We start from the raw sequence: 54,451 nt of genomic DNA on the forward strand, positions 1-54,451 counted from the left end.
TCGATGACCGTGGCGACCATCGCGAGCCTGATCGCGGCTTCGCGGGAGAAGCGGGCGCAGAAGGTGGCACCGCCCGCGGAGTGATCCCGGAGGGACGCGACTCGGGCGCGGATCACTCCGTCGACCAGAGGATCTCCGCGTCGAGGGTGGCGTCGATCGTCTGACGGAGCAGTGCCCCGACCGATTCCGACTGCAGAAGCGAATAGCGGTCGTACTCGCCGAGCGGGGCGATCGCGGCGAGCTGCCAGGACGCGGCGAGGGGATCGTCGGAGAGTTCGGTGTTCGGATCCCAGCGCGCCTCGGGTGCGCGGGCGAGCACGCGCCGCACGATCGACTCGCCCTCGGCGAGCAGGGGAGTCAATCCGTCGTGCCACTCCAGAGTGGGGAGCGGGGTCAGAGCGGCCCGAGGATGCGGGTCGTCGTCGAGCCACTGCTCGACCAGGAACCGTTCCGTGCCGACGGCGAGCGCATGCAGCACCTCGGTGTCGGCGGACACGCTGACGAGCCGCGCCAGGGTTCCGACGCGACTGCGCTGGTCGCCACCGCCCGCCTCGGCGCCGCGCTCGATCAGCACGACGCCGAACTCCGGATCCTCTTCGTCGAGGAGCCGCCCGATCATGGTGAGGTATCGGGTCTCGAACACGCGGAGCGGGAGCGGGGTGTACGGGAACAGCACCGAACCGAGGGGGAACATCGGCATCGGGTTCATGGGATCAGTCAACACCCCGCGCCGCACGCAGGCCAGCGTCGTACAGTGAAGAGATGCGCAGACCGCTCCCCGTCACTCCCGCGCCCGGTCAGGAATCGGTGTGGGACTACCCGCGACCGCCTCGAGTGGAAGCGGTGGCGGAACGCGTGACGATCCGGCTCGGTGGCGAACTGATCGCGGACACCCACCGGGCGATGAGAGTGCTCGAGACGAGCCACCCGCCGGTCTACTACCTCCCGATCGCCGACTTCGCACCGGGGGCGCTCACCGAGGCGGCCGGTTCGTCGTTCTGCGAATTCAAGGGTGCAGCGCGCTATCTCGATGTCCACGGCGGAGGTGTCGTGCGCGCGGGCGCCGCATGGAACTACCCTGATCCGACGCGGGGTTTCGAAGCGCTCGAGGACCGCGTCGCCGTGTACGCCGGGCCCATGGACGAGTGCACGGTCGGCGGAGAGATCGTCGTCCCGCAGCCCGGTGGTTTCTACGGCGGCTGGGTCACGTCGGCCGTGGTGGGTCCGTTCAAGGGGATCCCGGGCTCGATGGGCTGGTAGTTCCCACCCGCCGACGATCAGAACGCCCGTAGGTTCGCCTGCAGCCCGCCGTCCGCGTACTCACGACGCAGGATGCCGCGACGACGGAGGACTGGCACCAGCTCGTCGAGCGTGCGGTGCAGGGTCACCGGGTGGAAATCGCCCCAGAGCAGTACGCCGTCGTTGCCCCACTCGCCGAGCTCCTCGATCAGGTCGGCGAACTCCTCCGCCGTACCCACGAAGCCGCTCCGATCGCTGATGCGTCCGGCGCGGACGAGGGCGGTGAGGTGCGCGCGCAGGGGGGCTCCCTCGCCGCGGTCGCCGATCAGCCGCTGGATGCTTCCGCGTGACACGTGTGCGCCGAAGATCGACAGATCGAGCGGGCGATCGAGGTCGAGTCCGGTGAGATCGGTCTCGAGATCGCTCGACTGCTTGCGTGCGATCTGCTCGAGGGCGGCGTCGTCGGGATGGGCCGAGGCGGCGACGATCCGGTCTGCCTCCTCGGGCGACGAGACGATGACGGGCTGGATGGCGAACAGGATCTTGATGTCCTCCGGGCGGCGTCCGCGTTCGATCGCCGCATCGTGGATCTTCTTCCGATATGCGCGCACCGACGTCTCGTTCAGCGGCGCGAGCGCGAGCTGCACGTCGGAGTTCGCGCCCGCGAAGCCGAGGCCGCGGCCCGACCCGCCCGGCGACACGATCGCCGGTTCGCCGTCGGTGAAGGGGATCGCGTTGAGCGGCCCGTCGAAGGCGTAGTACTCGCCGCGGTGCTGTACCGGGCGCAGCTTCGAGCCGTCGGCGTAGACGTCGCTGTCACGATCGAGCACGAGGGCTCCGTCGTCCCAGCTGCGCCAGAGCGCGCGGATGCCGTCGAGCCATTCCTCCGCGCGGTCGTAGGCCTCGTCATGCCCGAGCTGGGCCGCGCCGGAGAAGTGACGGGCGCTCCCGGTGTCGGTGACGACGTTGAGACCGAGGCGATGTCCGCTCAGATGCTGGAGCGTGGCGAACTGGCGGGCCGACGTGAAGGGCAGGGACGCCGCGGGATTCACCGTGGGCACCACGCCGAGATGCTTCGTCGCCTGGAACAGGTAGGGGGCGAGCAGCAGAGGGTCGTGCTTGGGCCCGCCGAAGGCGTGGCGCACCCGCAGATCGATCGTCGAGGGCGATCCGAGCGAGGGGCCGTCCTCGATGATCACCAGATCGAATCCGGCCTGCTCGAGCGTGCGCGCCGCTTCCTGGTAGATCTCGGGTCGTGTCCAGTCGTAGTCCCAATCGAGCGACGGGTAGCCCCAGCCCTGCGGTCCGAAGCCGCGCGCGAGGAACCAGCCGAAGTGCTGCGGGCGGCTCATGCGACGACCTCCCGAACGGTCTCGAGCACGCGCGACAGATCGGCGATGAGGTCGTCGATGTCCTCGATGCCGATCGAGAGGCGCAGCGTACCCGGGTGCACGCCGAGGGCGAGACGCTCGTCCTCGGTGCGGTGGGAGTGGCTGGTCGTGCCCGGATGCAGCACCAGGGAGCGGACGTCGCCGATGTGCGTCATATGGATGAAGACGCCGACGCTCTCGACGAAGTCGCGTGCGGCGGGGAGGCCTCCGCGGAGGGTGACGGTGAAGATGGAGCCGAACCCGCCCTGGAGGTAGCGCGCCGCGGTCGCGTGATCGGGGTGGGTGGGGAGACCGGCGTAGTCCACCCGCTCGACGTCGGGATGCTGCGACAGCCACTCGGCGACCGCTTGGGCGTTGCGCGACTGCCGTTCGACCCGCAGTCCGAGCGTCTCGACGCCCTGACCGATGAGGAAGGCGTTGAGCGGGGAGGGTGAGGCGCCGAATCGAGGAGCCACGCTCTCCCGGGCGTACGCGATCCGCGCGTTCCCACCGTGCCGTGCGGCGACACTCGGCTCGCCGTTGCGGCCCGGGAGAACGAGATGCGGAGCATTGTGTCCGGCGACCGCCGGGTCGAAGCGGCCGTCGTCGACGATCACACCGCCGAGCACCGAGCCGTGCCCGGCCAGGAACTTCGAGGCGGAGTGCACCACGATCGCCGCTCCGTGCTCGAGCGGACGCACGAGGAATGGCGTCGCGAGCGTGTTGTCCACGATCAAGGGGATCGCCGACTCGTCGGCGACCGCGCTCACCACGGCGATGTCGAGGATGTCGTTGCGGGCGTTGGCGATCGACTCGGCGAACAGAGCCCGGGTGTTCGGACGGATGGCGGCGCGCCAGGCATCCGGATCGGCAATGTCGTCGACGAACGTCGTCTCGATCCCCAAGCGGGAGAGATTGTCGAGAAAGAGGCCGCGACTTCCCTCGTAGATGTGCGTCGACGAGACGATGTGGTCGCCGGCGCCCGCGACCGTCAGAAGGGCGGTCACGACCGCCGCCTGACCGCTCGCGACGAGCAGGGCGTCCGCCCCGGACTCGAGCGCCGCGATCTGCCGCTCCACGGCCCGAACGGTCGGATTGCCCGTGCGGGTGTAGCCGAAGCCGGCGCCGGTGCCGAAGTGATCGGCGGCGTGATCGAAGTCGTCGAACTCGAAGCCGGCGGTCAGGTAGATCGGCGTCGCGCGCGCAGCGGCGGAGTCTCGCGTCCTCGCGGCGTGCACGGCGCGAGTCGCGAAGCGGGCGTGGTCGGCGGTCATGCGATGCCTCTCGATGATTCGGGTGAACAGTAGAGTGTCACGGCGCGTCATCGGGCGCCGAAGCGGTGGTAACCTGACGTCATGCGGATCGTGCTCCTTCTTAGCGGCCGCGACGAGACCTCGTTCTGAGCCCCTCCTCGTCGCGGAGTCCATCGTGGGCCGAACCGCCAGCTTCAGGAGAAGAGCCATGAACACCCCCGCAGTCGACGTCGATTCCTCACGCCCGAGAACCCTGGCCGAGAAGGTCTGGGACGACCACCTCGTCGTCAAGGGCGAGAACGGTGAGCCGGATCTCATCTACATCGACCTGCACCTCGTGCACGAGGTCACCAGTCCGCAGGCCTTCGACGGCCTGCGCTCGGAAGGGCGACCGCTGCGCCGCCTCGACCTCACGATCGCCACGGAGGACCACAACACTCCGACGTGGGAGATCGACAAGCCGATCGCCGATCTCACCAGCCGCACGCAGATCGAGACGCTGCGCCGCAACGCCGCCGAGTTCGGAGTCCGTCTGCACTCCCTGGGAGACGCCGAGCAGGGGATCGTCCACGTGGTCGGCCCGCAACTCGGACTCACCATGCCGGGCATCACTGTCGTCTGCGGCGACTCGCACACCTCGACCCACGGTGCCTTCGGTGCCATGGCCTTCGGTATCGGTACGAGCGAGGTCGAGCACGTCATGGCGACCCAGACGCTGCCCCTGAAGCCGTTCAAGACGATGGCGATCAACGTCGAGGGAACGCTGCGACCCGGCGTCACCGCCAAGGACATCATCCTCGCCGTGATCGCGAAGATCGGCACCGGCGGTGGCCAGGGCTACGTGCTCGAATACCGCGGCAGCGCGATCCGCGCCCTCTCGATGGAGGGGCGCATGACGATCTGCAACATGTCGATCGAGGCAGGTGCCCGCGCCGGAATGGTCGCGCCCGACCAGACGACCTTCGACTACCTCGAGGGGCGTCCGCACGCGCCGAAGGGCCAGGACTGGGAGGATGCCGTCGCCTACTGGCGCACGTTGCCCTCCGACGACGGGGCCGCCTTCGACGCCGAGGTGTTCATCGACGCCGACGACCTCGAGCCGTTCGTGACCTGGGGCACCAACCCCGGGCAGGGAAGTTCGCTCTCGGCGGCGGTGCCGGATCCCGCCGCGATCACCGATCCGAACGAGCGCGCCGCGGCGGAACGTGCACTCGAGTACATGGACCTCACGCCGGGGACGCCTCTCAAGGAGGTGCCGGTGGATGCCGTCTTCATGGGGTCGTGCACGAACAGCCGCATCGAGGACCTGCGCGCCTTCGCATCGATCATCGAGGGCAAGAAGAAGGCAGACGGGGTGCGCGTGATGGTGGTGCCGGGCTCGGCGCGGGTGCGTCTCGAGGCCGAGGCCGAGGGCCTCGATCGGATCATCAAGGACTTCGGCGCCGAGTGGCGTTTCGCCGGGTGCTCGATGTGCCTGGGCATGAACCCCGACCAGCTGGCACCGGGGGAGCGCTGCGCATCGACCTCGAACCGCAACTTCGAAGGCAGGCAGGGCAAGGGTGGGCGCACGCACCTCGTGTCACCCCTCGTCGCGGCGGCCACGGCCATCCGCGGAACCTTGTCGAGCCCGAGCGATCTGGAGATCTGATCATGGAGAAGTTCACCACCCACACCGGCATCGCCGCTCCTCTGAAGCGGTCGAACGTCGACACCGACCAGATCATCCCCGCCGTCTTCCTCAAGCGGGTCACCAAGACCGGCTTCGAGGACGCGCTGTTCCACGGCTGGCGTCAGGACCCCGAGTTCGTCCTCAACCAGCCGTCGTATCAGGGCGCCTCCGTGCTGCTGGCCGGTCCCGATTTCGGCACAGGCTCGAGCCGTGAGCACGCCGTCTGGGCGCTGCGCGACTTCGGCTTCAAAGTCGTGCTCAGCCCGCGCTTCGCCGACATCTTCCGCGGTAACTCGGGCAAGCAGGGCTTGCTCGCCGCAACGATCTCCGAAGAGGATCTCGAGCGTTTCTGGGCCGAGATCGAGCGGAATCCCGGGGTTCGGATGACCGTCGACCTCGAGGCGCGCACCGCGTCGATCGGCGACATCCAGGCCGAGATCGGTATCGACGATTACACTAGATGGCGGCTCCTCGAAGGGCTCGATGACATCGGGCTCACGCTGCGCAACGAAGACAAGATCGCGCAGTTCGAGGCCCGTCGCGAGTCGTGGCGGCCCCGGACCCTTCCCGTTCAGTAACGCGGTGGAGGCGGGTGGCTGAGGGGCACCCGCCCCGAACACAGTGAACTGAAGTGAGGCTCCGAATGACGACACCCGTGCGCGACGCTCTTCCGGACGGAGTCCCCGCACTCACCGGAGACGTCCTCGCGATTCGAGGCGGACGCCCGCTGCGCGGCCGCGTCGACGTCAAGGGGGCGAAGAACCTCGCCACCAAGGCGATGGTCGCCTCCCTCCTCGGTGAGACCGTCAGCACCCTCCGCGACGTGCCCGCGATCAGCGACGTCGCGGTCGTCCGCTCCCTCCTCGAGGTGCACGGCGTGCGCGTGTCCGAGGGCGACGAGCCCGGTGCGCTCGTCTTCGACCCGAGCGACGTCGAGTCGGCCCACTTCGAGGAGATCGACGCACACGCCGGTGCATCGCGCATCCCGATCCTCTTCTGCGGCCCGCTCCTGCACCGTCTCGGTCAGGCCTTCATCCCCGACCTCGGCGGGTGCCGCATCGGCGACCGCCCCATCGACTTCCACCTCGACGCGCTCCGCAAGTTCGGCGCCGTCGTCGAGAAGCTCCCCAGCGGCATCCGTCTGTCGACCCCCAACGGTCGCCTGCACGGCGCGAACATCCACCTCCCGTACCCGAGCGTCGGCGCGACCGAGCAGGTCCTGCTGACGGCCGTGCGGGCGGAGGGCGTGACGGAGCTGCGCAACGCGGCGATCGAGCCCGAGATCATGGATCTCATCGCCGTGCTCCAGAAGATGGGCGCGATCATCTCGTACGAGCCCAACCGGGTCATCGTCATCGAGGGCGTCGAGAAGCTCCGCGGCTACGACCACCGGTCGATCTTCGACCGCAACGAGGCGGCTTCCTGGGCCTCCGCCGCTCTGGCGACCGACGGCGAGATCTTCGTCGGCGGCGCGAAGCAGCAGGAGATGCTGACCTTCCTCAACGTCTTCCGCAAGGCGGGCGGATGGTTCGACATCCAGGAGGACGGCATCCTCTTCCGTCGTGAAGGGGAGCTGCGCCCCGTGGTCGTCGAGACCGACGTCCACCCCGGCTTCATGACCGACTGGCAGCAGCCCCTCGTGGTCGCCCTCACCCAGGCCAACGGCCGGTCGGTCGTGCACGAGACGGTGTACGAGAACCGCATGGGCTTCACCGAGGCGCTCGTGAAGATGGGCGCCGACATCGTCGTCCACCCGCGCGGGCTGCAGGCCGGACCGCGCCGCGTGCCGCGCCGCGACCTCGAGCAGGCCGCCGTCATCACGGGGCCGACCCCGCTGCACGGCGCTGACATCGTCGTGCCCGACCTCCGGGGCGGGTACAGCCACGTGATCGCGGCGCTCACCGCTTCCGGCGAGTCCAAGGTCTCGGGTGTCGACATCCTCAGCCGCGGCTACGAGAAGTTCCTCGCGAAGCTCGACGCGCTCGGCGCCGACTTCGACGTCCTCCGGTGACGCCGATGCGCAACAGGTCGCCGGAGACGACGCGGCCCAGCATCTTCTGGCCGGTCGCAGTGATCGTCCTCCCGCTCGTCTCGTTGATCGCGAAGATCCGGGTGAGGAACCCGGAGAAGCTCCCGCGCGACGGGGCGTACGTGCTCGCGCCGAACCACTATTCGGAGTTCGATCCGCTGATCGTGGCGGTCGCCGTGTGGCGGATCGGCCGCGCGCCGAGGTTCATGGCGAAGGAGAGCCTCTTCCGTGTGCCGGTTCTCGGATGGATCCTGCGCAGGACGGGGATGATCCCCGTGGCACGTGCGTCGTCGGCCACGGCGGCCAAGCAGACGATGCTGCAGTCGAAGGAGATCGTCGAGAACGGTCGCGGGGTCATCGTCTACCCCGAGGGCACCCTCACCCGCGATCCCGACCTGTGGCCCATGCGCGGTAAGTCCGGCGCGGTCCGCCTGGCCCTGACCGACGGCATCCCGCTGATCCCGATGGCCCAGTGGGGCACCCAGGAGATCATGGGCCGGTACCAGAAGGGGCTGAGCCTCTGGCCGCTCCGGAAGCCCGTGGACGTGATCGTCGGCGACCCCGTCGACGTCTCCGACCTCCAGGGACGTGGCGGCGACCAGGCCGCCCTGAACGAGGCCACCACGCGGTTGATGAACGCGATCACCGTTCTGCTCGAAGAACTGCGCGACGAGAAGGCCCCCGCCGAGCGGTGGAACCCGTCGACGCACGGTCAGAAGGAGACGGGGCGCCTTGACTCCTAAGCGAACGACGCACCAGGGGCCGCGCGTCGCCGTGATCGGCGCCGGCAGCTGGGGCACGACCTTCGGCAAGATCCTCGCCGACGGCGGCGCCCAGGTCACCATGTGGGCACGCAGAGCCGAGCTGGCGCAGGAGATCAACGAGGCCAAGCGCAACTCGCGATACCTCCCCGGCATCAACCTTCCGCGGTCGATGGCCGCGACGCATGAGCTCGCGACCGCGCTCGAGGGCGTCGATCAGGTCTACCTGTCCGTGCCCAGCCAATCTCTGCGCGAGAACCTGAAGGCGTTGCGGCCGCTGCTCGCCGGATCGGAAGCCAAGATCGTCAGCCTCATGAAGGGCGTCGAGCGCGGCACCGGACTGCGCATGAGCCAGGTCATCCAGCAGGAGCTCCGCTGCGATCCCGACCGGGTGGCCGTCGCTTCGGGACCCAACCTCGCGCTCGAGATCGCTCGGGAGCAGCCGACGGCCGCCGTCATCTCGTCGCGCAGCCAGGAGACGGCCGAGACGGTCGCCCGCGCCGCGCGCAACGATTACTTCCGCACCTTCGTGAACACCGATGTGATCGGCACCGAGTTCGGCGGAGTGCTCAAGAACCTCATCGCCGTCGCGATCGGGATCGTCGACGGCGTCGGCTACGGCGAGAACACGAAAGCGTCGATCATCACCCGCGGACTGGTCGAGATGACCGACTTCGCGGTCGCCAACGGTGCGCACCCGGAGACGCTCCAGGGGCTGGCGGGACTGGGCGATCTGATCGCGACCTGCCAGTCGCCGTTGAGCCGCAACAACACGGCCGGGCGTCTGCTCGGCCAGGGGTACAGCTTCCAGGACGTCGTCAAGCAGATGCAGCAGACCGCCGAGGGACTCGCGTCCGTCGCGCCGATCCTGCAGTTGGCACGCGAGTCCGAGGTGCACATGCCCATCGTCGAACAGGTGAAGATGGTGCTCGACGGCAAGATGAGCCCGCGCGACATCGCACCCCACCTGACGACGGACGACGACACCCCGCAGGGGGAGAGGACCAACCATGGACAAGCAGACGGTGGTGGTGCTGTTCGGAGGGCGCTCCAGCGAGCATTCGATCAGTTCCGCAACGGCGGGCGGAGTGCTGGGCGCGATTGATCGCGGTCGCTACGACGTGATCCCTGTCGGGATCACTCGCGAGGGCGCCTTCGTTCTCGAGGACGACGACCCGGCCAAGTTCCCGCTCGATGCCGCGCACCTCCCTGAGGTGGTCGACAACGGCACCCGCGTGCTGTGGCCCGAACCCGGGGGCGACCGCACGCTGCGCGTCGTCCGTGTCGACGGAACGATCGACGGTCTCGGCGAGATCGACGTGGTGCTCCCGATCCTCCACGGCCCGCACGGAGAGGACGGCACGATCCAGGGGTACTTCGACACCCTCGAGGTGCCGTACGCCGGTGGCGGTGTGCTCGACTCGGCGCTGTGCATGGACAAGCACTTCATGAAGATCGCGCTGCAGGCAGCCGGCATCGTCGTGGCGCCCTGGGTCACGGTTCGGCGCCGTGCGTGGGACCAGGACGCCGCGCAGGTGCGCGCACAGGCTGCCGAACTGGGCCTCCCGCTGTTCGTCAAGCCCGCGCGTGCGGGCTCGAGCGTCGGCGTGTCGAAGGTGGAGGCGCTGGACGAACTCGACGCGGCGCTCGCGATCGCGTTCGCCGAAGACGACAAGGTGCTGATCGAGACCGGCGTCAGCGGACGTGAGATCGAGGTGGCGGTGCTCGAGGGCGCCGACGGCGTGCGCGCATCGCTGCCCGGCGAGATCGTGCTGACCTCGCGCGGTTTCTACGACTTCGAGGGCAAGTACCTCGGGGGAGACGGCGTCGACGTCGTGTGCCCGGCCGTGCTCACGGATGCCGAGATCGCGGCGATCCAGAGCGCGGGCGTGAGCGCGTTCGAGGCCGTCGACGGTCGCGGGCTGGCGCGCGTCGACATGTTCCTCACTCCGGAGGGTGACCTCGTCGTCAACGAGCTCAACACGATGCCGGGGTTCACCCCGATCTCGATGTTCCCGAAGTGCTGGGTGGCCTCCGGTCTCAGCTACGGCGACCTGATCTCGGAGCTCATCGAGGCGGGCCTGCGTCGCTGATCGGCGACGCGAGGTGCCTCAGCCCGCTGTCGGAGGCTGAGGCTGGCCGGGGTGCGGGCCCGCGTACTGCTGCTGCGGATACGCCTGCTGCGGCGGGTACTGCTGCTGCGGATACGCCTGCTGGGGCGGGTACGCAGGTGCGGGATGCCCGGCGCCGTATGCACCGCTCGGCGCCGCCGGGCCGGCTGCAACGCGGTGGACGATCGCGGCCACGAGAGCGGTGACCCACCCCCAGACGAGTGCCCAGGTGACTCCCGCGGTGCTGATCGTGAAGAACTGCACCTGGTAGATCTCGATCTGCGTGGGGTCGATCTGGAGGTACGCGAGCGTCAGTGGCGCACGGACGAGACCGGCGGCTGCGGACGCGATCATCACGGCGCCCCAGGTGCCGAAGAAGACGGCGGCCCCGCGCCCGGGAAGAGCTCCGCGGACGATCATTCTCACGAAGAGCCAGGTCAGGCCGCTCAGCACGACGAGCGCCAGGAGCATGCCCAGGATCGGCAGCGGGGAGCCTCCGCGGCCGAAGCCCCACCCGATCGGGTCGGGCAGGATCCAGACCCGCGGGACGTTCGGCACTCCGCCGAGCACGAAGAGGTAGCCGGCGAGGGAGCTGAGGAGAGCGCCGACGCCCACCAGGACGGCGGCGATGACGGGAGTTCGATTCGCGGGCTGAGGGTTCATGCCGCGAGTCTAGGAGACCGCGCTCAGCCGGCGGGGGACTCCACGCGGTCGGTGCATTTCGCGGTCGCCCGCTCGAGCCCGGGCTGGATGCTGGCGGAGAGCTTCTCGACGACCGTGCGGAAGTCGATCTCGGCGCCGCGTCGGATGATGACCTCGACGGCGGGGTCGCGCCCGTAGGTGACCAGGCGTTGACGCTCCTCCTCCTGGTCGAGCACGAGCCAGTCCACGCTGCCGATAGTGGTGCAGACGAGATCCGACGGCGCGGGCGGGGCGACGCCGCAGCGGAGCACGATCGTCGGATCACCCCATGCTCCGGTGGCCTGGGCATCCGTCCACACCCGGTCGAAGCCGGCGACGTTCTCGGGCAGCAGCACCGATACGTTCGCGCAGGCCGGGTTGTTCGCGTCATCCGCGGGCTCGAGGTGGATCGTCGTGGAGCATCCGGCGAGGGCGATCGCAACGGCTCCGGCGACCGCGACGGCAGCAGCGAGGCGACGGAAGAGGGGCATGCTTCCAGGCTACCTTTGAGTTCATGCCCTCCCGACCCGAGAACCACGACCCCCTGCTCGGCGAGCTCTCGGAGGGAAGCATCCTGCGCGCGATCCTGTCGCGCACGCCACCCGGATCGCACACGATCCTCGGTCCCGGAGACGACGCGGCGGTGATCTCCGCCCCATCGGGTTCGGTGGTCGCGACGACCGACACCCTCGTGCACGGTCCCGACTTCCGTCTCGCCTGGACCTCCGGCTACGACCTCGGGTGGAAGGCCGCCGCGGTCAACCTCGCCGATGTCGCCGCGATGGGAGCCCGTCCGACGGCCCTGCTGGTCGCCCTCGCCGTCCCTCGCGATCTGCGGCTGTCGTTCGTCGAGCGGCTGGCCGACGGCTTCCGCGACGCGTGCGAGGCGCTCGCGCCGGGGTGCGCGGTGGTCGGCGGCGATCTGACGGTCTCGGATGTGCTGACCGTCGCGGTCACCGCCCTCGGCGACCTCGAGGGGCGCTCGGCCATCACCCGCTCGGGCGCGCGGCCCGGGGAATCCGTCGCCATCGCCGGTGAGCTGGGCCTCGCGGCCCGCGGGCTGGCGGTGCTGTTCGGTCGTTTCCGCGACGGTGAGACGCCTGTCCCCGTCGATCCGTCGAGGCTCGGCGACGGTGAGGCGGCCGCGGTCGCCGCCCAGCTGCGACCGTCACCGCCGATCGGCCTCGGACCGATGGCCGCCGTGACGGGTGCGACCGCGATGATGGATGTGTCCGACGGGCTCGCGCTCGACGCCGGTCGCTTGGCGGATGCCTCCGGTGTCACCCTCGCACTCGACGGGCACGCGCTCGGGTCGGATGCGCGTCGCGCCCTGGCCGGAGGTGAGGACCACGCCCTTCTGGCCACCTTCCCCGAGGGGATGCTCGCTCCGGGCTTCCGCGTGATCGGACGCGTGGTCGAGCGATCCGGTGACGGTGTGCTGTGCGATGGCGAACCCGTCGATATCCGGGGGTGGGACCCCTATCGCGACTGGGACTCCGCCGCGGGCTGATCGCGATCCGCGCCGTCGAGCGGCTGCCCCCACCACACGGTGGTGTCGCCGTAGGTCTTCTCGCGCACGAGCTCGAGCCCCGCGGCGTCGAGATCCGGGGGTGTCGATCGGCGCGCACGCTCGACCACGACCAGTGCGTCGGGGGAGAGCAATGGCGCGAGGGCGACGAGATCCGCGGTCATCGCCTCGTCATCGAGGTCGTACGGCGGGTCGGTGAACACCAGGTCGAACGGGCCCTGCGCACGCACGAGGAACGGATGCACGGCGCTCTCGTGCACGCGGGCCGCCGCGACTCCGCCGGCGCGCGCGACGGCCGCGGAGTTCTTGCGCACGATCGCTGCGGCGGCGCGCCCCCGTTCGACCAGATCGGCGCTGCGAGCGCCGCGGCTGAGCGACTCCAGCCCGAGGGCGCCGGAGCCGGCGTACAGATCGAGCACCCGGGCGTCATCGATGGCGCCGAACGACTCGAGCGCTCCGAAGAGCGACTCCCGCACCCGATCGCTCGTGGGGCGGGTGCCGGCGTCCGGCACCTCCAGGCGCGTTCCTCCGGCCGTACCGGCGATGATCCTCGTCACCCGTTCACGATACGACAGGCGGAGTGACGCGGGTGTCGGTGGCGTTCCCTAGACTCGATGCATGTCGCTCACCCTGGATTCGTCGCTCGAGGACGCGTTGGGTACGACGACCGCGAAGACGCTGGATCGGGCGTTCTCGATGCGCACGGTGGGCGATCTTCTCTCGCACTATCCGCGCCGCTACGCCGATCCGGGCGAGCTGACTCCGATCCGCGAGCTCCCGCTCGGTGAAACGGTGACGATCGTGGCCGAGGTGCTCTCGTCGAGCTTCCGTCGCATGCGCAATCGCAACGGGGCGATGGTGGACGTCGTGATCGGCGACGGGATCGGTCGGATGTCGCTGACGTTCTTCGCGAAGAACATCGGTCAGGCGGAGTGGCGCTCGAACGATCTCGCGGTGGGCCGGCGAGGCGTGTTCTCCGGCAAGGTCGGGGAGTTCAACGGCGTGACGCAGTTCGCGCATCCCGAGTACGAGTTGTTCGATGACGAGGATTCCGCTCGACGCAGTGCGGATGCCCGCGCTTCGGTGCCGATCCCGATCTACCCGGCGACGTCGACGGTACAGACCTGGCAGATCGCGAGATTCGTCGGTCGGGTGATCGATGCGCTCGTCGACGTGCCCGATCCGCTCCCGGAATCCGTGCGATCCCGAGAGGAGCTCCTCACCGCGCGCGAGGCCATCGAGCTCATCCATCGGCCCCGCACCAAGAACGACATCGATCCTGCGGTGCGCACTCTGCGCATGCACGAGGCATTGACTCTGCAGACCGCTCTGCTCCAGCAGCGTGATGCGGTGCGCGCGCTCTCCGCGACCCCCCGCGCCGCGTCGCCGGGAGGGCTGCTCGAGCGCTTCGATGCCGCGTTGCCCTACACGCTCACGCCCGACCAGCAGACGGTCGGTGCGCAGATCGCCGAAGACCTGATCGGCGCGTGGCCGATGAACCGGCTGGTGCAGGGCGAGGTCGGTTCGGGAAAGACGCTCGTCGCGCTGAGGGCGATGCTCCAGGTGGCCGAGAGCGGGGGACAGGCGGCGCTCATCGCGCCGACCGAGGTGCTCGCGGGGCAGCATCTGCGCTCGATCACCAAAATGCTCGGTCGCGAGCTGGCTCCGCTCGTGATGCCGACTCTCCTCACCGGCCAGATGCCGGCTGCCGAGCGACGCAAGGCCGCCCTGCGCGTCGCCTCCGGCCAGGCATTGATCGTGGTCGGCACCCACGCACTCCTCGGCGAGAAGACCACGTTCGCCGACCTCGGTCTCGTGGTCGTCGATGAACAGCACCGCTTCGGCGTCGAGCAGCGCGAGGCGCTGCGCGCGAAGGGCTCGAGTCCGCATGCACTCGTGCTCACCGCGACCCCAATCCCGCGCACGGTGGCCATGACGGTCTTCGGCGACCTCGACACCTCCGTCATCCGGACGATGCCGGCGGGGCGCGCGGGCATCGAGTCCTTCGTCGCTCCGCTCGCCGAGCATCCCGGGTGGTTCAACCGTGTCTGGGAACGCGCGGCCGAGGAGATCGCCCAGGGGCGTCAGGTCTTCGCGGTGTGCGCGGCCATCGACACGACCAAGAAGACCGGCGAGGCGGGGGAGCAGCCGACGATCGCTTCGGAAGGCGGGAACGGCCCGCGCTGGGGCGTCGTGCAGCTCGATGAGGCGCTCGCGACCCATCCCACACTCGGCGGGTTGCGACGTGCGGTCCTGCACGGACGGATGCCGTCCGACGAGAAGGATGCGGTCATGCAGGCGTTCGCGCGCGGCGAGATCGATCTCCTGCTCGCGACGACCGTGATCGAGGTCGGCGTCGACGTTCCGAACGCGTCGACCATGATCGTGCTCGACGCCGATCGCTTCGGCGTGTCCCAACTCCACCAACTGCGTGGACGCGTCGGTCGCGGTGGCGTCCCGGGGCTCTGCCTGCTGGTCACGGAGGCCGAGTCCGGCTCCGTCGCCCGAGAGCGCGTCGATGCCGTCGCGGCTACGCTCGATGGCTTCGCGCTGGCCGAGGTCGATCTCGAGCTGCGCGGCGAAGGCGACGTGCTCGGTGCCGCCCAGGCGGGCGTGCGCTCCTCGCTCAAACTCCTCCGGGTCGTGAAGGACGCGGGCCTCATCGTGCGTGCTCGCGAGCTGGGTGAGGAGATCCTCGCGGCTGACCCCGATCTCGCGCGACACGCCGGTCTGCGCGACGCGATCCTCCGGCGAGTGACTGACGAAGACAGAGCCGCGCTCGCGAAGAACTGAGCTCGATGTCGCCGCACGGGGAGTGCATCGAAGAGGTGCCCTAGGCTGGTGGGCATGAGCAGCAGGATCGCCGTCGTCCCCGGTTCCTTCGATCCGCCCACGCTCGGACACCTCGACGTGATCCGGCGGGCCGCGACCCTGTTCGACGAGCTCCACGTGCTCGTCGTGCACAACCCCGGCAAGGAGGCGATGCTCCCGATCGCTCAGCGCATGTCCTTGCTGGAGCGATCGATCGCCGACGACGGGATGCCCGGCAACATCATCATCGGCTCGTGGAGCATGGGGCTGCTCGTCGACTATGCGCGCGACGTGAATGCGGGAGTCCTCGTCAAGGGCATCCGATCGCAGATCGACGTGGCCTACGAGTCGCCGATGGCGATCGTGAACCGCCACCTCGCCGACATCGAGACCGTGTTCCTCCTGCCCGATCCCGCGCACGCGCTGGTGTCGAGCTCACTCGTGCGTCAGGTGGCCTCGCTCGGGGGCGACATCTCCCCGTTCGTCCCGCCGGTGGTGGCCGAGTTCCTCGACACGGGCGCCCGGGGGATCTGAGCCCGAGCGTTCATCCAGCCCCGCGCCGGTGAGGGCCGGTAGCATTGTCGGGTGCGATCCCGACTGAACGGCCCCTTCATCCTGCCCGTCCGCGACATCGTCCGGCGGCCGGGGGAGATGCGCGAGCATACCTTCACGGTGACGCTTCCCGAGCAGTGGGGCGAGGGGATCGTCTCGTTCGAGAAGGGCTCGAACCTCGACCTCGACGTGCGACTGGAGTCCGTGCACGAGGGGATTCTCGTCTCCGGAGCGGCCGACGCGGAGTACGTCGGCGTGTGCGGTCGATGCCTCATCGACATCGCTCGGCCCGTCGAAGTCGAGTTCCAGGAGCTTTTCGCGTATCCTGGTGAGGAAGAAACTGACTTCGAGGTTCAAGACGACCACGTGGATCTTGAAACTCTCGTCAGGGATGCGACCGTTTTGGCGCTTCCATTTCAGCCGGTGTGTCAGCCGGATTGCCTGGGTCTCGACCCGGAAACGGGCGAAAGGCTGACCGCGAGCACCGGGACGGAGCAGGCCGCTCCCATCGATCCTCGATGGAGTGCGCTCCAGCAGATCACAGACCAAGACGGAACGGCACAGAGCCGCGCCGCCGAGAAAGAAGAGAGCTAGTCATGGCTGGTAACCCCCCGAAGCGCAAGGTTTCCCGTTCGAACACCCGCTCGCGCCGCGCGCAGTGGAAGGCGGCGCCCGTCGCCCTCGTGAAGACGATCGAGAACGGCAAGGTCGTCTACAGCCGTCCGCACCAGGCGAAGGTCGTCACCGACTCGCAGGGCACCGAGCTGTTCCTCGAGTACAAGGGCCGCAAGGTCGCTGACGTCTGAGTCGCGAGTCATCGTGACGGAGGTCCCTGAGGGGAAGCGACCTCTCCCAGCCAAGCTCCGCGTCGATATCGACGCGGAGCTTCTGGAGTTGGCGCTCACTCATCGTTCCTACGCCTACGAGCACGGCGGCATCCCGCACAACGAGCGTCTCGAGTTCCTCGGGGACTCGGTGCTCGGGCAGGCGGTGACCGTGATGCTGTTCACGACGCACCCCGAACTCGATGAGGGGCAGCTGGCGAAGCGCCGAGCGAGCGTCGTGTCGACCGTGGCGCTGGCCGAGGTGGCACGAGGAATCGATCTCGGCAGCCACCTTCTCCTGGGACGCGGCGAAGAGCAGACCGGTGGACGCGACAAGGACTCGATCCTCGCCGACACCATGGAAGCCGTCATCGGCGCGACCTACCTTTCGGCGGGTCCAGATGCAGCGACCGAGCTCGTTCTGCGACTCACCCGGCCGCTGCTCGACGACCCCGAGCGCTACGGCGCGGCGATGGACCCGAAGACCAGCCTGCAAGAGCTGGCCGCACGTATCGGCGCGACCCCGCCGGTCTACGGCGTGGTCGCCAGCGGTCCGGATCACGATCGGCGTTTCACGGCGACGGTCGTCGTCGGCGATGTCCGGATGAACGGCCTGGGCAGCAGCAAGAAGACGGCCGAGATGGCTGCGGCGCTCAGCGCCTGGCGCTTCCTCAGCGAACGTGCCTGAGCTTCCCGAGGTCGAGGTCGTCCGAGCGGGGCTCGCTCCCGCCATGACCGGCGCGATCATCACGGGTGTCAGCGTGTTCGATGAGCGTGCCCTCACCCGGCATCCGGCCGGCGCCGCGGATTTCGTGCGTCGCCTCGAAGGGCGCCGTGTCGTCACGGCCTCGCGGCGTGGCAAGTTCCTCTGGCTCCCGCTCGAGTCCGACGATTCCGCCCTGATCGCGCATCTCGGGATGAGCGGGCAGATGCTGTTGCGCGCGCCGGATGCTTCGGCCGAGCGTCACGAGCGCATCCGACTGCACATCGAGCATCCGACGCACGGCGAGCTCGCCGTCGTGTTCGCCGACCAGCGCACGTTCGGATCACTCGCCGTCGACGCTCTCGTCGCCGACGGCTCGAGCGCCGTGCCGTCGCAGGTGCTGCACATCGCCCGCGACCCGATCGATCCGTTCTTCGACGACGTGATCTTCCGCGCGGCCCTGGCTAAACGCGGCAGCGCGATCAAACGGGTTCTCCTCGACCAGACGGTCGTCAGCGGCATCGGCAACATCTACGCCGACGAGGCGCTGTGGGCCGCTCGTATCCACCCCGAGACCCCGGCCGACCGACTGTCGACGCAGGCCGTGCGTCGGCTTCTCGGCGAGGTCCGCTCCGTGCTCGCCAAGGCCCTCGCCGAGGGCGGTACGAGTTTCGATGCGCAGTACGTCAACGTCAACGGCCAGGCGGGGTACTTCGCCCACTCGTTGAACGCCTACGGGCGCGGCGGCAAACCCTGCCCGCGCTGCGGAAAGCCCATCGTGCGGGAGAGCTTCATGAATCGCTCCTCGCACTACTGCCCGCGCTGCCAGCGGCGCCGCTGACCCGCCGACGCTGCCAGCGGCGCCGCTGACCCGCCGACCGCACTCAGAGCTTCTTCTGCCACGCCCCGGCATACGAGACCGGTACGAAACCGATCGCCTCGTTGATGTCGAGCATCGGCCGGTTCTCCTCGGCATTGAAGGTCGAGACCCGCGTCGAGTCGGGCGCGAGTTCGCGCCACCGCAGCAGGTTGGCGCACTTGACGATGGTGCCGAGCCGATGCCCCCGGTGCTCCCGAGCGACGAGCGTGCCGAACTGATGCGTCACGCCCGCGCGGTCCTCGCCGATGAGCAGCTCGTTGTACGCGACGATCGCGCCGGTCGGCACATGTCGCACCGCGGCGACGGAGACCGTCTGGCCGGCGCTCGTGAGGCGGGCGTCACGACGCACGACGCGTGCGGCATCCCACTCCTCGGCGTCGAACTCCATGTCGCCGCTCGGTGCATCGGTCACCAACCGGGCCAGCACATCGGCGTAGCCGTCGCGCAGCTCCGGCGGAGTCGGCAGATTCCACTCGAGGCGGCGGTAGTCGGAACCGGCTCGGCTCATCGCCTGCTCCAGAGCGTCGCGCAGCGGCGCCGGGTCGGCGGTGAGATCGAGTTCGCTGTTGCGTTCGACCTGCTCGAGTCGGTAGCCGCGCGCCTCCAGCAGGTCGGTCAGCGCGATCGCGGGCACTCGTCCCCATCCGGTCTTCGGGACCAGCATCCGATCAGCCTCGATCGGGCGGTGCAGGCTCCAGATCTGGAGGATGTCGCGTCCTCGTGCGCGCGCCTCGTCCTCAGCGCGATCGAGCAGAGCCTCCTCGACGCCTTCGCTCCAGTGCTCCTCCGGCACGAGCAGGTCGAGCTCGGCCGCCCGCGCCCCGGCCTCCTGGGCGTAGTCGACGGTGACGGCGCCGACGATGCGGTCGCCCCGTCGGGCGAGGAAGCCCGTGTGCAGTGTGTCGGTCGTGTCGTGCCACGCGGGCAGCATCTGCGCGGCGGTCGGTGCGAGATCGGGCAGGCCGACCATCTCGTCGCATACCCGGTGGCCGAGCTCGCCATAGGCGAGGAACCCCGCGGCGTCGGGGTCGTCGAGCGTCAGGGGAACGGCGAGGGGGACGATCGTCGTCGGGGTGGTCATGTCAGTTCTTTCTTCCAAGCGCCCTCGTAGGCGCGCGCGGTGAAGCCGATCGCTTCGTTGATGGCGAGCATCGGCCGATTCTCTTCGGCGTTGTAGGTGATGACCCGCGGGGAGGTCGGCGCGATCGCAGTCCAGCTCTGCAGGGCTGCGCATTTCACGCGCAGCCCGAGTCGGTGTCCGCGGTGCTCGCGCAGCACCAGGGTGTCGTGCTGGATCGTCGTCGTCGATCCGCTCGTGCCGGTGCCGAGTTCGGTGAACGCGGCGAGTTCTCCCGTGACGATGTGCTGGGCGGCCGTGACCTGGAGAGTGTGACCCGCCTCGGCCTGCCGTTGCTCCATGCGGCGCACGCGTGCCGCATCCCAGGCCTCCTCGTCGGCGTCGAGGTCGGCGGACGGTGCGTCCGTCGACATGCGCGACTTCAACCAGGCGTACCCGTCGATGTGTTCGGCCGGTGTCGGCAGCGTCCAGCGCACGACCCGGTAGCGGCTCGATGCGGCCTCCGCCTCGGCGAGGAGTTCGGCGCTCCGCGCGCGGGCGACGTCGTCGACATCCAACAGGCTGATCCGGTACACCTGCTCGAGCGAGAAGCCGCTGCGGGTGAGGAAGCGGGCGACATGATCGTTCGGGACGCTGCCGTGCCCGGTGGGCGATTCGATGCGCGCCCCATCAGCGGTGGGCTGCTCCGTCCAGTTCTGGATGACACTGCGGCCGTGCGCTCGCGCAGCCTCCTCGACGTGAGGGAGGATCGCCCGCCCGATGCCACGCCCCCAGGCGAGGGGGCGCAACTCGATGGTCGCGATCGCCACACGCGACCCCGCCTCGTGGGGGAGATCGACGACGACGCGACCGATCATCTCGTCGGCGAGTCGGACCGTCCATACGAGCGTCGTCTGCTCCTCGCGCGATCGCAGTCGGGGGAGGAGTTCGGCCGGCGAGAGATCCTGCTCGTCGCGTCCGGTGAGTTCGCGGTAGACGAGGTTGCGGACGCGGGCGAGCTCACGGAACTCGCCCGCGTCCGCTGCATCCGCCCGGGCCGGAACCACGAGCGGATGCAGGGTCGCGCCTGCGCTGAGGGGGATACTCATCCGATTCTCCCTCTCAGTGCATCTGACGCTGGAGGTGGTAGGCGAGGATCGCCGCGCTCTCCTGGGGGCTGCGGTGCTGTTCGTGGAGGAACAGCGGTGCAGCCGGAGCGAACTCGCGCTTCGGTCGGCGGGGGCGTTGCGTCCGACGGAGCAGCCAGAGGCCGATCCGCAGTGACAGGCGATCGCCGAGCGACAGGGCGCGCAGTTCTTCGGGTTCGGGGATGTGCAGGACCGTGCGGTCCTGAGTATCCGGTGGGTGGGTGATGTTGCGGGACAGCGTGATGTTCACGGTGGTTTCCTTCGAAAGGGGTGTGCAGAAACGCGGAAGACGCGGCGTCGACGGCCGGACGGCCGGACGGACGGATGCGCAGAGGGCGCGGAGAGCGGATGCCGAGAGGCGTGAGCCGCGGATCGATGACGATCAGCGGCGGTGGCGCACAGGGCGATCGACGCGGACGGATCCCCGAGGGGATCAGTCGAGGGCGGGCGCTGTTCTAGGAGACAGCGTTGCCGTCGACGCCGAGGTCGGTTACCGAGTACGCAAGGCGCGGCGCAGTGGAAGCGTGCGCGACCAGACCGTTGGTCTGTGCGGAGAGCTGAATGTTCATCATCGGTAACCTCCCTTCTTGAGGTGTCGGTGGCCCAAGCTAGCGAACGTTCGGGCGCCGAGTCAAGCATTCTCCCAGTTTCACGGCGTGTCGCGCGTGTCGGTCTCCGGTGCTTCCCGCGCGGTCTCCCGGCCGAATCCCGCGTTTCCGGTAACGTATGGGCGTGATTCTCCCCGAACGATCGGTGCCCCGATGCATCTGAAGAGCCTGACCCTCAAGGGCTTCAAGTCGTTCGCGCAACCGACGAGCTTCGTCTTCGAACCCGGTGTGACGTGCATCGTGGGACCGAACGGCTCCGGTAAGTCCAACGTCGTCGACGCTCTCGCCTGGGTGATGGGGGAGCAGGGCGCGAAGACCCTCCGCGGCGGCAAGATGGAGGACGTCATCTTCGCGGGCACGTCGACGCGCGGGCCGCTGGGTCGTGCCGAGGTTCAGCTGACGATCGACAACAGCGACGGTGCGCTTCCGATCGAGTACGCCGAGGTGACGATCAGCCGAACGCTCTTCCGCAACGGATCGAGCGAGTACGCCATCAACGGCGACAGCTGCCGGCTCCTCGATCTGCAGGAGCTGCTCAGCGATTCCGGCCTCGGTCGTGAGATGCACGTGATCGTCGGGCAAGGGCGTCTCGATACCGTTCTGCAGGCGTCGCCCGAAGATCGGCGCGGCTTCATCGAAGAAGCAGCCGGCATCCTCAAGCACCGTCGACGCAAGGAGAAGACGGTCCGCAAGCTCGACGCGATGGAGACGAACCTGACGCGTCTGAGCGATCTCGCGGGGGAGATCCGTCGCCAGCTCAAGCCGCTCGGTCGTCAGGCCGAGATCGCCCGAGAGGCGCAGTCGATCGCTGCCGTCGTGCGCGATGCGAAGGCACGAATCTTCGCCGACGACGTCGTGGCCCTGCGCACGGCGCTGGCCGACCACACGCGCACGGAGAACGAACGGCACACCGAGCGCCTCGTGCTCTCGGACCAGGCCGAGACCGTGCGGGCGAGCATCCACCGGCTCGAACAGGATCAGAACTCCGTCGCCGTCGATCAGGCGCGCAGCGTCGCGTTCGGGCTGGAGCAGGTGCAGGAGCGCATGCGCGGTCTCTACACGCTCGCCAATCAGCGCCTCGCCCTCCTCGGCACCGAGGATGACGATGCCGCGGTCACCGCGGTCACCGTGACGCAGGCGACGATCGACGAGGCCAGGGATGAGATCACCGAGATCTCGGCCGGTCTCGGTGACGCCCAGGACGCGGCCGTCGCGGCCAGCCGGGAGGTCCTGAACGCCCGCGCCGAGCTCGACACGCTCGACGTCGACATCGCGGAGCAGAGCGCTCTGGTGTCGGAGTACGACATGCGTCTCTCGGAGCTGCGCGGCACCGCCGACGCGGCCGCCTCCGCACTTGCCGCCGTGCGCGGCGCGGTGCTCCGCCAGGAGAACGCGCTCGAGGCCGCGAACGAGCGGCGGCGAGAGGCGTCGGAGGCGCTCGAGGCGATCGACGATGCCGAGGCGCCCGAAGGTTCTGCGGCCGATTACTCTGCGGCGTACGAGAATGCGCAGCGCGCGGCGACCGCGGCGGAGGCTGAGCGCGAGACTCTGCGCGAACGGCTGCACGCCGCCGAGCGCGAGGTGGACTCGTTGACGGCCAAGGCGGCGGCGCTCGGGAGCGCGCTGGCGTTGTCGGGTGGTTCCGCCGAGATCGTGAAGGCGGGTGGCCCGGGGATCCGGGGTCTCGTCGGCGACGCGGTGCAGGTCCGATCGGGCTTCGAAGCCGCGGTGGCCGCCGTGCTCGGTCCACTCGCCGAGGGTGTGCTCGTCGATACAGCCGCCGATGCGTTCATGCTGGCTGCCGAAGCGGCCGACCAGCGGAGGGGAGTGGTCGACTTCGTCGCGGCCGAGACCGCGCGTCGTTCGGTTGAACTCCCGCAGTTGCCCGGAGTGACCCCGGCGGTTTCGGCCGTCGATGCGCCCGCGGGAGTGCTCGGTATCCTCGCCCACGTTCTCATCGCCGACGATCTCGATGCTGCTCGCGCTGCGCGCACCGCTCTGGATGCACTCGACGACGAGTCGACCACGATCGTCACCGTCGGCGGAGACGTCGTCACCGCCCACAGTCTGCGCACCGGGTCGGGAGGCGAACGCTCGCGCCTCGAGCTCGCGGCCGAGCGCGACGCCGCCACAGAGCGGCTCGCCGAGGTGCAGGTGATCGTGGATTCGCTCCGCGAGGCACGGGAAGACGCGAACGAGGCCGTCGAGACGACGCGGCGCCAGTCGAAGGACGCCCTGCGCGCACTGCGCGAGCTGGACGCGGCCCTGGCCACGCACGCCGAACAGGTGAACCGCATCACGGTGCGTCACGAAGCCGCGGTCGCCGAGTGCGAGCGTCTCGAGACCGGTCTCGCACAGGCGCAGTCGGCTGTGGCGGATGCCGAGGCGAAGGCGGAGTCCGCGAAGACCGCGCTCGACGATGCCGTCTCCGCTCCCCGTCCCGTGCTCGATGCCTCGGCGCGTGACGGTCTGCTGGAGGCGTTGGAATCCGCGCGCGAGGGCGAGGTGCGGGCGCGGCTCGAGATCGAGACGCTCCGCGAACGCGTGCGTGCGGCGCAGTCGCGGGTGACCGCCCTGGAGCGCCAGCGCGAGCAGGAGCGGGATGCCGCCGCCGAAGCTGCCCGCCGTGCCGTGATCCGCCGTGCGCAGCGCGAGGCGGCCGCCGGTGTCGCCGAGGAGCTCCCCCGCGTCCTCGACTCGCTCGACCGTTCGGTCACCGAGGCGCGCGTGGCGCTGGCCGAGGCCGAGACGGCTCGGGCGGCCCAGAACCAGGAGCTCACCGCACTGCGGGCGCAGGAGTCCTCATTGCGGGAACGCCTGGCCGGGCTCACCGAGAGCGTGCACGGCCTCGAACTGCAGATCCACGAGAAGAAGCTCCACCTGACCGGGCTGCTCGAACGCGTCGCCTCCGAGCTCGCGCTCGACGAAGACATCCTCGTCGCCGAGTACGGCCCCGATCAGCCCGTTCCGCGCGACGTCGCCGAGGTCTCGGATGACCACGAGATCGACGTCGACCTGACCATCCCGTTCGACCGCCGCATCCAGCAGCGACGCCTGGCCGACGCCGAACGCAAGCTCGCACAACTCGGCCGGGTGAATCCGCTCGCGCTCGAGGAGTTCGCCGCGCTGGAACAGCGTCACGCGTTCCTCACCGAACAGCTCGCGGATCTCACGCAGACCCGTCAAGACCTGATGACGATCATCGCCGACCTCGACGAGCGGATGCAGACCATCTTCGCGAGCGCGTTCGCGGATACCCAGGAGGCGTTCGGCGAGGTCTTCCCGCTGCTGTTCCCCGGCGGTACGGGCAGCATCTCGCTCACCGACCCCGACAACATGCTCACGACCGGGATCGAGGTCGCCGTGCGCCCGGTCGGGAAGAAGATCGAACGGCTCTCCCTGCTCTCGGGCGGAGAGCGCTCACTCGCAGCCGTCGCTCTGCTCGTGGCGATATTCAAGGCGCGTCCGAGCCCGTTCTACATCCTCGACGAGGTCGAGGCCGCGCTCGACGATGCGAACCTCGGCCGACTTCTCACCGTCTTCGAGCAGCTGCGCGAGACCTCGCAGCTGCTCGTGATCACGCACCAGAAGCGCACGATGGAGATCGCCGACGCGCTGTACGGCGTGTCGATGCGTCAGGACGGCGTCTCCGCGGTGGTCGGGCAGCGCGTGGGCGATCGCGCGGCCGCGGCGAGCTGAGGCCTCCGAGCGAATCGCCGGGGAACAGCGGCGGACTCCGCGAGGCCTCCCGCCCCGTAGGCTGGGGGGATGGCGGAGAAGTCCTGGTCCCTCGGTCGCGCACTGCGCGGCATGTTCGTCAAGCCCACGATCGATGAGACGACCTGGGACGACCTCGAGACGGCGCTGATCACGGCGGACTTCGGTCCCGACATCAGCGAGCGCATCGTCGAGGAGCTCCGGGCGAAGGTCGAACGGTTCCGTACGACCGACCCGAAGGACCTCCAGCGGATGCTGCGCGAGACGCTCGAGGAGCACTTCGCGAAGTTCGACACCACGCTCAAGCTCACCGAGCGCCCCGCCGTGGTGCTCGTCGTGGGCGTGAACGGCGTCGGGAAGACGACCACGATCGGGAAGTTCACGAAGTTCCTGCGCGGATTCCAGCGAAGTGTCGTCGTGGGCGCCGCCGACACCTTTCGCGCGGCGGCCGTCGACCAGCTCGCCACCTGGGCCCAGCGCGGCGGCGCCGCGATCGTGCGGCCTCAGCAGGAGGGCCAGGACCCCGCATCGGTGGCATTCCAGACCGTCGAGTACGCGCAGCGCGAGGGGATCGAGATCGCGATCATCGACACCGCGGGCCGGCTGCACACCAAGGGCGGCCTGATGGACGAGCTCGGCAAGATCCGGCGTGTGGTCGAGAAGCAGGCGCCGATCAGCGAGGTGCTGCTGGTACTCGACGCCACGACCGGGCAGAACGGGGTGATGCAGGCGGAGTCCTTCCTGCAGCACGCGGGGGTCACGGGACTCGTCCTCACGAAGCTCGACGGGTCCGCCAAGGGCGGTTTCGTTCTGGCGGTTCAGGAGCGCACCGGCATCCCCGTCAAGCTCCTCGGTCAGGGTGAGGGCATCGATGACCTGACCGGATTCACCCCGCACGTGTTCGTGCAATCACTTGTCGGATGACGACGGGACTACCGTCGCGAGCATGAGGCTGGTTTCATAGCGGTATGGCGATCGAACACGACTACTTCGGGCTCCTGTCCTCAGGGCCGGACGGATCGATCTTCTGGTCGGAGACGGTCGAACTCGGCGACCAGAGCGTCACCGTCGACCTGACCGCGCCCGATCAGGACGATGTGTCGTCCGAGGCGCTCGATATTGCCGCCTCGCTGATCGCCGGGCTCGAGAACGTCGACGACACGGCACGTCGCGGGATGCTGTCGGAGGTCGACGATCGCACGAGCGAGGTGACTGAGTACATCCTGCAGCAGCAGGAGGCCTACGGTGACGACCTCCCCGATGTCCTCGTCGACATCTCGGGCGACGCCGCCGTCGACATCATCCGTTCTCTCCGGCTCATGAGCATGACGATCCTCGCCGACGAGCACGGCGGGTCCGAGCCGTTCGCGGTGCTGGAGTACGCGCTCGACGCCGCCACCACGGACGACGTGCTCCTGGTGAACCTCGGTTCCGACGGCAGCGTGCAGTCGGTGATGAGCGCCGACTGACGCGACGGTCTGTGCTCAGACCGCCTGGGCGAATCCCAGATCGGCGCTGTCGGCGATGTGGGCGAGGTGCGCGGGGATCTCCCGTCCCTTCGACACCATCGACTGCGCCCACAGGCGGCCCGCACGGTACGACGAACGCACAAGGGGCCCGGCCAGGACACCGAGGAACCCGATGCGCTCGGCCTCGTCCTTGAACTCGACGAACTCCGCCGGCTTCACCCAGCGCGCCACCGGGAGGTGACGCGGCGACGGGCGCAGGTACTGCGTGATGGTGATGATGTCGCACCCGGCGTCGTGCAGATCCTGGAGCGCCTGGACGACCTCCTCCGGTTCCTCACCCATGCCCAGGATGAGGTTCGACTTGGTGATGAGGCCGGCGTCTCGCGCCTGTGTGATCACGTCGAGCGAGCGCTCGTAGCGGAACGCCGGGCGGATGCGCTTGAAGATGCGCGGCACGGTCTCGACGTTGTGCGCGAAGACCTCGGGGCGCGCATCGAAGATCTGCCCCAGGAACGCCGGATCGGCGTTGTGCTCGTTGGCCAGCAGCTCGACGCCGGTGTTCGGATTGAGCTCGTGGATCTTGCGGACGGTCTCCGCGTTGAGCCAGGCTCCCGTGTCCGGCAGATCGTCACGCGCGACGCTGGTCACCGTCGCGTAGCGAAGGTTCATCCGCACCACGCTCTCGGCGACCCGACGCGGCTCGTCGGTGTCGTAGTCGGCGGGCTTGCCGGTGTCGATCTGGCAGAAGTCGCACCGGCGCGTGCATTGCGAGCCCCCGATGAGGAAGGTGGCCTCGCGGTCCTCCCAGCACTCGAAAATGTTGGGGCACCCGGCTTCCTGGCACACGGTGTGCAGGTCCTCGCTCTTCACGAGCGACTGCAGGGCCGTGTACTCCGGGCCCATCTTCGCCTTGGTGCGGATCCATTCGGGCTTGCGTTCGATCGGCGTCTCGGCGTTTCGTACTTCGAGGCGGAGGAGCTTGCGCCCCTCGGGGACGGCGGTCATACGGTGACTCCTGAGTACTCGGTGGCGAAGGTGCGGATCACGGAGGAGAGGACGTCGGCGGGGGAGACGTCCGCCCCGACGATCTCGCTGATGGTGGTGACGCCGGCGTCGGTGATGCCGCACGGGATGATGTCGCGGAAACCGGCGAGGGAGTTGTCGCAGTTGAGCGCGAACCCATGCATCGTCACACCCTGCTGCACCCGCACGCCGATCGCGGCGACCTTGTCCTCGGACAGCGGGCGGCGCACCCAGACGCCGCTCCTGCCCTCGACCTGGTAGCCGTCCACGCCCAGCGGTCCGAGGACGTCGATCAGTAGACGCTCCAGACGGCGCACGTGGGCGACGACGTCGAGTGGCTCCTCGAGTCGGACGATGGGGTATCCGACGAGCTGACCCGGTCCGTGCCAGGTGATCTTCCCGCCGCGGTCGACATCGATCACGGGCGTCCCGTCCGCGGGGCGTTCGTGCGGCTCGGTGCGCTTGCCGGCGGTGTACACGGCCTCGTGCTCGAGCAGGATGAGCGTGTCGGGGCGCGTGCCGTCGACCACGTCCCTGTGGATCCGTCGTTGAAGATCCCAACCCTCGGCGTAAGGGACGAGGTCCGGAGCGAGTCCGGCCGTCACGATGTCCAGCATCCGATCTCCCGTCGAAGCGCATTGTTGTAACGCGTCCAACAATACGCCTCTCGATGCGCGCCGCGACCTATCGGCGCGGCGCGGTACCGTGAAGGCATGAAGACCACCGGTCGTGCCGGACGCCCGAAGGCGTCGTCCCGCGAGACGCTCGCCGAGGCCGCCTGCGAACTCTTCCTCGAGCAGGGGTACGAGTCGACCTCCATCGCCGAGATCACTCAGCGGGCAGGGGTGAGCCGGTCGAGCTTCTTCAACTACTTCGCGTCGAAGAGCGACGTGCTCTGGTCGGGGCTCGACGCTCGCATCGCTGAGGCGTCCGATGCTCTCGACGTCCTCGATCGTGACGCGAGCGACGCGGACGTGCGCTTGATCCTGCTCGCAGCGGTGCGGGAGTTCGCCCCCGACCCCCTGGCCCTCGCACTGCGGAACGTCGCGGCGATGGGCCTCGAGGACGAGCTTCCGCGCGACGCGGGTGTGCGCCAGGCGCGGCTGGCTGCGGCGATCGCACAGGCCGCCCGTACCTCGGGGATCGATGAGATCCGCGCCGACATCCTCGGTGCGGCTCACGCCGCCGCGGTGCTCTCGTCGCTGCGGGTCTGGGCGGAGCAGGGAGCGGGTCGTGCGGCACCCGAGAACGTGCTCCGCGATGCGCTCGACCTCATCGGCGACCTCCGCTGGTCCCGCTGATTCGACAAGCCGGGTCGAGCCGACGATCCGCGTCGGTCGACTCGCGTAGAATCGGAGCACCATGGCTACGTTTGGCACGCTCTCCGATCGGCTCACCGAGACCTTCCGCAATCTGCGCACGAAGGGAAAACTCACCGCGAGCGATGTCGACGGCACCGTGCGCGAGATCCGCCGCGCACTCCTCGACGCGGACGTCGCACTCACGGTGGTCAAGGACTTCACGGCGAAGGTCCGCGAGCGTGCGCTCGGAGACGAGGTCAACAAGGCGCTGAACCCCGCCCAGCAGGTCGTTCAGATCGTCAACGAGGAGCTGGTGCAGATCCTCGGCGGAGAGCAGCGTCGTCTGCAGTTCGCGAAGACCGCTCCGACCGTCATCATGCTCGCCGGCCTCCAGGGCTCGGGAAAGACGACGTTCGCCGGAAAGCTCGCCAAGCAGCTCGAGGGCGAGGGGCACACGCCTCTGCTCGTCGCCGCGGACCTCCAGCGCCCGAACGCCGTGAACCAGCTGCAGGTCGTCGCCGAGCAGGCCGGCGCCACCATCTACGCCCCCGAGCCCGGCAACGGCGTCGGCGACCCGGTCAAGGTCTCGCGGGACGGTGTCGAGCACGCGCGCCGCCAGCAGCACGACGTCGTGATCATCGACACCGCCGGACGACTCGGCGTCGACGCCGAGCTCATGAAGCAGGCGGCCGACATCCGCGCGGCGGTCCAGCCCGATGAGGTCCTGTTCGTGATCGACGCGATGATCGGTCAGGATGCCGTCAACACGGCGAAGGCGTTCCAGGAGGGCGTCGATTTCACCGGTGTCGTGCTCTCGAAGCTCGACGGCGACGCGCGCGGTGGAGCCGCGCTCTCGGTCGCGTCGATCACCGGTCGCCCGATCATCTTCGCCTCCACGGGTGAGCGTCTCGAAGATCTCGAGCCCTTCTACCCGGATCGCATGGCGAGCCGCATCCTCGACCTCGGTGACATCCTCACTCTGATCGAGCAGGCGCAGCAGGCGTTCGACGAGGAAGAGGCGATGAAGGTCGCCGAGAAGCTCGCGACCGAGCAGTTCACCCTCGAAGACTTCCTCGAGCAGCTTCAGCAGATGAAGAAGATGGGCTCGATGAAGAAGATGCTGGGGATGCTCCCCGGCATGGGCCAGATGAAGCAGCAGCTCGACGACTTCGACGAGCGCGAGATCGATCGCACCGAAGCGATCATCCGGTCGATGACGCCGGGTGAGCGCCGCAATCCGAAGGTTCTCAACGGCTCGCGCCGCCTGCGCATCGCCCGGGGTTCGGGCATGACGGTCACCGACGTGAACCAGCTCGTCGCCCGCTTCGAACAGGCCGCGAAGATGATGAAGACCGTCGCCCGCGGCGGTACCCCGAACATCCCCGGCATGGGCCCGGTCCCTGGAATGGGACGCCCCGGCGCATCGTCCAAGCGCGGGAAGAAGGGCAAGTCGTCGAGCGGATCGCGCTCGGGCAACCCGGCCAAGCGTGCGGCCGAGAACTCCGGAGCCGTCGCTACCGCGCAGCCGACCGGTTCGGGATTCGGTCTGGGCGGCGGCGCGAAGGCGCCGACCGAGGCCGATCTCGCCGAGATCCAGAAGCTGTTCGGCAAGAGCTGACGGCCCGCCCGGGCATCGCCGCGAACTGCCCGCCGACCAATGCGGCGAGGACGACGGCGATCCCGACTCCCTGCATGCCGGTGAACGACTCGCCGGCGACGACGACGCCGAGGAGCGTCGCCACCACCGGGGAGAGCAACGCGAGCAGTCCGGGCGCGATCACCGGCAGTTTCTGGATGCCGCCGAACCACAGGGTGTAGGCGAAGATGCCGCCCACCGTCGCGAGCCACGTGTAGCCGAGTGCGGCCGTCGCGTCGATCGCGGGGGGCGTTCCCTCGATCAGGAGCGTGAGGGGCAGGAGAACGAGACCTCCGGCGCCGAGCTGCCACCCCGCGTAAGTGATGGGACCGACCCCCTTCGGCCGTCCCCAGCGCTTCGTCAGGACCATTCCGGCGCCGGTCGCCGTCACGCCGCCGAGCGCCGCGAGGACTCCCCACGCGTCGAGCCCCGCCGACGGCCCGAGGACGATGAGTGCGACGCCCATCGTGCCTCCCAGTGCCGCAGCCGCGGAGAATGGACGGATGCGTTCGTGCAGCACGAGCGCACCCAGCGCGAGCACGATCAGCGGTTGAGCGCCGGCGACCGCGGCGGCCACCCCTCCCGGAAGACGCTCGGCGGCGAGGAAGAGCAGGGGGAAGAACGCCCCGATGTTGAGCGCGCCGAGCACCACGGCCTTTCCCCACCAGGCGCCGCGGGGGAGCCTGCGCGAGAGCAGGATCGCGAGGACCCCGGCGGGGAGGGAGCGCAGGAGTCCGGCGAAGAGCGGATGCCCCGGCGGCAGCATCTCCGTCGTGACGAGGTAGGTCGTTCCCCAGGCCATCGGTGCGAGGGCGGTGAGGAGCAGGATGCGCAGACGGTTCATGTTCTCAGCATGGACACGCAGCCAACATGAATCCAACGCATTCTGAGCATGCTGTTCATGACGTGAGATCATGTGCAGATGGAGCTTCAACAGATACGCTACGTCGTCGAGGTGGCCGCGACGCGGAGCTTCACCCGAGCCGCCGAGCGTTGCTTCGTCACGCAGTCCGCGCTGAGCCACCAGATCGCCGCCCTCGAGCGGGAGCTGGGTCAGCGACTGTTCATCCGGTCGAGCCGCGGTGTCCGAATGACCGAAGCGGGGGAGGCCTTCCTCCCACCGGCACGCAGCGCGCTCGCTTCTGCGCAGCAGGCCATCGATGCGGTGGCCGCCGAGCCCGATCAGCTGGACGGCACCGTTCGGATCGGAATCATCCCGACGGTCGTCGCCGTCCGCGTTCCGCGCCTCCTCGCGTCGTTCCGAGCCGCACACCCCGCCGTACGAGTCGAACTGGAGATGGGCAACAGCGATGACCTCGTCGCGAAGATCCGGCGCGGCGATCTCGATGTCGCGCTTCTCGGGCTGCAACCGGGCGCCGAGCCCCGCGGTGTCGGATACCGGGAGATCGCCATCGATCATCACGTCGCGGTGCTCCCGCGTGCCCACCGACTCGCGGCGCGCACCCGACTGAGACTCGGCGATCTCGCCGAGGACGTCTTCGTGGACTTCCCGGCCGGGACGTCGGGGCGAGCCCAGAGCGACGTCGCCTTCCGGGCGGCGGGCGTCGATCGCGACGTCGCATTCGAAGTCGACACGGCCGGAGTCATGCTCGGCCTGGTCGCCGAGGGACTCGCGGTCGCGCTCCTCACTCCGGGGGCGGTTCCCGCGGGTATGGCCGGGGTGAGCACGGTCACGGTCGCCGACGGCCCGAGGCGAGCGGAGTACGTCGCCTGGGATCTCGACTCGCCTCGGCGTGTCGCTCGTGCGTTGCTGACGGTGCTTGATGGGGAGGCATCCGTCTGACAACGGCGACGGGGCGGGCCCGGAGTTCCCTCCGGACCCGCCCCTCGCGGTGATCGGTCGTTACTTGACGTCCTCGTCGACCCAGTCCATCGACTTGGTGACGGCCTTGCGCCACAGGCGCAGCTGGCGGTCGCGCTCGTCACTCTCCATGGAGGGCTCCCAGCGACGGTCTTCCTGCCAGTTTGCGGAGAGCTCATCCAGGCCGCTCCAGAACCCGACGGCGAGGCCGGCGGCGTAGGCGGCGCCGAGGGCGGTCGTCTCCGCGACGACCGGTCGCACGACCGGCACGCCCAGGACATCGGCCTGGAACTGCATCAGAGCGTCATTGGCGACCATGCCGCCGTCGACCTTGAGCTCCGTGAGGTCGACGCCCGCGTCCGCGTTGACCGCGTCGAGCACGTCGCGGGTCTGGAAGGCCACGGCCTCCAGTGCGGCGCGCGCGATGTGGTTCTTGTTCGCGTAGCGGGTGAGGCCCACGATCGCGCCACGCGCATCCGGTCGCCAGTACGGTGCGAACAGGCCCGAGAACGCCGGGACGATGTACACGCCGCCGTTGTCCTCGACCTTGTCGGCCAGTTCCTCGACCTCGGGGGCCGAGGAGATGATGCCGAGCTGGTCGCGCAGCCACTGGATTAGCGATCCGGTGACGGCGATCGAACCCTCGAGCGCGTAGTGTGTCGGAGCGTCGCCGAGCTTGTAGCCGACGGTGGTGAGCAGACCGTTCTTCGAGTGGACGACCTCCTCGCCGGTGTTGAAGATGAGGAAGCAGCCGGTTCCGTAGGTGTTCTTGCTCTCACCGGTCTGGAAGGCGGCCTGTCCGAACGTCGCGGCCTGCTGGTCGCCGAGGATGCCGGCGATCGGCGTCTCGCGCAGCAGCGAGGAGTCCTCCGCCGCACCGTAGACCTCGGAGGAGGAGCGGATCTCCGGCATCATCGAGCGCGGCACGCCGAACGCCTCGAGGATGTCGTCGCGCCACTCGAGCGTCTCGAGGTCCATGAACATCGTGCGCGAGGCGTTCGTGACATCGGTCACGTGCACGCCGCCGTCGACGCCGCCGGTGAGGTTCCACAGCACCCAGCTGTCGGTGGTGCCGAAGATGAGGTCCCCGGCTTCCGCCTTCGCGCGCGCACCCTCGACGTTCTCGAGGATCCACGCGATCTTCGTCCCCGAGAAGTACGTCGCCAGCGGGAGTCCGACGATCGGCTTGAAGCGCTCGACTCCGCCGTCGGCCGCGAGGCGGTCGACGATGTCCTGCGTGCGGGTGTCCTGCCAGACGATCGCGTTGTAGGCGGGCTTGCCGGTCGTCTTGTCCCAGACGACGGCCGTCTCGCGCTGGTTGGTGATGCCCACCGCCGCGATGTCGTGGCGGGTGAGGTCGGCGCGGCTCAGTGCGAGGCCGATGACCTCCTGCACGTTGCGCCAGATCTCGGAGGCGTCGTGCTCCACCCAGCCGGCCTTCGGCAGGATCTGCTCGTGCTCCTTCTGGCCCGTCGCGATGATGCTGCCCTTCTTGTCGAAGATGATCGCGCGGCTGGAGGTGGTTCCCTGATCGATGGCGAGGATGTAGTCAGCCATGGTGTGTTCTCCTTTGAAGTGGGATTCGGGTGGCGTCAGGCTGCGAGGCCGAGCAGGGCGGGGGCGGCGAAGGCCGCGATCGCACCACCGATGAGCGGTCCGACGACCGGCACCCACGAGTAGCTCCAGTCGCTCGAGCCCTTGCCCTTGATCGGGAGGATCGCGTGGGCGATGCGGGGGCCGAGGTCACGGGCCGGGTTGATCGCGTAGCCGGTCGGTCCACCGAGCGAGGCGCCGATGGCGACCACGAGCAGCGCGACGGGCAGCGCGGTGAGCGGTCCGAGGCCTCCCGGCACGCCGACCTCGATGTCGCCGTAGTCGGCGAATCCGAAGATCACGAACACGAGGACGAACGTACCGATGATCTCCGTGACGAGGTTCCAGCCGTAGGAGCGGATCGCGGGGCCGGTCGAGAAGACGCCGAGCTTGTTGGCGGCCTCCGGCTCCTCATCGAAGTGCTGCTTGTAGGCGAGCCAGACGACGATCGCACCGAGGATCGCACCGAGCAGTTCTGCGGCGGTCGCGACGAGGAACATCGTGAAGGTGATCTTGCCGGCGATCGCCAGGCCGATACCCACGGCCGGGTTGAGGATCGCACCCGAGTACGCCGAGACGATGACACCCGCGAACACCGCGAGGCCCCATCCCCAGTTGACCATCAGGAAGCCGCCGCCGAAGCCCTTGTTCTTCGCGAGGGCGACGTTGGCGACGACACCGCATCCGAGAAGGACCAGCATCGCCGTGCCGACGAACTCCGACAGGAAATAGAGACCGAGATTGACATCAGGCATGTCTTCTTTGACCTTTCTTACGTGTCACGTCATCCCTGCCGTGACACTTCTTGGGTTACGCCGCGGGGAGGCGGCGGTTCCGTCTCGTCAGCCGCGGGTGCGGGACGAGATGTCGAGGCCGTGCCGCTCGTTCAGCAGCTGGCGGGTCTGTTCGAGTTCAGCATCGTGCCTCGAACGGTCCCAGTCCAGTAGGGGAGCGAGCGCGTCGGCGATCTCATCGAGGACCTCGGCATCGGCATGACCGGTGAACGCGATGCTCGTGCGACGCAGGATGACGTCCTGCAGGCGCGCGACGAGCTCGTTCTGCACCATCCACTCGAGCTCCCGGGTGGAGAGGTCGCCGCCGGCGAGCGGGGCGTCCGCTCCCTGCTCGACGTACTCCCAGACCTGGGCGGCGCGGGTGCCGTAGCGGGCGAGGAGCTTCTCGGCGCGGTCTCCGGCGCCCGCGAGGTTCTCCTGAATCCAGATGCGCTTCGCCTTCTCGGTGCGCGGGAAGTCGCGGCCGCCGCCGATGGCTCGGCCGGCGGTCGAAACCGTGCGGGTGCGGTTCAGCAGGCCGAGCACGACGTCGGAGAGCGACTCGCCGAGCGCACGGAAGGTCGTCCACTTGCCGCCGACCAGGCTCACGAGCGGGACGGCGCCCTTCTCGTCGACCTCGATGCGGTAGTCGCGCGAGACGAAACCGGGTGCGGTGTCCTCGTGACGGGGGAGCGGACGGATGCCGGAGAACCGGTACACGATCTGCTCACGGTCGACCGCGATCTGCGGGAAGACGTGGTGGATCAGGTCGAAGAAGTAGTCGACCTCCTCCTCGGTGCAGACGGCGACCTCGCGGGGATCCGCGTCGATGTCCGTCGTTCCGACGAGCACCTTGCCCTTGAGCGGGTAGATCAGCACGATACGACCGTCGGAGTGCTCGAAGAAGATCTCGCGTCCACGCGTGGCGGCGAGCAGCTCCGGGTGGTCGAGCACGATGTGCGACCCCTTGGTGCCGCCCATGAATCGCGTGTCAGTGCCGAGGGCGTCGTTCGTCAGGTCGGTCCAGGGGCCGGAGGTGTTGACGACCACGTCGGCCTTCACCGGGAACTCCGTGCCGCTCTCGCGGTCACGGAGGACGATGTTCTCGCCGTCGCGGGCGATCGCCTCGACGTAGTTGAGCGCGTGCGCGCCCGGGTGCGCGGAACGGCCGTCCTGCAGGACGTCGAGGGCCAAGCGCTCCGGGTCGTGCATGGACGCGTCGTAGTACGTGGCGGTGTATTTGATGTTCGGGTCGAGCGCGGGCAGTTCGGCCAGCGAACGCTTGCGGCCGAGGAAGCGGTGGCGCGGAACGCTACCGCCGTCACGGGAGAACGTGTCGTAGATCGTCAGACCGATCTTGATGAGGAACGCACCGCGCTCCTGCGGCTTGCCGCTCTTGTGCGTGAGAAAGCGCAGGGGCGCCGAGAGGATGCCCGAGAACGTCGAGTAGATCGGGATCGTCGTCTGCAGCGGCTTCACGTAGTGCGGAGCGATGCGCAGGAGGCCGTTGCGCTCTTCGACGGACTCGCGAACGAGACGGAACTCGCCGTTCTCGAGATAGCGGATGCCGCCGTGGATCATGTGGCTGGACGCCGACGATGCCCCGGAGGCGAAATCGCCGCGTTCGACGAGGACGACGTCGACGCCCTGGAGGGCGAGGTCACGGAATGTCGATATTCCGTTGATGCCGCCACCGATGAGCAGCACCGTCGTGCGTCCGGATTCGCGGAGCGCGCGTACGTCGTCGCGCTCGGCCGATGAGTGTGTCGATTCGATCATTCTCGAGCTCGCTTCCTTGCTTGCCCCCCAGCATCGACCTCTCGTCCGCTGCGCGCAAGCCCAGTGCACATATGTGCAAGGATCGAGGGCAAGGAGGCGGTCTTGGCTGATCACAGTGCACATCCGCGTGACGGGAAGCTGGTCGCCGCGCTCACCGCGGCCCAGCTCTACTACATGCAGGACAAGACGATGGAGGTCATCGCGCGCGAGCTCGGCACCTCCCGCTCATCGGTATCTCGTCTTCTGAGCTATGCCCGGGAGAGCGGTCTGGTCGACATCCGCATCAATTCGCCTCTCGAGCGGCTCGGGATGCTCGAGCAGCGGATCCGCGATCGCCATCGCATCGTGGCGCACGTCGTTCCCATGCCCGAGATCGTCAGCGAGGTCGAGCGCCTGGAACGGGTGGCGTTGACCGCGGGGCGACTGCTGTCGCAGTTCGTCGACTCGAACATGATCATCGGCGTGGCGTGGGGGTCGACCATCAGTGCGGTCAGTCGCGGCCTCACGCAGAAGGAGACGCACAACACGACATTCGTGCAGTTGAACGGTGCGGGAAACACCCAGACCAGCGGTGTCGAGTACTCGAGCGACATCCTCCAGCGCTTCGGCAGCGCGTTCGGTGCGCAGGTGCAGCAGTTCCCGGTGCCGGCGTTCTTCGACGATCCGGCGACGCGCGAGGCGATGTGGCGGGAGCGGAGCACACGGCGTGTGCTCGACCTGCAGTCGAAAATGGACATCGCGGTCTTCAGCCTCGGATCGCCTGCGGCCGAGGTGCCGAGCCGGGTGTACGTCGGCGGATACCTCGGGCGCGACGACTATCGGAGCCTGCGCGAGGACCATGCGATCGGAGACGTCGCGACCGTCTTCTTCCGCGCCGACGGCTCCTGGAAGGACATCCGTCTCAATGCGCGGGCGACCGGCCCGACACTCGATCGCCTGCGACGCGTACCCCGACGGGTCTGCGTCGTGTCCGGCATCCCCAAGCTCGCCAGCCTCCGTGCGGCGATCGCCGCGGATCTGATCACCGATGTGGTCCTCGACGAGGGACTCGCCCGCCGCCTGGCGGAGGACTGACGGTCAGGCTTCGTGCGTCGAGGCCTCCGGGCCGGAGCGGAACTCGCGGATCAGGTGCTGCACGACCTCTCCGAGGTCGCCCTCGGCGGCGTCCGCTACGGCCACCTGCCGCGCATAACTGGCTCCGTCGCGCAGGATCGTGCCGACGCTGCCGAACTCCCGTTCGCATCCGAGCGCTCGTGCCACGGGCGCGAGTTCGTCGAGGGTCTCGGCGAGGTGATCCCGCACGTCGCGCTGCGCGCCGGAGTCGTCGACGATCACCCGCGCGTCGAGTCCGTAGCGGGCCGCGCGCCATTTGTTCTCGCGGTGGAACCAGGAGGGCAGGGCGGACAGCGGGCGTCCCTCGTCGAGTTCTCGCGAGAAGTGCTCGACGAGGACCTGCACGAGCGAGGCGACCGCGGCGAGTTCGGGGAGCGTCGACATACCGTCGCAGGCGCGCACCTCGATCGTTCCCCAGCGGGGCGCGGGGCGGATGTCCCAGCGGACCTCGGAGGCATCCTTCATCACGCCGGTGCGGACCATGTCTTCCATGTACGACTCGAACTGCGCCCAATCGTGCAGGGGCCAGGGAAGCCCGGCGGTCGGCAGCTGCTGGAACACCAGCGCGCGATTGGAGGCGTATCCGGTGCGCTCCCCGGCCCAGAACGGACTCGATGCCGCGAGTGCCTGCAGGTGGGGGAGGTACGCCGTGAGCGCGTTGATGATAGGGAACACCTTGCGATGGTCATCGACGCCGACGTGCACGTGAATGCCCCAGATCATCATGTTGCGGCCCCACCACTGCGTGCGCTCGATCAGCGTGTGGTACCTCGTCTTATCGGTGACCTGCTGGTCGTACCACTGCGCGAACGGGTGGCTGCCGGCCGACAGCAACTCGATCCCGATCGGGTCGGTGGCCCCGCGCACCGCGGCGATCGCCCGGGCGATGTCGTCGACCGCGTGGGCGACGGACTCGCCGACGCCGCTCGTGACCTCGATCGTGTTGGTGAGGAGTTCACCGGTGACGGTGTGGCGTTCGCTGGCGCTCTGTTCCTCGAGAACGGCGAGGAGTTCGGGCGCTCGTCCGGCCAGATCACCGGACGCCGGATCGGCGAGCATGATCTCCCACTCCAGGCCGACGGTGGAGCGGGCTGAGGGGGCGAACTCGAGCGTCACGTGCACATTCTGGCACGCGGCCGACGCGACACGGCAAAGCCGGAGTCCTCACGTTTCGCGCCCGGGCTCGGCATCTGGCAGAATAGAAGGTCGGACGGCATGCTCGACCCTCTATCCAGCTTCCGTCCTCCTCTTTGAGCTTCCGCCGGATGTGCACCCCACTCTCCAGGCGACCAGTTCGTTTCCTTCCACACAATTCAGGAGAATCGTGGCTGTCAAGATTCGTCTCAAGCGCCTGGGCAAGATCCGTGCGCCGTACTACCGCATCGTCGTCGCCGACTCGCGCACCAAGCGCGATGGTCGCGTGATCGAGGAGATCGGCAAGTACCACCCCACCGAGGAGCCCTCGTTCATCGAGGTCGACTCCGAGCGTGCGCAGTACTGGCTCTCCGTCGGCGCGCAGCCGACCGAGCAGGTCGCCGCGATCCTCAAGATCACGGGCGACTGGGGCAAGTTCAAGGGCGACGCCGACGCGAAGTCGACCCTCAAGGTCGCCGAGCCGAAGGCCGCCTTCGAGGTCGACTCCTCGAAGAAGTCCGTCGTCAAGCCCAAGGCGGAGAAGAAGGTGGAGGCTCCCGCTGAGGAGGCTCCCGCCGCCGACGCCGACGCGGAGGCCGCCGAGGCTCCCGCCGCCGACGCAGAGTAATCCGTCGTGCTCGCCGCCGCGCTCGAACACATCGTCAAGGGGATCGTCGATCACCCGGAAGATGTGCGCATCACCGCATCCACGTCGCCGCGAGGCGATCTCCTCGAGGTGCGCGTGCACCCCGATGACCGTGGACGCGTGATCGGGCGCGGCGGCCGCACCGCCAAGGCACTCCGCACGCTCGTCGCCGCCCTGGCCGACGGCCGTCGCGTGCGCGTCGATGTCGCGGACGACTGACGTGGTGCCGCAGGACACCCCACAGGGCAAAAACCAGCTCCGGGTGGGGCGCCTCGTGAAGGCCCATGGCCTCAAGGGCGGGCTCAAGCTCGAGCTGTACACCGACAACCCGGAGCGTCGCTTCGTCACGGGAGCCGAGTTCACGTTGCAGGTGCCCGAGGCATCTCCGTGGCACGGCAAGACCATCACCGTGCGCGAGTACCGGGTGATGAACGGCAACCCGGTCGCCTTCTTCGACGACGTCGACGACCGCACCGCCGCCGAAGGCCTCGTGCGGGCCATCCTCTGGATCGACCAGGACGTCGACGAGACCGAGGACGACGCGTGGTTCGACCACCAGCTCGTGGGCCTCGATGTCGTCCGTGACGGCACCGTGGTCGGACGCGTCCAGCGCATCGAGCATTTCCCGGCGCAGGATCTCCTCATCGTCAAGTCCGGTGAGAAGGAGATCATGGTGCCGTTCGTCTCGGCGATCGTTCCGACCGTCGACGTCGCTGCCGGTCGAGTGATCGTCACCCCGCCGCCCGGGCTCTTCGAGGAGCTTCCGGATGCCGACGACGACTCGCCGGCGGCCGAGGAACCGCTCGCAGCCGAGGATTCCCCGGCGGCCGAGTAGCCGCTGAGAGGTCCCTCCCGTGCGCATCGACGTCCTCTCCATCTTCCCGTCGTACTTCGACGGTCTCACGCTCTCCCTGCTCGGCAAGGCGCGCGATGCGGGCATTCTCGACCTGAACGTCCACGACCTCCGAGACTGGACGTCGGATCGTCACCGCACCGTCGACGACACCCCGTACGGCGGGGGTGCCGGAATGGTCATGAAGCCGGAGCCCTGGGGGCTCGCGCTCGACCAGGTCGCCGCGGCCACCGAACGTCCGACGATCATCTTCCCTTCGCCGGCCGGTGAGGTCTTCACGCAGGCCACCGCGCGCGATCTCGCGACGCGCGAGCACATCGTCTTCGGCTGCGGCCGGTACGAGGGCATCGACGAGCGGGTCTTCGAGTACGCCGCGGCGCTCGGCGAGGTACGTCTGATCAGTCTCGGCGACTACGTGCTCAACGGCGGCGAGGTGGCGACGATGGCGATGATCGAGGCCATCGGACGCCTGGTGCCGGGAGTCGTCGGCAATCCCGAGAGCCTGGTCGAGGAATCGCACGAGGACGGCCTGCTGGAGTACCCCTCGTACACGAAGCCGGCGGTCTGGCGGGAGCGCGCCGTTCCGGAGGTGCTCCTCAGCGGGAACCACGCCCGCATCGCGCAGTGGCGCCGTGATCAGCAGTTCGAGCGCACACGAGCGCGTCGACCGGACCTGCTCGCCGACGACGCCGACTGACGGGGACGGATAGACCGCCTCCTTCTCGGTGATACCGTCCGAGGATGATCGATCGCGCGCTCGCGGATTCCTTCCAGACCATCGGAGCGGACTACGACCGCTATCGACCGGGTTTCCCGGATGCCGCCGCCGACCTGATCCTGCCGGAGCGGGTCGGGGCGGTGCTGGACCTCGGTGCCGGAACCGGCAAGTTCACCGAGCTTCTGATCGGTCGCGCGACCTCCGTCCAGGCAGTCGAGCCGTCCGAACCGATGCTCGACGTGCTGCGGGCGAAGCTGGTCGATGTGACGGCGCATCTCGGCACGGCCGAGAGCATCCCCCTCTCCGACGCCTCCGTCGACGCGGTCACGGTGGCGCAGGCGTTCCACTGGTTCGAGCGCGAGGCGGCGTGTGCCGAGATCGCTCGCATTCTGACGCCCGGTGGTGTCCTCGGGCTGGTCTGGAACCACTCCGATCCCGCCTGCACCTGGGACCGTGCTGCTCACCGCATCGCTCATCCGGCAGTGGGCGCCGACGATCAGACGACCGGGAGTGCCGTCGAGGATCTTCCCGGCTTCGAGTTCGACTCGCGTGCGGTGATCGCGTGGTCCGAGAACATCTCACGTGATGACTACCTGCGTCGGTGGGGCACGATCAGCAGTGTCCTCGTCGCCGACCGACGATCGAAGACCGAGATGCTCGCGGCGATCGAAACGGTCCTCGACGACGCCCCCGAGACGAGTGGGCGGGCGGAGCTGGTTCTCCCGCAGCTCACCGAGGTGTACAGGTACCGCCGGACGGCGTGACCGCGAGCACGCTCAGTCGACCCCGAGGAACGATCGGTCGGTCAGCACGATGGGTCCGTCCGCGGTGATCGCGACGGTGTGCTCCGAGTGCGCGCCGCGCGAACCGTCGACGCTGCGCAGAGTCCAGCCGTCGGGGTCGGTCACCAGCTCGTCGGTCGTCGCGAGGAACCAGGGCTCGAGTGCGAGCACGAGTCCGTCGCGGAGCGGGAATCCGCGTCCGGCGCGACCGTCGTTCGCGACGTGGGGGTCTCCGTGCATCGTGCGACCCACTCCATGCCCGCCGAAGTCCGTGTTGATCGAGTACCCCTCGCCATGGGCGACGGCTGCGACGGATGCCGAGATGTCGCCGATCCGGTTGCCGACGACGGCCGCGGCGATGGCGGCATCCAGTGCGCGCTCCGTCGTCTCGATCAGCCGGAGGTCCTCGTCGCGAGGGGTGCCGACCACGAACGACACGGCGGAGTCGGCCACCCATCCGTCGACGGATACGGCGAAGTCGAGCGAGACGAGGTCGCCGTCACGCAACGTGTAGTCGTGGGGGAGCCCGTGCAGCACTGCGTCGTTCACCGATGTGCAGATGACCTTCCCGAACGGGCTCGCACCGAAGGACGGGTGGTAGTCGATGTAGCAGGACTCGGCACCGCGCTGACGGATCAGGTCATGGGCGCGACGGTCGATGGAGAGGAGGTTGGTCCCGACCTTCGTATCGGAGCGCAGTGTGGTCAGCGTCTCCGCGACGAAGCGGCCGGCTGCGCGCATCTCGTCGATCTCGGCAGGGGTGCGCAGTTCGATCATTCGGGGGAGTCCTCTCGTCCTCGTCCATTCTCCCCGATCCGGGGGGACGCGGCGTCGCCGCGCTCACAGCGAACAGCCGTGCGAGCCGCCGCCCACCGGCATACCATCGGAGCATGTGGTTGCGACGGGCGTTCTTCCGCTGGCTCCTGCCGGCGGCCTTCCTCCTGCCCCTGTGGCTCCTCGTCGGATGGGGAGTGTTCCAGGGCGGATGGGCCATCCTCTGGGTGCTGTTCATCGCGATCCCGTCGGTGTTCCTGGGCCAGTTGCTCCTCACCCTCCTCACTCGTTCGCGTCCGTCGGTGCGCGCCGACCGTGCCGTGTCGTGGTGTGACGTGGCCGGGTTCACGCTCTGGCACGGTCTCACGATCGCGGTCGGATGCTTCATCCCCGGGGTCTTCCCGTGGTTGCTGACCGCCGCGGTGATCGTCGGCCTCGCACTCGTCTGGTTGCAGGGGTGGCAGCTCTGGAGCGAGGCCAAGGGCAGCGGGGCGCGGTTCCGCGAGACGATCGCCTGGTCCTCGTTCCCGGCATCCGATGACGCATCACCGGAGCCTCGCCCGCGCGAGGTCATCATCGTGCAGGAGAAGGACCCGCTCGGCTGAGACGCGTGTTTTGGCGGCTGCGGTCATCCATGGCAGAATAGATGTTTGTGCCGTGACCGGTTCTGCCTCAGGGGAACCCGCGGATGCTTCGGCCCCGTACGGTGCACACCCATTCTTGTTCCTTCCACCATGCATGCGACCTGAGGCGAGTGCAGAGAGAGACGATCATGCAGATCCTCGACGCCGTAGACGCGGCTTCCCTCCGTTCGGACATTCCGGACTTCTTCCCCGGTGACACCGTCAAGGTGCACGTCAACATCACCGAGGGCAGCCGCTCGCGTATCCAGGTCTTCCAGGGCGTCGTCATCGGCCGCTCGGGCGACGGCGTGCGCGAGACCTTCACGGTCCGCAAGATCAGCTTCCAGGTCGGCGTCGAGCGTACCTTCCCGGTGCACTCGCCGGTGATCGACCACATCGAGGTCGTCACCCGCGGTGACGTCCGTCGCGCGAAGCTCTACTACCTGCGCCAGCTGCGTGGCAAGAAGGCGAAGATCAAGGAGAAGCGCGACCGCTGAGTCGGCGCATCTCCACAGCACCCCAGGACACGATGTCCTGGGGTGCTTTGTTTCGTCCCCGGTATGCGAACCTTGATACTGCCGCTCGATGGCACGCACGACTGACGAAGGATGCCGATGACCTCTGAACCCTCCGCCGCGCCCGCCACGGGCACGAGGCGGCGCCGTGGACTGCTGGTCTTCCTGCGCGATGTGCTGATCATCATCCTGATCGCCGCGCTCGTCTCGTTCGTGGTCAAGACCTTCATCGTCCGCTCGTTCTACATCCCCTCGGCATCCATGGAGCGCACGCTCATGGTCAACGACCGCATCCTCGTCGATGAGCTCACGCCGCGATGGACGGGGTACGAGCGCGGGGACGTGGTGGTGTTCCAGGACCCGGGCGGATGGCTCGGCGACCAGCCGCAGCCGCCGGCATCCCCTCCGCTCGTGCAGGCGATCGACGGCGTGCTGACGTTCATCGGCATCTCCGCCTCCGATTCGCAGGACCATCTCGTCAAGCGCATCATCGGCCTCCCCGGCGATCACGTCGTGTGCTGCAATGCCCTCGGCCAGATCACGATCAACGGTGCTCCGATCGACGAGCTCGACTACCTGAACCTCCCCGAAGGAAACACCGCGGCGTCGAACGAGCCTTTCGACGTCGTCGTGCCCGAGGACTCGCTGTGGCTGCTCGGCGACAATCGCACTCGGTCGCGGGACTCGAGAGCGCATCAGGAGCTTCCCAGCGGCGGCTTCGTCCCGGTGTCGAACGTCGTGGGGAAGGCCTTCCTGACGACCTGGCCGTTCGGGCGGATCGGGGCGATCGACGGACACCACCAAGCCTTCGACAGCGTTCCGGACGAAGAATGACGGTCGTTTCCCCGACCCTCACGCTCGAGCGGCGCATCCTCGGAGACAGCGCCCTGATCATCTCGCTCGACGAGGTCGGTCGCGGTGCGCTCGCGGGCCCGGTCGCGGTGGGCGCGGCGGTGATGGATGCCGCCGGTGCGCGACGTCGTGTGCCCGAGGGGCTCCGCGACTCCAAGCTCGTCACCGAGCGACGTCGACCCGATGTCGCGGAGCGGGCGACGGCGTGGGTACGCGCCTCGTCTGTCGGATGGGCCAGTGCCGCGGAGGTCGACGAGGTCGGCATCATCCGGGCACTGGGTCTGGCCGCCTCCCGTGCCGTCGATGCGGTCGTCGCGCAGGGCACGTCGAGCGCGGGGGCGGTCGTGCTGCTCGACGGGAACCACGACTATCTCTCGGCCGTGCATCATTCCGTGCTCGACGTGCGTCCGGTGATCAAAGGCGATCGGGACTGCGCTTCCGTCTCGGCCGCATCCGTGATCGCGAAGGTCGCGCGCGACGCGCACATGGCCGAGCTCCACGCCGACTACCCGCAGTACCAGTGGGATCGCAACAAGGGATATGCGAGCACCGAGCATCGAGAGGCCATCCGCACGCTCGGGCTCTCCCCGCTGCATCGTGCGTCGTGGGCGATCGCCGATGCTCCCGCCCTGTTCTGAGCACCGGGTGCGGTGCCGCACGCGGGCTCTTGCGACCCTAGGATGGAACCACCATGGATGAGGAAGCCTTCGACGACTACGACCGCGAGCTCGAGCTCGCGCTGTTCCGCGAGTACCGAGACGTGGTCTCGCAGTTCCAGTACGTCGTCGAGACAGAGCGTCGGTTCTACCTCGCGAACGATGTGAACGTCGTGCGGCGCGACACGGAGCACGACTTCTACTTCGAGATCTCGATGAGCGATGTGTGGGTGTGGGACATCTACCGCGCCGATCGCTTCGTGAAGGCCGTACGTGTGCTGACCTTCAAGGACGTCAACGTCGAGGAGCTGCAGCGCCGGGAGTTCGAACTTCCCCAGGAACTCTCGCTCGACGGCGAGTGAGTCGGAGAAGCGCACCTCTCCTGCACCACTGACGCCTGAGGGCCGGGTTTTCGCCGTGCGGTGGACGCTCGGAGACCGCCCCGCCGCTCGGGCGCCACGATCGTCATGCTGTCGGAATGGCAGCGAAGGATGACCTCGGTAGAGCCGGGGAAGAACGGGCGGCGCGGCATCTCGTCGACGCCGGGTACACACTCCTGGACCGCAACTGGCGTTGCGCACAAGGTGAGATCGACATCGTGGCTCTTCAGGGCGAGGACGTCGTCTTCGTCGAGGTGAAGACGCGGCGGACGATCGACTACGGGCACCCGTTCGAGGCGATCGACGCGCGCAAGAAGCGGCGGATGTGGGGGCTCGCCCACGCCTGGGCCGTCGCGCACCCGCTTCACGCTCGGGGGCGTCGGATCCGGCTCGATGTGGTGGGGATCGTCGGTCACGACCCGTCATCCGGTTCGCTCGAGCACGTGGCGGACCTCGTATGAGCACCACACGCACCTGGGCGGTCGCCATCACAGGGGTGGACGGGCACATGGTCGAGGTCGAGGCGGACCTCTCGAACCAGACGCCGGAGTTCAAGATCATCGGGCTGCCAGACAAATCTCTCGGAGAGGCGGTGCAGCGCGTGCACAACGCATGCAAGAACTCCGGACTCGACCTCCCGCGGCGAAGGATGACGGTGAATCTCTCGCCGGCCAGCCTGCCGAAGCACGGATCGGGTTTCGACCTCGCGGTCGCCGTCGCGACACTCGCTGCGGGGGATGCGATCTCCCCGCGATCGATCCGGGGCACCGTGCACGTCGGCGAGCTCGGTCTCGACGGTCGCGTTCGACCGGTGGCCGGAGTGCTCCCCGCGGTGTTCGCGGCGGCGAGGGCAGGGTTCGAGCGCGTGATCGTGCCCGAGGCCAACGCCGCCGAAGCGCGACTGGTGACCGGGATCGAGGTCCGCGGGGCGCGCTCGCTCGCGGAGGTGGCGGTCTGGCACGGGGCGGATGTCGAGATCCCCGAGGTGCCCGCCGAGGAACCGCCCGCCGTGGAGGAGGAACCGAGCGAGTCGCTCGACCTCGCGGACATCGTGGGGCAGGAGTCGGCGGTCGAGGCGCTCGTGGTCGCCGCAGCGGGCGGGCACCACATGCTCCTCAGCGGCCCCCCTGGCGCCGGCAAGACGATGCTCGCGCGACGCCTCCCCGGAATCCTTCCACCGCTCACCGAAGGCGAAGCACTCGAGGTCGCCTCGATCCGCTCGCTGATGGGTGACCGAGTGGCGTGCCTCGACCGGACCCCACCGATCGAGGCACCGCATCACAGCGCATCCGTCGCCGCACTGGTCGGCGGCGGATCGCGGGTGGCGCGTCCCGGCGCGATCGTGCGCGCCCATCGCGGCGTGCTGTTCCTCGACGAGGCGGCCGAGTTCTCGAGGGTGGCTCTGGACGCGCTTCGCCAGCCGCTCGAATCCGGCGCGATCGAGGTGATCCGCTCGGGGTTCACCGCACGGTTCCCCGCGCGCTTCCAACTCCTGCTCGCGATGAATCCGTGTCCGTGCGGCAATTACGGCGTGCGCGGCGCGGAATGCACCTGCCCGGCGCAGGCGATCAGACGATATGCGACCCGGCTCTCGGGACCCCTCCGCGACCGAGTCGACATCGAGTTGCGTGTCGCGAGAGTGGCTGCATCGCGCGCGACCGCAGGTGGCCGCTCCGAATTCTCGACGGCCGCCGCTCGACAACGCGTCGCCGATGCGCGGGGTCGTGCCGCCGCGAGGTGGACGGGGACGCCGTGGTCGCGGAACGCCGACATCCCGGGGACGTGGCTCCGGCAGGGGGAGTTCCGCCTGGACTCCGCGGATCGTGAGCCGCTCGATCGCGCACTCGAGCGGGGAGCGCTGACCCTGCGCGGCTACGACAGGGTGTTGCGGTTGGCGTGGACGATGGCCGACCTCGCCGGACTCGCGCGTCCTCGACAGGATGAGATCGGTCGAGCGCTGCTCCTCAAGAGGGGGATGACGCCGTGACCCACGAGATGATCGACGACCGGGAGGTCGTGCATGCGGCGTTCGCTCTCCGAGCAGGTGAGACGGGCACAGCGACGGAGGCGATCGCCCGCGCGGCGTGGTCGGTGCTCGCGGAACCGGGCGATGGCGTCGCAGGCTCGCTGATCCGGGAACTCGGTGCCGCCGGTGCCCTCGAGCTGGCCCTCGATACGCCGAGTCCGGCGGATGGTCGTGTGGACGGCTCCGCACGGGCGCATCGCGCGTTGGCGGAAGGGAGAGCGCGCTGGCGGCCGCGCGCGCAGACCCGTGCGTTGGTCGATGCCTTGCACGGTGCGAGCCAGGTGGGTGCGCGCCTGGTGATCCCCGGCGACCCGGACTGGCCGGATTCGCTGGACGACCTGGGGGAGCACGCTCCACCGGCGCTGTGGATTCGCGGGGACACCCGACTCCTGAGGGCGACCCCGCGCGTGGCCATCGTCGGCGCTCGCGCGGCGACCGGGTACGGCGAGCACGTCGCCGCCGAGATCGCCGGAGATCTCGCCGCGGGCGGTGCGACGGTCGTCTCGGGCGGGGCGTATGGCATCGACGGCGTGGCGCATCGTGCGGCGCTCGGAGTCCGAGGAGCGACCATCGCGTTCCTGGCCGGCGGTGTGGACCGCGCCTACCCCTCCGGACACCAGGAGCTTTTCACCCGAATCGCCGGGCACGGGGCGGTCGTCAGCGAGTTGCCGTGCGGTGCCGCACCGACCAAGTGGCGCTTCCTTGCGCGCAACCGTCTGATCGCGGCGCTCGGCCAGGCCACCGTGGTCGTCGAGGCGGGATGGCGGAGCGGCTCCCTCAACACGGCGGGTCACGCGGCGGCGCTGGGGAGACCGCTCGGAGCTGTGCCGGGGCCGGTGACCTCGGCTGCCTCGGCGGGGTGCCATCGCCTCCTTCGGGAGTACGACGCACGCTGTGTGACCTGCGCGGCGGAGGTCCGCGAGCTCTGGGGCGACGACGTGCAGGAGGCGTGGGCTTCTCGGCGTCACGATCCCGATCGCACCCGATTACTCGACGCTCTCGGGGCACGGACGCCTCTCGACGTCATGGAGATCTGTCGGCGTAGCGGTCTCGCCCCCGAGCGGGTGCGGGCGCTACTCGGTCTGCTCGAACTCGAGGGGATCCTGACACGATCGGATGCGGGGTGGGTGCGCGCGGCGGCCCGCTGATCGAGCCGCGGCGGCGAGGTGCGATCTCTCGCACCGTCATCCGGTGCATGCTGGAGCCATGCAGCTCGCCGCCGCCGTCCAGGCCTTCACGGAGTACCTCGAGCGGGTGCGCCGGCTGTCGGCTGCGACGGTGCGCGCCTATCGCTCCGACCTGCGGGACCTGACAGCGTCGGCCGGAGACATCACGATCGGCGACGTCGATCTCGACGTGCTCCGAGACTGGCTGTGGAAAGCGACCCAGCGCGGAGATGCACGCTCGACGTTGGCGCGCCGCGCGGCGGCGGCGCGATCGTTCTTCACCTGGGCGACCGAGCACGAGATCATCGCGCACGATCCGAGTCTCCGTCTGATCGCTCCGAAGCGCGGTCGCACCCTGCCGGTCGTGGCCTCGAAGGACGCGATGAGTTCGCTTCTCGAGCAGCACCGCAGCCGCGCGACCGCCGGCGGAGATCCGCTCGCTCTCCGCGACCATGCGATCCTCGAGACGCTCTACGGCTCCGGCATCCGTGTCTCCGAACTCTGCGGACTGGACATCGACGATCTCGACGTCGATCGCCGTACCGCGCGCGTGCTCGGCAAAGGCGCCAAGGAACGAGTCGTGCCCTTCGGGGTGCCCGCCCGTGAGGCGCTGAACGCGTACCTGCGGCGCGCGCGGCCGGCGCTCGTCGCCCGGAGCGATGCTTCCGGTGCCGCCGTCTTCCTGGGCAGCCGCGGCGGGCGAATCGGACCGCGTGCGGTGTACTCGCTGGTGGCAGAAGTGCTCGGCCCTCTCGTGGGGTCGGAGACGGTCGGTCCACATGTACTCCGGCACACGGCGGCGACGCACCTCCTCGACGGCGGCGCCGACCTGCGCGCCGTGCAGGAGATCCTCGGCCACGCCAGCCTGGGTACCACCCAGATCTACACGCACGTCTCCGCCGAGCGACTGACCGCCACCTACCGCCTCGCGCACCCGCGCGCCTGAGCGGGCGTCACGAATCGTCGCAGCACGGCAGAAGGACCGCTCTGGCCAGTGCGCCGAAGAGCAGGAGCGGATTGATGTAGACACGGTCGAGGCGCACCCCCACGTGCAGGGTGCCGACCACGCTGTGCCCACCCTGAGCGACGACCCCCACGATGTCTCCCGCCACCACGGTGTCGCCGGGATTCAGGGAGGAGGCGAGCGGCTCGAAGGTCGAGACGTATCCGGCGCCGTGGTCGATCGTGAGCAGCGGACGGTCGACGACGGTTCCCCGGAAGGCCACGACGCCGTCCGCGGGTGCACGGACCTCCTGTCCCGGAACGCCGGCGATGTCGATCCCGCGGTGTCCGGCCCCGTAGGCGTGAGCGGGAGCACGGTACGGCGCCGTCACGGATCGCGGGCCGTCGAGGGGCCAGCGCCACGCGGCGTCGTTATCCGACGAGTGGGGCCGGACGGAGGAGTCGGGCTCGAGTGCGGCGATCGCAGGATCGTGCGCGCCGAAAGCGAGCGCGACGAGGAGGGCGGCGATCAGGAAGACACGTCCGGGCGGGGTCATCCCGAGAGTCTGCGGGTCGTTCAGGCGGCTGAGACGTGAGTCCGAGCGACAGGCCCGGAGGTGGGGGAGAAGTGCGCGATGTCGCCGCCCGTGGAGAGCAGGACAGGCGGTCGTTGTCCTGTATGCTGGAGGGGCACCTCGAAATCGGGGTGACTACGCGTGCCCAGAGCGACTCTGGTCGTGGCATCCACTCCCACAGGTCCTTCCTCGGAAGGCGGGTGTGCGCCGGGCACCAGGAAGTCCGATCGAACGATCGGCGAAAACCTCAACGGCGCACCGCGCCAGAACAAGGAGACGACCATGGCTGTGGTCACCATCCGCCAGCTGCTCGACAGCGGCGTGCACTTCGGACACCAGACCCGTCGGTGGAACCCGAAGGTGAAGCGCTTCATCCTCACCGAGCGCAGCGGCATCCACATCATCGACCTGCAGCAGTCGCTCGGCTACATCGACAAGGCCTACGACTTCGTCAAGGAGACCGTCGCCCACGGTGGCACGATCCTCTTCGTCGGCACCAAGAAGCAGGCGCAGGAGATCCTCGCCGAGCAGGCCACGCGCGTCGGTCAGCCCTTCGTCAACCAGCGCTGGCTCGGTGGACTCCTCACGAACTTCCAGACGATCTCCAAGCGCCTCGCGCGCATGAAGGAGCTCGAGGAGCTCGACTACGAGACCCCGGCGAACAGCGGCTTCACGAAGAAGGAGCTCCTGCTCAAGAAGCGAGAGCTCGACAAGCTGCACAAGTCGCTCGGCGGAATCCGCAACCTCACCAAGACGCCGTCGGCCATCTGGGTCGTCGACGCCAAGCGCGAGCACCTCGCCATCGACGAGGCCAAGAAGCTCGGCATCCCCGTGATCGGCATCCTTGACACGAACGCCGACCCGGACGACTTCCAGTACCCGATCCCCGGCAACGACGACGCGATCCGCTCGGTCTCGCTGCTGACGCGCATCATCGCCGACGCCGCTGCCGAGGGCCTGCAGCAGAAGCACAACCCGGAGACGGGCGACGCCGAGCCTCTCGCCGACTGGGAGAAGGAGCTCCTCGAGACTCCCGCCCAGGAGGTCCAGGAGTCCGCTGACGCCGCTGCCGTCGAGACCGCGGCCGACGAGGCCGCCGTCGTCGAGACGCCCGCCGCCGACGAGACCGCTGCCGACGCGGCCGGTGCCGAGGCTCACGACGAGGCGATCGCCGCCGCTTCCGGTGAGGAGACCGCTGAGGTCGCCGCCGCCGAGGCCGCAGACGCCAAGTAATCCCGCGACCACCACACACATCACGAAGCAAGGAGCCACCACACATGGCCAACTTCACCATCGCTGACCTCAAGGCGCTGCGTGAGCAGCTCGGTACGGGAATGGTCGACACCAAGAAGGCGCTCGAGGAGGCCGACGGAGACGTCGAGAAGGCCACCGAGATCCTGCGTCTCAAGGGTGCGAAGGGCAACGCGAAGCGCGCTGACCGTTCGACCAGCGAGGGACTCGTCGTCGCTCGCGAGCAGGCCGGTGCCGTGACGCTGATCGAGCTCGCGTGCGAGACCGACTTCGTCGCCAAGAACGACCGCTTCATCGCGCTGGCCGACAAGGTCGCCGACGCCGCTGCAGCCGTCAAGGCCGACTCGGTCGAGGCTGCCCTGGCCGCCGACGCGGCGGGTCAGTCCGTCGAGCAGCTGATCTCGGAAGAGGCTGCGATCATCGGCGAGAAGGTCGAACTGCGTCGTGTGCGTACGATCGCCGGCGACAACGTCGAGGTCTACCTGCACCGCACCAGCAAGGACCTGCCGCCGCAGATCGGTGTCGTCGTCGCCTACTCGGGCGACGACGCGGACACCGCTCGCAGCATCGCGCAGCACATCTCGTTCGCCAACCCGTCGTACCTCTCCCGCGAGGACGTTCCGGCTGACGCCGTCGAGAAGGAGCGGGAGATCGTCACCGAGATCTCGCGCAACGAGGGAAAGCCCGAAGCGGCTCTCCCCAAGATCGTCGAAGGCCGCGTCTCCGCGTTCATCAAGCAGGTCGCCCTGCTGGAGCAGGACTACGCCAAGGACAACAAGCTCTCTGTCGCCCAGGTGGCGAAGGACGCCGGTATCACCGTGACGGACTTCGCGCGCTTCAAGGTCGGCGCGTAGCAGAGTCGAAGGGGTTCGGATCGGTGAGATCCGAACCCCTTCTTCATGCCCAGAAGGCACTATCTTGAATCGGGACGAGAGGACAACACCCATGACCGAACGCACCGGACGCCGCCGCGTCCTTCTCAAGCTCTCCGGAGAGGCATTCGGCGCCGGTCAGCTGGGTGTCAACCCGGATGTCGTCGGCCAGATCGCGCGCGACATCGCCGCAGCCGTCGACCGCGTCGAGGTCGCCATCGTCGTGGGCGGGGGCAACTTCTTCCGCGGCGCCGAGCTGAGCCAGCGTGGCATGGACCGGGGGCGCGCCGACTACATGGGCATGCTCGGAACCGTGATGAACGCGCTCGCGCTGCAGGACTTCCTCGAGCAGGCCGGGGCGGCGACGCGTGTGCAGTCCGCGATCTCGATGACCCAGGTCGCCGAGCCCTACATCCCGCGCCGGGCGGAGCGTCACCTCGAGAAGGGCCGCGTCGTCATCTTCGGTGCCGGTGCCGGCCTCCCGTACTTCTCCACCGATACGGTCGCCGCTCAGCGCGCGCTCGAGATCGGCGCGGAGGAGGTCCTCGTCGCGAAGAACGGCGTCGACGCCATCTACACGGCCGACCCCAACAAGCACGCGGATGCCGAGCGCATCGAGCGGGTCACGTACAGCGACGCGCTGCAGCGCGGACTGAAGGTCGTCGATTCGACCGCCTTCAGCCTGTGCATGGACAACAACATGAACATGCGCGTCTTCGGCATGGAGCCCGCGGGCAACGTGACGCGTGCCCTTCTCGGTGAGCCGATCGGCACCCTGGTCACCACCTGAGTGTGTGACGCGGCGGAGAAGGCTTCGCCCGATAGAATTTGCAGAACACCCCGACGATAGGAGTCACCGTGATCGCGGACGTCCTCGCTGAAACCACCACCCGCATGGACCGGGCGGTCGAAGCTGCCAAGGAGGACTTCTCCACGGTGCGCACCGGTCGCGCGAACCCCCAGCTCTTCCAGAAGGTCCTCGTCGACTACTACGGAACGCCGACCCCGATCGGTCAGCTGGCCTCGATGGTCAACCAGGAGGCGCGCACCCTCGTCATCACGCCGTACGACAAGTCGGCGCTCAAGGCGATCGAGCAGGCCATCCGCGACATGCCGAACCTCGGGGCGAACCCGACGAACGACGGCAATCTCGTGCGCGTGACGATGCCCGAGCTGACGGCCGACCGTCGCAAGGAATACGTCAAGCTCGTCAAGTCGAAGGGCGAGGACGCGAAGGTCCACGTCCGCGGCATCCGCCGCAAGGCGAAGGACGACCTCGATGCGCTCAAGAGCGAGGTCGGTGAAGATGAGATCGCGCGTGGCGAGAAGGAGCTCGATGCTCTCACCCGCCAGCACGTCGACCTCATCGATGACGCGCTCAAGCGCAAAGAGGCAGAACTCCTCGAGGTGTGAGGACGGATGTCTGACACGCGAGATTCCGAGGACGGTGCGCCGCTGACCCGCCGCGAGGCGCGGGATGCGACGACGCCGGACTCGGGCATCCCGTTGGCGGACGAGGCGTTCCCCGCTTTCGACGCCTCGCTCATCCCGCCCCGCCCCCCGCTCCCGGACGAGCCGGCCGTGGTGATCCCCGACATGATCGACACGGCGGACCACAACGCCATCCGTGAACAGTGGCGGGCGAAGCGCGACGAGTTCGGCAGTCACGTCTCGCATGCCCGAGACCAGATCGACCAGGCGAACGAGCGGATCAAGCAGCGCACGGGACGTGACCTCGTGCTCGCGATCCTCATCGGCCTCGCGTTCGGTGCGGCTCTTCTCGGTTCCCTCCTGTTCATCAAGGTGCTCTTCGTTCCGTTCGCCCTGGCGGCTGCGCTGCTCGGGGTCTACGAACTCGCGCGGGCTCTCCGGGCATCCGGCCGCCGGATCGATGTCGTCCCGCAGCTGGTGGCTGCCGGCGCGCTCGTGCTCTCCGGCTATTTCGCGGATATCTGGCTGTGTTGGATCGTGCTGTTCCTCGCCGTGGCATTCGTCATCGTCTGGAGGCTCATCGCCCAGATGTTCGCTCAGGACGGGCGCACCTACGGTGATGTACTCGCGGATGCCGTCATCGGCGGCTTCGTGCAGGTCTACGTTCCCTTCCTCGCGGCCATCGCGCTGATCCTGCTCGGGCAGGAGGGCGGTCAGTGGTGGGTGCTCGGCTTCATCGCCATCGCGGTCGCGGCCGACACCGGCGCGTACGCCGCCGGCCTCGCCTTCGGGCGGCATCCGATGG

General features: G+C 68.6%; 59 protein-coding genes (2 of these 59 running past the window's edge). 41 read left to right on the forward strand and 18 right to left on the reverse strand.

Features of this window, described 5'->3' with window-relative positions; all coding sequences use genetic code 11:
* Positions 1–84, forward strand: partial view of a TerC/Alx family metal homeostasis membrane protein gene (locus ACTJKK_RS02665; RefSeq protein ID WP_247622641.1) — the end only. Its footprint begins 921 nt before the window's first position; the window shows 84 of its 1,005 coding nt (coding positions 922–1,005); its start codon lies off the left edge, out of view; its stop codon occupies positions 82–84.
* A 28-nt stretch (positions 85–112) separates the two neighbouring features.
* On the opposite strand, the gene ACTJKK_RS02670 is transcribed toward ACTJKK_RS02665, so the two are convergent.
* The gene (locus tag ACTJKK_RS02670; RefSeq protein WP_440746911.1) at positions 113–709 is read right to left on the reverse strand and encodes an LON peptidase substrate-binding domain-containing protein; all 597 of its coding nucleotides are present in this window, start codon (positions 707–709) and stop codon (positions 113–115) included.
* A 53-nt stretch (positions 710–762) separates the two neighbouring features.
* On the opposite strand from ACTJKK_RS02670, the gene ACTJKK_RS02675 reads away from it, so the two are divergent.
* Positions 763–1,260 carry a DUF427 domain-containing protein gene (locus ACTJKK_RS02675; RefSeq protein ID WP_440746912.1) on the forward strand — a complete coding sequence of 166 codons (498 nt, stop codon included), beginning with the start codon at positions 763–765 and terminating at the stop codon, positions 1,258–1,260.
* A 17-nt stretch (positions 1,261–1,277) separates the two neighbouring features.
* Here the strand turns inward: ACTJKK_RS02675 and ACTJKK_RS02680 are convergent, their stop codons facing one another.
* Positions 1,278–2,591 (reverse strand): LLM class flavin-dependent oxidoreductase, encoded by a 1,314-nt coding sequence (locus tag ACTJKK_RS02680; RefSeq protein WP_440746913.1) that lies wholly within the window; start codon positions 2,589–2,591, stop codon positions 1,278–1,280.
* Positions 2,588–3,883, reverse strand: coding sequence for an O-acetylhomoserine aminocarboxypropyltransferase/cysteine synthase family protein (locus ACTJKK_RS02685; protein ID WP_440746914.1), 1,296 nt, complete (start codon positions 3,881–3,883; stop codon positions 2,588–2,590). The genes ACTJKK_RS02680 and ACTJKK_RS02685 overlap by 4 nt, the downstream gene beginning before the upstream one ends.
* Positions 3,884–4,070: 187 nt before the next feature.
* On the opposite strand from ACTJKK_RS02685, the gene leuC reads away from it, so the two are divergent.
* The 6 genes from leuC (at position 4,071) to ACTJKK_RS02715 (ending at position 10,414) form a co-directional block, all read left to right on the forward strand.
* Positions 4,071–5,510 carry a 3-isopropylmalate dehydratase large subunit gene (gene leuC, locus ACTJKK_RS02690; protein WP_440746915.1) on the forward strand — a complete coding sequence of 480 codons (1,440 nt, stop codon included), beginning with the start codon at positions 4,071–4,073 and terminating at the stop codon, positions 5,508–5,510.
* A 2-nt stretch (positions 5,511–5,512) separates the two neighbouring features.
* A complete protein-coding gene (gene leuD / locus ACTJKK_RS02695) occupies positions 5,513–6,109 on the forward strand; it encodes a 3-isopropylmalate dehydratase small subunit (protein WP_247622635.1) in 597 nt (198 codons plus the stop codon).
* A 65-nt stretch (positions 6,110–6,174) separates the two neighbouring features.
* A complete protein-coding gene (murA, locus tag ACTJKK_RS02700) occupies positions 6,175–7,542 on the forward strand; it encodes a UDP-N-acetylglucosamine 1-carboxyvinyltransferase (RefSeq protein ID WP_247622634.1) in 1,368 nt (455 codons plus the stop codon).
* Between the two features lie 5 nt (positions 7,543–7,547).
* Complete coding sequence (locus ACTJKK_RS02705) at positions 7,548–8,303, forward strand: lysophospholipid acyltransferase family protein (RefSeq protein WP_440746916.1); 756 nt, start codon at positions 7,548–7,550, stop codon at positions 8,301–8,303.
* Complete coding sequence (locus ACTJKK_RS02710; protein ID WP_440746917.1) at positions 8,293–9,426, forward strand: NAD(P)H-dependent glycerol-3-phosphate dehydrogenase; 1,134 nt, start codon at positions 8,293–8,295, stop codon at positions 9,424–9,426. The genes ACTJKK_RS02705 and ACTJKK_RS02710 overlap by 11 nt, the downstream gene beginning before the upstream one ends.
* Complete coding sequence (locus tag ACTJKK_RS02715) at positions 9,332–10,414, forward strand: D-alanine--D-alanine ligase family protein (protein WP_440746918.1); 1,083 nt, start codon at positions 9,332–9,334, stop codon at positions 10,412–10,414. Before ACTJKK_RS02710 ends, ACTJKK_RS02715 begins: the two co-directional genes overlap by 95 nt.
* Positions 10,415–10,432: 18 nt before the next feature.
* Here the strand turns inward: ACTJKK_RS02715 and ACTJKK_RS02720 are convergent, their stop codons facing one another.
* On the reverse strand, positions 10,433–11,095 hold the full coding sequence (locus ACTJKK_RS02720; protein WP_440746919.1) for a hypothetical protein: 663 nt from the start codon (positions 11,093–11,095) through the stop codon (positions 10,433–10,435).
* Positions 11,096–11,118: 23 nt separating this feature from the next.
* On the reverse strand, positions 11,119–11,604 hold the full coding sequence (locus ACTJKK_RS02725; protein WP_247956066.1) for a DUF3515 family protein: 486 nt from the start codon (positions 11,602–11,604) through the stop codon (positions 11,119–11,121).
* Positions 11,605–11,627: 23 nt separating this feature from the next.
* Here ACTJKK_RS02725 and thiL point away from each other — a divergent pair, with 23 nt between their 5' ends.
* Positions 11,628–12,623 carry a thiamine-phosphate kinase gene (gene thiL / locus ACTJKK_RS02730; protein WP_440746920.1) on the forward strand — a complete coding sequence of 332 codons (996 nt, stop codon included), beginning with the start codon at positions 11,628–11,630 and terminating at the stop codon, positions 12,621–12,623.
* Here thiL and rsmD read toward each other — a convergent pair.
* On the reverse strand, positions 12,593–13,198 hold the full coding sequence (gene rsmD / locus ACTJKK_RS02735) for a 16S rRNA (guanine(966)-N(2))-methyltransferase RsmD (RefSeq protein WP_247622627.1): 606 nt from the start codon (positions 13,196–13,198) through the stop codon (positions 12,593–12,595). The two genes, thiL and rsmD, sit on opposite strands and share 31 nt — an antisense overlap.
* Before the next feature lie 61 nt (positions 13,199–13,259).
* On the opposite strand from rsmD, the gene ACTJKK_RS02740 reads away from it, so the two are divergent.
* The 6 genes from ACTJKK_RS02740 (at position 13,260) to mutM (ending at position 18,372) form a co-directional block, all read left to right on the forward strand.
* Positions 13,260–15,434: an ATP-dependent DNA helicase RecG gene (locus ACTJKK_RS02740; protein ID WP_440746921.1), complete on the forward strand. Its 2,175-nt coding sequence runs from the start codon at positions 13,260–13,262 to the stop codon at positions 15,432–15,434.
* Between the two features lie 54 nt (positions 15,435–15,488).
* The gene (gene coaD / locus ACTJKK_RS02745) at positions 15,489–15,986 is read left to right on the forward strand and encodes a pantetheine-phosphate adenylyltransferase (protein WP_247622625.1); all 498 of its coding nucleotides are present in this window, start codon (positions 15,489–15,491) and stop codon (positions 15,984–15,986) included.
* A 63-nt stretch (positions 15,987–16,049) separates the two neighbouring features.
* Positions 16,050–16,598, forward strand: coding sequence for a YceD family protein (locus ACTJKK_RS02750; protein WP_247624698.1), 549 nt, complete (start codon positions 16,050–16,052; stop codon positions 16,596–16,598).
* A gap of 2 nt (positions 16,599–16,600) precedes the next feature.
* Complete coding sequence (gene rpmF, locus ACTJKK_RS02755) at positions 16,601–16,810, forward strand: 50S ribosomal protein L32 (RefSeq protein ID WP_247622624.1); 210 nt, start codon at positions 16,601–16,603, stop codon at positions 16,808–16,810.
* 13 nt (positions 16,811–16,823) lie between these two features.
* Entirely contained in the window at positions 16,824–17,516 is a 693-nt protein-coding gene (gene rnc, locus ACTJKK_RS02760; RefSeq protein WP_282185349.1) for a ribonuclease III, read from the forward strand.
* Positions 17,509–18,372: a bifunctional DNA-formamidopyrimidine glycosylase/DNA-(apurinic or apyrimidinic site) lyase gene (mutM, locus tag ACTJKK_RS02765; RefSeq protein WP_440746922.1), complete on the forward strand. Its 864-nt coding sequence runs from the start codon at positions 17,509–17,511 to the stop codon at positions 18,370–18,372. The genes rnc and mutM overlap by 8 nt, the downstream gene beginning before the upstream one ends.
* A 43-nt stretch (positions 18,373–18,415) precedes the next feature.
* On the opposite strand, the gene ACTJKK_RS02770 is transcribed toward mutM, so the two are convergent.
* The 3 genes from ACTJKK_RS02770 to ACTJKK_RS02780 are packed head-to-tail and all read right to left on the reverse strand — an operon-like array spanning position 18,416 to position 20,866.
* Positions 18,416–19,492 (reverse strand): GNAT family N-acetyltransferase, encoded by a 1,077-nt coding sequence (locus ACTJKK_RS02770; protein WP_440746923.1) that lies wholly within the window; start codon positions 19,490–19,492, stop codon positions 18,416–18,418.
* Positions 19,489–20,577, reverse strand: a complete 1,089-nt coding sequence (locus ACTJKK_RS02775) for a GNAT family N-acetyltransferase (RefSeq protein ID WP_440746924.1) — start codon at positions 20,575–20,577, stop codon at positions 19,489–19,491. The genes ACTJKK_RS02770 and ACTJKK_RS02775 overlap by 4 nt, the downstream gene beginning before the upstream one ends.
* A 13-nt stretch (positions 20,578–20,590) precedes the next feature.
* Positions 20,591–20,866, reverse strand: a complete 276-nt coding sequence (locus tag ACTJKK_RS02780) for a hypothetical protein (protein ID WP_247632318.1) — start codon at positions 20,864–20,866, stop codon at positions 20,591–20,593.
* Positions 20,867–21,377: 511 nt separating this feature from the next.
* On the opposite strand from ACTJKK_RS02780, the gene smc reads away from it, so the two are divergent.
* The 3 genes from smc (at position 21,378) to ACTJKK_RS02795 (ending at position 26,410) form a co-directional block, all read left to right on the forward strand.
* Positions 21,378–24,923 carry a chromosome segregation protein SMC gene (smc, locus tag ACTJKK_RS02785; RefSeq protein WP_440746925.1) on the forward strand — a complete coding sequence of 1,182 codons (3,546 nt, stop codon included), beginning with the start codon at positions 21,378–21,380 and terminating at the stop codon, positions 24,921–24,923.
* 69 nt (positions 24,924–24,992) lie between these two features.
* Complete coding sequence (ftsY, locus tag ACTJKK_RS02790) at positions 24,993–25,865, forward strand: signal recognition particle-docking protein FtsY (protein ID WP_247622614.1); 873 nt, start codon at positions 24,993–24,995, stop codon at positions 25,863–25,865.
* A 44-nt stretch (positions 25,866–25,909) separates the two neighbouring features.
* Complete coding sequence (locus ACTJKK_RS02795) at positions 25,910–26,410, forward strand: DUF2004 domain-containing protein (protein WP_247622613.1); 501 nt, start codon at positions 25,910–25,912, stop codon at positions 26,408–26,410.
* Positions 26,411–26,425: 15 nt separating this feature from the next.
* Here ACTJKK_RS02795 and lipA read toward each other — a convergent pair whose 3' ends face one another.
* Entirely contained in the window at positions 26,426–27,415 is a 990-nt protein-coding gene (lipA, locus tag ACTJKK_RS02800; protein ID WP_247622612.1) for a lipoyl synthase, read from the reverse strand.
* Positions 27,412–28,050 (reverse strand): lipoyl(octanoyl) transferase LipB, encoded by a 639-nt coding sequence (lipB, locus tag ACTJKK_RS02805; protein WP_440746926.1) that lies wholly within the window; start codon positions 28,048–28,050, stop codon positions 27,412–27,414. Before lipB ends, lipA begins: the two co-directional genes overlap by 4 nt.
* Before the next feature lie 96 nt (positions 28,051–28,146).
* Between lipB and ACTJKK_RS02810 the strand changes: the two genes are divergently transcribed.
* Together ACTJKK_RS02810 and ffh are read left to right on the forward strand one after the other, a co-directional pair.
* A complete protein-coding gene (locus ACTJKK_RS02810; RefSeq protein ID WP_247632313.1) occupies positions 28,147–28,734 on the forward strand; it encodes a TetR/AcrR family transcriptional regulator in 588 nt (195 codons plus the stop codon).
* Positions 28,735–28,795: 61 nt separating this feature from the next.
* Positions 28,796–30,352 (forward strand): signal recognition particle protein, encoded by a 1,557-nt coding sequence (gene ffh / locus ACTJKK_RS02815; RefSeq protein ID WP_247622609.1) that lies wholly within the window; start codon positions 28,796–28,798, stop codon positions 30,350–30,352.
* Here ffh and ACTJKK_RS02820 read toward each other — a convergent pair.
* A complete protein-coding gene (locus ACTJKK_RS02820) occupies positions 30,249–31,214 on the reverse strand; it encodes an EamA family transporter (protein ID WP_440746927.1) in 966 nt (321 codons plus the stop codon). The genes ffh and ACTJKK_RS02820 overlap by 104 nt on opposite strands.
* A gap of 78 nt (positions 31,215–31,292) precedes the next feature.
* On the opposite strand from ACTJKK_RS02820, the gene ACTJKK_RS02825 reads away from it, so the two are divergent.
* The gene (locus tag ACTJKK_RS02825) at positions 31,293–32,174 is read left to right on the forward strand and encodes a LysR substrate-binding domain-containing protein (RefSeq protein ID WP_440746928.1); all 882 of its coding nucleotides are present in this window, start codon (positions 31,293–31,295) and stop codon (positions 32,172–32,174) included.
* A gap of 60 nt (positions 32,175–32,234) precedes the next feature.
* Here the strand turns inward: ACTJKK_RS02825 and glpK are convergent, their stop codons facing one another.
* The 3 genes from glpK to ACTJKK_RS02840 form a co-directional block, all read right to left on the reverse strand.
* The gene (glpK, locus tag ACTJKK_RS02830; protein ID WP_247956081.1) at positions 32,235–33,749 is read right to left on the reverse strand and encodes a glycerol kinase GlpK; all 1,515 of its coding nucleotides are present in this window, start codon (positions 33,747–33,749) and stop codon (positions 32,235–32,237) included.
* 35 nt (positions 33,750–33,784) lie between these two features.
* Positions 33,785–34,540, reverse strand: a complete 756-nt coding sequence (locus tag ACTJKK_RS02835; RefSeq protein ID WP_247622605.1) for an MIP/aquaporin family protein — start codon at positions 34,538–34,540, stop codon at positions 33,785–33,787.
* An 87-nt stretch (positions 34,541–34,627) separates the two neighbouring features.
* A complete protein-coding gene (locus ACTJKK_RS02840) occupies positions 34,628–36,337 on the reverse strand; it encodes a glycerol-3-phosphate dehydrogenase/oxidase (protein WP_440746929.1) in 1,710 nt (569 codons plus the stop codon).
* Positions 36,338–36,511: 174 nt separating this feature from the next.
* Here ACTJKK_RS02840 and ACTJKK_RS02845 point away from each other — a divergent pair, with 174 nt between their 5' ends.
* Positions 36,512–37,411 (forward strand): sugar-binding transcriptional regulator, encoded by a 900-nt coding sequence (locus ACTJKK_RS02845; protein WP_247624697.1) that lies wholly within the window; start codon positions 36,512–36,514, stop codon positions 37,409–37,411.
* A gap of 3 nt (positions 37,412–37,414) precedes the next feature.
* On the opposite strand, the gene ACTJKK_RS02850 is transcribed toward ACTJKK_RS02845, so the two are convergent.
* Positions 37,415–38,566, reverse strand: a complete 1,152-nt coding sequence (locus ACTJKK_RS02850; RefSeq protein ID WP_440746930.1) for a glutamate--cysteine ligase — start codon at positions 38,564–38,566, stop codon at positions 37,415–37,417.
* A gap of 208 nt (positions 38,567–38,774) precedes the next feature.
* Between ACTJKK_RS02850 and rpsP the strand changes: the two genes are divergently transcribed.
* Genes rpsP through ACTJKK_RS02875 form a run of 5 tightly spaced genes read left to right on the forward strand, consistent with a single transcriptional unit; the run spans position 38,775 to position 41,565 of the window.
* Positions 38,775–39,212 carry a 30S ribosomal protein S16 gene (rpsP, locus tag ACTJKK_RS02855; protein WP_247622602.1) on the forward strand — a complete coding sequence of 146 codons (438 nt, stop codon included), beginning with the start codon at positions 38,775–38,777 and terminating at the stop codon, positions 39,210–39,212.
* Positions 39,213–39,218: 6 nt separating this feature from the next.
* Positions 39,219–39,449 carry an RNA-binding protein gene (locus ACTJKK_RS02860; protein ID WP_247622601.1) on the forward strand — a complete coding sequence of 77 codons (231 nt, stop codon included), beginning with the start codon at positions 39,219–39,221 and terminating at the stop codon, positions 39,447–39,449.
* The gene (rimM, locus tag ACTJKK_RS02865) at positions 39,433–40,065 is read left to right on the forward strand and encodes a ribosome maturation factor RimM (RefSeq protein ID WP_440746931.1); all 633 of its coding nucleotides are present in this window, start codon (positions 39,433–39,435) and stop codon (positions 40,063–40,065) included. Before ACTJKK_RS02860 ends, rimM begins: the two co-directional genes overlap by 17 nt.
* 19 nt (positions 40,066–40,084) lie before the next feature.
* A complete protein-coding gene (gene trmD, locus ACTJKK_RS02870) occupies positions 40,085–40,780 on the forward strand; it encodes a tRNA (guanosine(37)-N1)-methyltransferase TrmD (protein ID WP_440746932.1) in 696 nt (231 codons plus the stop codon).
* Positions 40,781–40,824: 44 nt separating this feature from the next.
* Positions 40,825–41,565, forward strand: a complete 741-nt coding sequence (locus ACTJKK_RS02875; RefSeq protein WP_440746933.1) for a class I SAM-dependent methyltransferase — start codon at positions 40,825–40,827, stop codon at positions 41,563–41,565.
* A 12-nt stretch (positions 41,566–41,577) separates the two neighbouring features.
* Here ACTJKK_RS02875 and map read toward each other — a convergent pair whose 3' ends face one another.
* On the reverse strand, positions 41,578–42,360 hold the full coding sequence (gene map / locus ACTJKK_RS02880; RefSeq protein ID WP_440746934.1) for a type I methionyl aminopeptidase: 783 nt from the start codon (positions 42,358–42,360) through the stop codon (positions 41,578–41,580).
* Between the two features lie 113 nt (positions 42,361–42,473).
* Between map and ACTJKK_RS02885 the strand changes: the two genes are divergently transcribed.
* The 9 genes from ACTJKK_RS02885 to ACTJKK_RS02925 all read left to right on the forward strand — a co-directional run bounded on the left by ACTJKK_RS02885 (position 42,474) and on the right by ACTJKK_RS02925 (position 49,521).
* Positions 42,474–42,962 carry an MFS transporter permease gene (locus ACTJKK_RS02885; protein ID WP_440746935.1) on the forward strand — a complete coding sequence of 163 codons (489 nt, stop codon included), beginning with the start codon at positions 42,474–42,476 and terminating at the stop codon, positions 42,960–42,962.
* Between the two features lie 167 nt (positions 42,963–43,129).
* Positions 43,130–43,477 (forward strand): 50S ribosomal protein L19, encoded by a 348-nt coding sequence (rplS, locus tag ACTJKK_RS02890; protein WP_247622595.1) that lies wholly within the window; start codon positions 43,130–43,132, stop codon positions 43,475–43,477.
* A gap of 117 nt (positions 43,478–43,594) precedes the next feature.
* Entirely contained in the window at positions 43,595–44,329 is a 735-nt protein-coding gene (gene lepB, locus ACTJKK_RS02895) for a signal peptidase I (protein WP_247622594.1), read from the forward strand.
* Positions 44,326–44,985 carry a ribonuclease HII gene (locus ACTJKK_RS02900; RefSeq protein ID WP_440746936.1) on the forward strand — a complete coding sequence of 220 codons (660 nt, stop codon included), beginning with the start codon at positions 44,326–44,328 and terminating at the stop codon, positions 44,983–44,985. The genes lepB and ACTJKK_RS02900 overlap by 4 nt, the downstream gene beginning before the upstream one ends.
* A 53-nt stretch (positions 44,986–45,038) precedes the next feature.
* Entirely contained in the window at positions 45,039–45,365 is a 327-nt protein-coding gene (locus ACTJKK_RS02905; RefSeq protein ID WP_247622592.1) for a DUF2469 family protein, read from the forward strand.
* Between the two features lie 116 nt (positions 45,366–45,481).
* Complete coding sequence (locus tag ACTJKK_RS02910; protein WP_440746937.1) at positions 45,482–45,844, forward strand: YraN family protein; 363 nt, start codon at positions 45,482–45,484, stop codon at positions 45,842–45,844.
* The gene (locus ACTJKK_RS02915) at positions 45,841–47,370 is read left to right on the forward strand and encodes a YifB family Mg chelatase-like AAA ATPase (protein WP_440746938.1); all 1,530 of its coding nucleotides are present in this window, start codon (positions 45,841–45,843) and stop codon (positions 47,368–47,370) included. The genes ACTJKK_RS02910 and ACTJKK_RS02915 overlap by 4 nt, the downstream gene beginning before the upstream one ends.
* Positions 47,367–48,557 carry a DNA-processing protein DprA gene (gene dprA, locus ACTJKK_RS02920; RefSeq protein WP_440746939.1) on the forward strand — a complete coding sequence of 397 codons (1,191 nt, stop codon included), beginning with the start codon at positions 47,367–47,369 and terminating at the stop codon, positions 48,555–48,557. The genes ACTJKK_RS02915 and dprA overlap by 4 nt, the downstream gene beginning before the upstream one ends.
* 58 nt (positions 48,558–48,615) lie before the next feature.
* Positions 48,616–49,521 carry a tyrosine recombinase XerC gene (locus ACTJKK_RS02925; protein ID WP_440746940.1) on the forward strand — a complete coding sequence of 302 codons (906 nt, stop codon included), beginning with the start codon at positions 48,616–48,618 and terminating at the stop codon, positions 49,519–49,521.
* A 7-nt stretch (positions 49,522–49,528) separates the two neighbouring features.
* On the opposite strand, the gene ACTJKK_RS02930 is transcribed toward ACTJKK_RS02925, so the two are convergent.
* Positions 49,529–50,074 carry a murein hydrolase activator EnvC family protein gene (locus tag ACTJKK_RS02930; protein WP_440746941.1) on the reverse strand — a complete coding sequence of 182 codons (546 nt, stop codon included), beginning with the start codon at positions 50,072–50,074 and terminating at the stop codon, positions 49,529–49,531.
* 300 nt (positions 50,075–50,374) lie between these two features.
* Between ACTJKK_RS02930 and rpsB the strand changes: the two genes are divergently transcribed.
* The 5 genes from rpsB to ACTJKK_RS02955 all read left to right on the forward strand — a co-directional run.
* A complete protein-coding gene (rpsB, locus tag ACTJKK_RS02935; protein WP_247622586.1) occupies positions 50,375–51,325 on the forward strand; it encodes a 30S ribosomal protein S2 in 951 nt (316 codons plus the stop codon).
* A 44-nt stretch (positions 51,326–51,369) separates the two neighbouring features.
* Complete coding sequence (gene tsf, locus ACTJKK_RS02940) at positions 51,370–52,197, forward strand: translation elongation factor Ts (protein ID WP_247622585.1); 828 nt, start codon at positions 51,370–51,372, stop codon at positions 52,195–52,197.
* A gap of 91 nt (positions 52,198–52,288) precedes the next feature.
* A complete protein-coding gene (pyrH, locus tag ACTJKK_RS02945; protein ID WP_247622584.1) occupies positions 52,289–53,005 on the forward strand; it encodes a UMP kinase in 717 nt (238 codons plus the stop codon).
* A 68-nt stretch (positions 53,006–53,073) separates the two neighbouring features.
* Positions 53,074–53,628, forward strand: coding sequence for a ribosome recycling factor (gene frr, locus ACTJKK_RS02950; RefSeq protein ID WP_247622583.1), 555 nt, complete (start codon positions 53,074–53,076; stop codon positions 53,626–53,628).
* Positions 53,629–53,634: 6 nt separating this feature from the next.
* Positions 53,635–54,451 carry the 5' portion of a phosphatidate cytidylyltransferase gene (locus tag ACTJKK_RS02955; RefSeq protein WP_336640439.1) on the forward strand. Its footprint extends 323 nt past the window's final position, so only the first 817 of its 1,140 coding nucleotides appear in the window; the start codon lies at positions 53,635–53,637; the stop codon falls past the right edge of the window.

The sequence above is a fragment of the Microbacterium sp. 22179 genome, from assembly GCF_052045715.1.
In the GTDB taxonomy this organism is placed as follows: Bacteria; Actinomycetota; Actinomycetes; order Actinomycetales; family Microbacteriaceae; genus Microbacterium; species Microbacterium galbinum.

Excerpts from the sequence above, each read along its gene's own strand:
- ACTJKK_RS02670 (WP_440746911.1), bottom strand. The coding sequence starts at position 709 with ATGAACCCGATGCCGATGTTCCCCCTCGGTTCGGTGCTGTTCCCGTAC.
- ACTJKK_RS02675 (WP_440746912.1), top strand. The coding sequence starts at position 763 with ATGCGCAGACCGCTCCCCGTCACTCCCGCGCCCGGTCAGGAATCGGTG.
- ACTJKK_RS02680 (WP_440746913.1), bottom strand. The coding sequence starts at position 2,591 with ATGAGCCGCCCGCAGCACTTCGGCTGGTTCCTCGCGCGCGGCTTCGGA.
- ACTJKK_RS02685 (WP_440746914.1), bottom strand. The coding sequence starts at position 3,883 with ATGACCGCCGACCACGCCCGCTTCGCGACTCGCGCCGTGCACGCCGCG.
- leuC (WP_440746915.1), top strand. The coding sequence starts at position 4,071 with ATGAACACCCCCGCAGTCGACGTCGATTCCTCACGCCCGAGAACCCTG.
- leuD (WP_247622635.1), top strand. The coding sequence starts at position 5,513 with ATGGAGAAGTTCACCACCCACACCGGCATCGCCGCTCCTCTGAAGCGG.
- murA (WP_247622634.1), top strand. The coding sequence starts at position 6,175 with ATGACGACACCCGTGCGCGACGCTCTTCCGGACGGAGTCCCCGCACTC.
- ACTJKK_RS02705 (WP_440746916.1), top strand. The coding sequence starts at position 7,548 with ATGCGCAACAGGTCGCCGGAGACGACGCGGCCCAGCATCTTCTGGCCG.
- ACTJKK_RS02715 (WP_440746918.1), top strand. The coding sequence starts at position 9,332 with ATGGACAAGCAGACGGTGGTGGTGCTGTTCGGAGGGCGCTCCAGCGAG.
- ACTJKK_RS02720 (WP_440746919.1), bottom strand. The coding sequence starts at position 11,095 with ATGAACCCTCAGCCCGCGAATCGAACTCCCGTCATCGCCGCCGTCCTG.
- ACTJKK_RS02725 (WP_247956066.1), bottom strand. The coding sequence starts at position 11,604 with ATGCCCCTCTTCCGTCGCCTCGCTGCTGCCGTCGCGGTCGCCGGAGCC.
- thiL (WP_440746920.1), top strand. The coding sequence starts at position 11,628 with ATGCCCTCCCGACCCGAGAACCACGACCCCCTGCTCGGCGAGCTCTCG.
- ACTJKK_RS02740 (WP_440746921.1), top strand. The coding sequence starts at position 13,260 with ATGTCGCTCACCCTGGATTCGTCGCTCGAGGACGCGTTGGGTACGACG.
- coaD (WP_247622625.1), top strand. The coding sequence starts at position 15,489 with ATGAGCAGCAGGATCGCCGTCGTCCCCGGTTCCTTCGATCCGCCCACG.
- rpmF (WP_247622624.1), top strand. The coding sequence starts at position 16,601 with ATGGCTGGTAACCCCCCGAAGCGCAAGGTTTCCCGTTCGAACACCCGC.
- ACTJKK_RS02770 (WP_440746923.1), bottom strand. The coding sequence starts at position 19,492 with ATGACCACCCCGACGACGATCGTCCCCCTCGCCGTTCCCCTGACGCTC.
- ACTJKK_RS02775 (WP_440746924.1), bottom strand. The coding sequence starts at position 20,577 with ATGAGTATCCCCCTCAGCGCAGGCGCGACCCTGCATCCGCTCGTGGTT.
- smc (WP_440746925.1), top strand. The coding sequence starts at position 21,378 with ATGCATCTGAAGAGCCTGACCCTCAAGGGCTTCAAGTCGTTCGCGCAA.
- ftsY (WP_247622614.1), top strand. The coding sequence starts at position 24,993 with ATGGCGGAGAAGTCCTGGTCCCTCGGTCGCGCACTGCGCGGCATGTTC.
- ACTJKK_RS02795 (WP_247622613.1), top strand. The coding sequence starts at position 25,910 with ATGGCGATCGAACACGACTACTTCGGGCTCCTGTCCTCAGGGCCGGAC.
- lipA (WP_247622612.1), bottom strand. The coding sequence starts at position 27,415 with ATGACCGCCGTCCCCGAGGGGCGCAAGCTCCTCCGCCTCGAAGTACGA.
- lipB (WP_440746926.1), bottom strand. The coding sequence starts at position 28,050 with ATGCTGGACATCGTGACGGCCGGACTCGCTCCGGACCTCGTCCCTTAC.
- ACTJKK_RS02810 (WP_247632313.1), top strand. The coding sequence starts at position 28,147 with ATGAAGACCACCGGTCGTGCCGGACGCCCGAAGGCGTCGTCCCGCGAG.
- ffh (WP_247622609.1), top strand. The coding sequence starts at position 28,796 with ATGGCTACGTTTGGCACGCTCTCCGATCGGCTCACCGAGACCTTCCGC.
- ACTJKK_RS02820 (WP_440746927.1), bottom strand. The coding sequence starts at position 31,214 with ATGAACCGTCTGCGCATCCTGCTCCTCACCGCCCTCGCACCGATGGCC.
- ACTJKK_RS02825 (WP_440746928.1), top strand. The coding sequence starts at position 31,293 with ATGGAGCTTCAACAGATACGCTACGTCGTCGAGGTGGCCGCGACGCGG.
- glpK (WP_247956081.1), bottom strand. The coding sequence starts at position 33,749 with ATGGCTGACTACATCCTCGCCATCGATCAGGGAACCACCTCCAGCCGC.
- ACTJKK_RS02835 (WP_247622605.1), bottom strand. The coding sequence starts at position 34,540 with ATGCCTGATGTCAATCTCGGTCTCTATTTCCTGTCGGAGTTCGTCGGC.
- ACTJKK_RS02840 (WP_440746929.1), bottom strand. The coding sequence starts at position 36,337 with ATGATCGAATCGACACACTCATCGGCCGAGCGCGACGACGTACGCGCG.
- ACTJKK_RS02845 (WP_247624697.1), top strand. The coding sequence starts at position 36,512 with ATGCAGGACAAGACGATGGAGGTCATCGCGCGCGAGCTCGGCACCTCC.
- rimM (WP_440746931.1), top strand. The coding sequence starts at position 39,433 with ATGTCGCGGACGACTGACGTGGTGCCGCAGGACACCCCACAGGGCAAA.
- ACTJKK_RS02875 (WP_440746933.1), top strand. The coding sequence starts at position 40,825 with ATGATCGATCGCGCGCTCGCGGATTCCTTCCAGACCATCGGAGCGGAC.
- map (WP_440746934.1), bottom strand. The coding sequence starts at position 42,360 with ATGATCGAACTGCGCACCCCTGCCGAGATCGACGAGATGCGCGCAGCC.
- ACTJKK_RS02885 (WP_440746935.1), top strand. The coding sequence starts at position 42,474 with ATGTGGTTGCGACGGGCGTTCTTCCGCTGGCTCCTGCCGGCGGCCTTC.
- rplS (WP_247622595.1), top strand. The coding sequence starts at position 43,130 with ATGCAGATCCTCGACGCCGTAGACGCGGCTTCCCTCCGTTCGGACATT.
- lepB (WP_247622594.1), top strand. The coding sequence starts at position 43,595 with ATGACCTCTGAACCCTCCGCCGCGCCCGCCACGGGCACGAGGCGGCGC.
- ACTJKK_RS02900 (WP_440746936.1), top strand. The coding sequence starts at position 44,326 with ATGACGGTCGTTTCCCCGACCCTCACGCTCGAGCGGCGCATCCTCGGA.
- ACTJKK_RS02905 (WP_247622592.1), top strand. The coding sequence starts at position 45,039 with ATGGATGAGGAAGCCTTCGACGACTACGACCGCGAGCTCGAGCTCGCG.
- ACTJKK_RS02910 (WP_440746937.1), top strand. The coding sequence starts at position 45,482 with ATGGCAGCGAAGGATGACCTCGGTAGAGCCGGGGAAGAACGGGCGGCG.
- ACTJKK_RS02915 (WP_440746938.1), top strand. The coding sequence starts at position 45,841 with ATGAGCACCACACGCACCTGGGCGGTCGCCATCACAGGGGTGGACGGG.
- ACTJKK_RS02925 (WP_440746940.1), top strand. The coding sequence starts at position 48,616 with ATGCAGCTCGCCGCCGCCGTCCAGGCCTTCACGGAGTACCTCGAGCGG.
- ACTJKK_RS02930 (WP_440746941.1), bottom strand. The coding sequence starts at position 50,074 with ATGACCCCGCCCGGACGTGTCTTCCTGATCGCCGCCCTCCTCGTCGCG.
- rpsB (WP_247622586.1), top strand. The coding sequence starts at position 50,375 with ATGGCTGTGGTCACCATCCGCCAGCTGCTCGACAGCGGCGTGCACTTC.
- tsf (WP_247622585.1), top strand. The coding sequence starts at position 51,370 with ATGGCCAACTTCACCATCGCTGACCTCAAGGCGCTGCGTGAGCAGCTC.
- pyrH (WP_247622584.1), top strand. The coding sequence starts at position 52,289 with ATGACCGAACGCACCGGACGCCGCCGCGTCCTTCTCAAGCTCTCCGGA.